This is a genomic window from Halobaculum halobium (assembly GCF_030127145.1).
Taxonomy (GTDB): domain Archaea; phylum Halobacteriota; class Halobacteria; order Halobacteriales; family Haloferacaceae; genus Halobaculum; species Halobaculum halobium.
The window spans coordinates 115,344-167,061 of the sequence record NZ_CP126160.1 but is presented as its reverse complement, the minus strand read 5'-3'; the positions used below and the strand labels follow the sequence as shown (position 1 = coordinate 167,061).

48 protein-coding genes and 6 pseudogenes (1 of these 54 running past the window's edge) are annotated in these 51,718 nt (G+C 59.2%); 14 read left to right on the top strand and 40 right to left on the bottom strand.

All coding sequences use genetic code 11. The features are described 5' to 3' along the window. Window positions 1–877 precede the first annotated feature (877 nt). Window positions 878–2,153, top strand: a pseudogene (locus P0Y41_RS17800) (Cdc6/Cdc18 family protein). Between the two features lie 363 nt (window positions 2,154–2,516). Here the strand turns inward: P0Y41_RS17800 and P0Y41_RS17795 are convergent. After that, window positions 2,517–2,840 (bottom strand): DUF6788 family protein, encoded by a 324-nt coding sequence (locus P0Y41_RS17795; RefSeq protein ID WP_284063860.1) that lies wholly within the window; start codon window positions 2,838–2,840, stop codon window positions 2,517–2,519. Between the two features lie 138 nt (window positions 2,841–2,978). Here P0Y41_RS17795 and P0Y41_RS17790 point away from each other — a divergent pair. Then, window positions 2,979–3,903: pseudogene (locus P0Y41_RS17790) on the top strand (helix-turn-helix transcriptional regulator). After that, the gene (locus P0Y41_RS17785) at window positions 3,900–4,703 is read left to right on the top strand and encodes a DUF6036 family nucleotidyltransferase (RefSeq protein ID WP_284063859.1); all 804 of its coding nucleotides are present in this window, start codon (window positions 3,900–3,902) and stop codon (window positions 4,701–4,703) included. Before P0Y41_RS17790 ends, P0Y41_RS17785 begins: the two are co-directional and overlap by 4 nt. A gap of 13 nt (window positions 4,704–4,716) precedes the next feature. Here P0Y41_RS17785 and P0Y41_RS17780 read toward each other — a convergent pair. The 5 genes and pseudogenes from P0Y41_RS17780 to P0Y41_RS17760 all read right to left on the bottom strand — a co-directional run bounded on the left by P0Y41_RS17780 (window position 4,717) and on the right by P0Y41_RS17760 (window position 8,573). Beyond that, window positions 4,717–5,530: pseudogene (locus P0Y41_RS17780) on the bottom strand (hypothetical protein). A gap of 90 nt (window positions 5,531–5,620) precedes the next feature. Next, on the bottom strand, window positions 5,621–6,568 hold the full coding sequence (locus P0Y41_RS17775) for an ArdC-like ssDNA-binding domain-containing protein (protein WP_276278820.1): 948 nt from the start codon (window positions 6,566–6,568) through the stop codon (window positions 5,621–5,623). A gap of 87 nt (window positions 6,569–6,655) precedes the next feature. Next, window positions 6,656–7,003, bottom strand: a complete 348-nt coding sequence (locus tag P0Y41_RS17770) for a DUF8013 domain-containing protein (protein WP_276278821.1) — start codon at window positions 7,001–7,003, stop codon at window positions 6,656–6,658. Between the two features lie 122 nt (window positions 7,004–7,125). Next, window positions 7,126–7,347: a DUF8129 domain-containing protein gene (locus tag P0Y41_RS17765; protein WP_276278822.1), complete on the bottom strand. Its 222-nt coding sequence runs from the start codon at window positions 7,345–7,347 to the stop codon at window positions 7,126–7,128. A gap of 66 nt (window positions 7,348–7,413) precedes the next feature. Further along, a pseudogene (locus tag P0Y41_RS17760) lies at window positions 7,414–8,573 on the bottom strand (hypothetical protein). Between the two features lie 141 nt (window positions 8,574–8,714). On the opposite strand from P0Y41_RS17760, the gene P0Y41_RS17755 reads away from it, so the two are divergent. Then, a complete protein-coding gene (locus P0Y41_RS17755) occupies window positions 8,715–10,802 on the top strand; it encodes a PDDEXK family nuclease (RefSeq protein WP_284063858.1) in 2,088 nt (695 codons plus the stop codon). Window positions 10,803–10,947: 145 nt separating this feature from the next. On the opposite strand, the gene P0Y41_RS17750 is transcribed toward P0Y41_RS17755, so the two are convergent. Further along, complete coding sequence (locus P0Y41_RS17750) at window positions 10,948–11,616, bottom strand: DUF6166 domain-containing protein (RefSeq protein WP_284063857.1); 669 nt, start codon at window positions 11,614–11,616, stop codon at window positions 10,948–10,950. A gap of 135 nt (window positions 11,617–11,751) precedes the next feature. Between P0Y41_RS17750 and P0Y41_RS17745 the strand changes: the two genes are divergently transcribed. Further along, a complete protein-coding gene (locus P0Y41_RS17745) occupies window positions 11,752–13,119 on the top strand; it encodes a restriction endonuclease (RefSeq protein WP_284063856.1) in 1,368 nt (455 codons plus the stop codon). Between the two features lie 350 nt (window positions 13,120–13,469). Then, on the top strand, window positions 13,470–13,811 hold the full coding sequence (locus tag P0Y41_RS17740; protein WP_008458758.1) for a hypothetical protein: 342 nt from the start codon (window positions 13,470–13,472) through the stop codon (window positions 13,809–13,811). Window positions 13,812–13,898: 87 nt separating this feature from the next. Here P0Y41_RS17740 and P0Y41_RS17735 read toward each other — a convergent pair whose 3' ends face one another. The 7 genes from P0Y41_RS17735 to P0Y41_RS17705 all read right to left on the bottom strand — a co-directional run bounded on the left by P0Y41_RS17735 (window position 13,899) and on the right by P0Y41_RS17705 (window position 17,783). Continuing rightward, entirely contained in the window at window positions 13,899–14,471 is a 573-nt protein-coding gene (locus tag P0Y41_RS17735; RefSeq protein WP_284063855.1) for a hypothetical protein, read from the bottom strand. A 74-nt stretch (window positions 14,472–14,545) separates the two neighbouring features. Further along, on the bottom strand, window positions 14,546–15,091 hold the full coding sequence (locus P0Y41_RS17730) for a hypothetical protein (RefSeq protein ID WP_284063854.1): 546 nt from the start codon (window positions 15,089–15,091) through the stop codon (window positions 14,546–14,548). A 106-nt stretch (window positions 15,092–15,197) separates the two neighbouring features. Continuing rightward, window positions 15,198–15,593, bottom strand: coding sequence for a DUF7567 family protein (locus tag P0Y41_RS17725; protein WP_284063853.1), 396 nt, complete (start codon window positions 15,591–15,593; stop codon window positions 15,198–15,200). 73 nt (window positions 15,594–15,666) lie between these two features. Beyond that, window positions 15,667–16,032, bottom strand: coding sequence for a DUF7568 family protein (locus P0Y41_RS17720; RefSeq protein WP_284063852.1), 366 nt, complete (start codon window positions 16,030–16,032; stop codon window positions 15,667–15,669). A 3-nt stretch (window positions 16,033–16,035) separates the two neighbouring features. After that, window positions 16,036–16,527 (bottom strand): DUF7995 family protein, encoded by a 492-nt coding sequence (locus P0Y41_RS17715; protein ID WP_284063851.1) that lies wholly within the window; start codon window positions 16,525–16,527, stop codon window positions 16,036–16,038. A 102-nt stretch (window positions 16,528–16,629) separates the two neighbouring features. Continuing rightward, window positions 16,630–17,046: a DUF8025 family protein gene (locus P0Y41_RS17710; RefSeq protein WP_284063850.1), complete on the bottom strand. Its 417-nt coding sequence runs from the start codon at window positions 17,044–17,046 to the stop codon at window positions 16,630–16,632. Between the two features lie 74 nt (window positions 17,047–17,120). Continuing rightward, window positions 17,121–17,783: a DUF6735 family protein gene (locus P0Y41_RS17705; protein ID WP_284063849.1), complete on the bottom strand. Its 663-nt coding sequence runs from the start codon at window positions 17,781–17,783 to the stop codon at window positions 17,121–17,123. 182 nt (window positions 17,784–17,965) lie between these two features. Between P0Y41_RS17705 and P0Y41_RS17700 the strand changes: the two genes are divergently transcribed. Continuing rightward, window positions 17,966–18,283, top strand: a complete 318-nt coding sequence (locus P0Y41_RS17700; RefSeq protein ID WP_284063848.1) for a hypothetical protein — start codon at window positions 17,966–17,968, stop codon at window positions 18,281–18,283. Window positions 18,284–18,289: 6 nt separating this feature from the next. Here the strand turns inward: P0Y41_RS17700 and P0Y41_RS17695 are convergent, their stop codons facing one another. Beyond that, window positions 18,290–19,111: a hypothetical protein gene (locus P0Y41_RS17695; protein WP_284063847.1), complete on the bottom strand. Its 822-nt coding sequence runs from the start codon at window positions 19,109–19,111 to the stop codon at window positions 18,290–18,292. Window positions 19,112–19,235: 124 nt separating this feature from the next. Between P0Y41_RS17695 and P0Y41_RS17690 the strand changes: the two genes are divergently transcribed. Continuing rightward, window positions 19,236–20,003 carry a DUF1889 family protein gene (locus P0Y41_RS17690; protein ID WP_089649930.1) on the top strand — a complete coding sequence of 256 codons (768 nt, stop codon included), beginning with the start codon at window positions 19,236–19,238 and terminating at the stop codon, window positions 20,001–20,003. A 138-nt stretch (window positions 20,004–20,141) separates the two neighbouring features. On the opposite strand, the pseudogene P0Y41_RS17685 reads toward P0Y41_RS17690, so the two are convergent. The 7 genes and pseudogenes from P0Y41_RS17685 to P0Y41_RS17655 all read right to left on the bottom strand — a co-directional run bounded on the left by P0Y41_RS17685 (window position 20,142) and on the right by P0Y41_RS17655 (window position 26,579). Then, window positions 20,142–20,522, bottom strand: a pseudogene (locus P0Y41_RS17685) (hypothetical protein). A 91-nt stretch (window positions 20,523–20,613) separates the two neighbouring features. After that, a complete protein-coding gene (locus tag P0Y41_RS17680; RefSeq protein WP_284063846.1) occupies window positions 20,614–20,802 on the bottom strand; it encodes a DUF8012 family protein in 189 nt (62 codons plus the stop codon). Window positions 20,803–20,990: 188 nt separating this feature from the next. Next, complete coding sequence (locus P0Y41_RS17675) at window positions 20,991–22,685, bottom strand: ribonucleoside-diphosphate reductase subunit alpha (RefSeq protein WP_284063845.1); 1,695 nt, start codon at window positions 22,683–22,685, stop codon at window positions 20,991–20,993. A gap of 2 nt (window positions 22,686–22,687) precedes the next feature. Beyond that, window positions 22,688–23,698, bottom strand: a complete 1,011-nt coding sequence (locus tag P0Y41_RS17670) for a ribonucleotide-diphosphate reductase subunit beta (protein ID WP_284063844.1) — start codon at window positions 23,696–23,698, stop codon at window positions 22,688–22,690. A gap of 132 nt (window positions 23,699–23,830) precedes the next feature. Further along, window positions 23,831–24,319 (bottom strand): transcriptional regulator NrdR, encoded by a 489-nt coding sequence (nrdR, locus tag P0Y41_RS17665; RefSeq protein ID WP_137704849.1) that lies wholly within the window; start codon window positions 24,317–24,319, stop codon window positions 23,831–23,833. Window positions 24,320–24,676: 357 nt separating this feature from the next. Then, window positions 24,677–25,558: a biosurfactant protein 1 gene (locus P0Y41_RS17660; RefSeq protein WP_284063843.1), complete on the bottom strand. Its 882-nt coding sequence runs from the start codon at window positions 25,556–25,558 to the stop codon at window positions 24,677–24,679. A gap of 94 nt (window positions 25,559–25,652) precedes the next feature. Beyond that, window positions 25,653–26,579: a transcription initiation factor IIB gene (locus P0Y41_RS17655; RefSeq protein WP_284063842.1), complete on the bottom strand. Its 927-nt coding sequence runs from the start codon at window positions 26,577–26,579 to the stop codon at window positions 25,653–25,655. 467 nt (window positions 26,580–27,046) lie between these two features. On the opposite strand from P0Y41_RS17655, the gene P0Y41_RS17650 reads away from it, so the two are divergent. The 4 genes from P0Y41_RS17650 to P0Y41_RS17635 all read left to right on the top strand — a co-directional run bounded on the left by P0Y41_RS17650 (window position 27,047) and on the right by P0Y41_RS17635 (window position 29,720). Beyond that, entirely contained in the window at window positions 27,047–27,601 is a 555-nt protein-coding gene (locus P0Y41_RS17650) for a hypothetical protein (protein ID WP_284063841.1), read from the top strand. Between the two features lie 140 nt (window positions 27,602–27,741). After that, on the top strand, window positions 27,742–28,191 hold the full coding sequence (locus P0Y41_RS17645) for a hypothetical protein (RefSeq protein ID WP_282352360.1): 450 nt from the start codon (window positions 27,742–27,744) through the stop codon (window positions 28,189–28,191). Between the two features lie 277 nt (window positions 28,192–28,468). Continuing rightward, window positions 28,469–28,969, top strand: coding sequence for a hypothetical protein (locus tag P0Y41_RS17640; protein ID WP_284063840.1), 501 nt, complete (start codon window positions 28,469–28,471; stop codon window positions 28,967–28,969). A 76-nt stretch (window positions 28,970–29,045) separates the two neighbouring features. Further along, window positions 29,046–29,720, top strand: a complete 675-nt coding sequence (locus P0Y41_RS17635; protein WP_284063839.1) for a hypothetical protein — start codon at window positions 29,046–29,048, stop codon at window positions 29,718–29,720. A 29-nt stretch (window positions 29,721–29,749) separates the two neighbouring features. Here P0Y41_RS17635 and P0Y41_RS17630 read toward each other — a convergent pair whose 3' ends face one another. The 4 genes from P0Y41_RS17630 to P0Y41_RS17615 form a co-directional block, all read right to left on the bottom strand. After that, window positions 29,750–31,045, bottom strand: a complete 1,296-nt coding sequence (locus P0Y41_RS17630; protein ID WP_284063838.1) for a hypothetical protein — start codon at window positions 31,043–31,045, stop codon at window positions 29,750–29,752. Between the two features lie 112 nt (window positions 31,046–31,157). Beyond that, entirely contained in the window at window positions 31,158–32,120 is a 963-nt protein-coding gene (locus P0Y41_RS17625; RefSeq protein ID WP_284063837.1) for a homing endonuclease associated repeat-containing protein, read from the bottom strand. Window positions 32,121–32,336: 216 nt separating this feature from the next. After that, window positions 32,337–33,203, bottom strand: a complete 867-nt coding sequence (locus P0Y41_RS17620; protein ID WP_284063836.1) for a DNA-binding protein — start codon at window positions 33,201–33,203, stop codon at window positions 32,337–32,339. A gap of 581 nt (window positions 33,204–33,784) precedes the next feature. Next, complete coding sequence (locus tag P0Y41_RS17615; RefSeq protein WP_204749961.1) at window positions 33,785–34,045, bottom strand: HalOD1 output domain-containing protein; 261 nt, start codon at window positions 34,043–34,045, stop codon at window positions 33,785–33,787. Between the two features lie 121 nt (window positions 34,046–34,166). Here P0Y41_RS17615 and P0Y41_RS17610 point away from each other — a divergent pair, with 121 nt between their 5' ends. Next, entirely contained in the window at window positions 34,167–34,427 is a 261-nt protein-coding gene (locus P0Y41_RS17610) for a MarR family transcriptional regulator (RefSeq protein WP_099254209.1), read from the top strand. Window positions 34,428–34,429: 2 nt separating this feature from the next. Here P0Y41_RS17610 and P0Y41_RS17605 read toward each other — a convergent pair whose 3' ends face one another. The 6 genes from P0Y41_RS17605 to P0Y41_RS17580 all read right to left on the bottom strand — a co-directional run bounded on the left by P0Y41_RS17605 (window position 34,430) and on the right by P0Y41_RS17580 (window position 37,451). Beyond that, window positions 34,430–34,939 carry a PIN domain-containing protein gene (locus P0Y41_RS17605; protein WP_284063835.1) on the bottom strand — a complete coding sequence of 170 codons (510 nt, stop codon included), beginning with the start codon at window positions 34,937–34,939 and terminating at the stop codon, window positions 34,430–34,432. After that, entirely contained in the window at window positions 34,936–35,535 is a 600-nt protein-coding gene (locus P0Y41_RS17600; RefSeq protein ID WP_284063834.1) for a DUF7437 domain-containing protein, read from the bottom strand. The genes P0Y41_RS17605 and P0Y41_RS17600 overlap by 4 nt, the downstream gene beginning before the upstream one ends. A 49-nt stretch (window positions 35,536–35,584) precedes the next feature. Continuing rightward, window positions 35,585–35,920, bottom strand: a complete 336-nt coding sequence (locus P0Y41_RS17595) for a DUF7558 family protein (RefSeq protein ID WP_284063833.1) — start codon at window positions 35,918–35,920, stop codon at window positions 35,585–35,587. After that, window positions 35,920–36,210 carry a DUF8069 family protein gene (locus tag P0Y41_RS17590; RefSeq protein ID WP_095637973.1) on the bottom strand — a complete coding sequence of 97 codons (291 nt, stop codon included), beginning with the start codon at window positions 36,208–36,210 and terminating at the stop codon, window positions 35,920–35,922. The genes P0Y41_RS17595 and P0Y41_RS17590 overlap by 1 nt, the downstream gene beginning before the upstream one ends. Window positions 36,211–36,283: 73 nt before the next feature. Next, window positions 36,284–36,829: a hypothetical protein gene (locus tag P0Y41_RS17585; RefSeq protein ID WP_284063832.1), complete on the bottom strand. Its 546-nt coding sequence runs from the start codon at window positions 36,827–36,829 to the stop codon at window positions 36,284–36,286. A 181-nt stretch (window positions 36,830–37,010) separates the two neighbouring features. Further along, window positions 37,011–37,451, bottom strand: a complete 441-nt coding sequence (locus P0Y41_RS17580) for a DUF8030 family protein (RefSeq protein ID WP_284063831.1) — start codon at window positions 37,449–37,451, stop codon at window positions 37,011–37,013. A gap of 660 nt (window positions 37,452–38,111) precedes the next feature. On the opposite strand from P0Y41_RS17580, the gene P0Y41_RS17575 reads away from it, so the two are divergent. Continuing rightward, complete coding sequence (locus P0Y41_RS17575; protein ID WP_284063830.1) at window positions 38,112–39,884, top strand: hypothetical protein; 1,773 nt, start codon at window positions 38,112–38,114, stop codon at window positions 39,882–39,884. A gap of 100 nt (window positions 39,885–39,984) precedes the next feature. On the opposite strand, the gene P0Y41_RS17570 is transcribed toward P0Y41_RS17575, so the two are convergent. From P0Y41_RS17570 to P0Y41_RS17535, 8 genes and pseudogenes are all read right to left on the bottom strand, one after another. Next, window positions 39,985–41,511: a primase-associated protein gene (locus P0Y41_RS17570; RefSeq protein WP_284063829.1), complete on the bottom strand. Its 1,527-nt coding sequence runs from the start codon at window positions 41,509–41,511 to the stop codon at window positions 39,985–39,987. Then, window positions 41,508–42,392 carry a bifunctional DNA primase/polymerase gene (locus tag P0Y41_RS17565; RefSeq protein WP_284063828.1) on the bottom strand — a complete coding sequence of 295 codons (885 nt, stop codon included), beginning with the start codon at window positions 42,390–42,392 and terminating at the stop codon, window positions 41,508–41,510. Before P0Y41_RS17565 ends, P0Y41_RS17570 begins: the two co-directional genes overlap by 4 nt. Next, window positions 42,389–46,210, bottom strand: coding sequence for an ATP-binding protein (locus tag P0Y41_RS17560; RefSeq protein ID WP_284063827.1), 3,822 nt, complete (start codon window positions 46,208–46,210; stop codon window positions 42,389–42,391). Before P0Y41_RS17560 ends, P0Y41_RS17565 begins: the two co-directional genes overlap by 4 nt. Continuing rightward, the gene (locus tag P0Y41_RS17555; protein WP_284063826.1) at window positions 46,203–48,437 is read right to left on the bottom strand and encodes a VirB4 family type IV secretion system protein; all 2,235 of its coding nucleotides are present in this window, start codon (window positions 48,435–48,437) and stop codon (window positions 46,203–46,205) included. The genes P0Y41_RS17560 and P0Y41_RS17555 overlap by 8 nt, the downstream gene beginning before the upstream one ends. Further along, window positions 48,421–49,542: a TraC-like domain-containing protein gene (locus tag P0Y41_RS17550; RefSeq protein WP_284063825.1), complete on the bottom strand. Its 1,122-nt coding sequence runs from the start codon at window positions 49,540–49,542 to the stop codon at window positions 48,421–48,423. Before P0Y41_RS17550 ends, P0Y41_RS17555 begins: the two co-directional genes overlap by 17 nt. A 6-nt stretch (window positions 49,543–49,548) precedes the next feature. Then, window positions 49,549–50,610, bottom strand: coding sequence for a TrbL/VirB6 family protein (locus P0Y41_RS17545; protein WP_053772807.1), 1,062 nt, complete (start codon window positions 50,608–50,610; stop codon window positions 49,549–49,551). Between the two features lie 2 nt (window positions 50,611–50,612). Further along, a complete protein-coding gene (locus P0Y41_RS17540; protein WP_284063824.1) occupies window positions 50,613–51,443 on the bottom strand; it encodes a hypothetical protein in 831 nt (276 codons plus the stop codon). Continuing rightward, window positions 51,440–51,718 (bottom strand): annotated as a pseudogene (locus P0Y41_RS17535) (DUF8186 domain-containing protein); it runs 1,454 nt beyond the window's last position. The gene P0Y41_RS17540 and the pseudogene P0Y41_RS17535 overlap by 4 nt, the downstream one beginning before the upstream one ends.

Here is a 51,718-nt window from a genome sequence, read left to right as displayed (position 1 = left end):
GGTAGATAGTAATAAAACCTCTAGGTAATACTATGCAGGTTGGTATGTTTGGAGGATCTTCGACTGTGTGACGACTACTGTTCGAGGGATACTCGTCTCACGTCTTGTGATTTCGATACTTCCCAGCCGACTCGTCGTGTGGTTTCTGCTGGATCAACCGAGGGACTCTCGTAGCGTTTCACTCTGGACGAGGGGTGTGGGGGTTCGATTCTGTCGTCCGTGTATTATGAGACGTTGAAGGAACAATCGCCATTCTGACTATTCGCCAACCACCGAAGCGGCATCAAAGCCAAAATCGGGATTGGTATCTCCCGATCTTCCTCGTCAATCGGAATCAAGACACCCGATCCCGACAGTTCCGATTGTACCCTGCTTTGCTTCGGCTGGAGATCTGACCTGCGTCTTCACTCTTGATTGGGGGTGCCGATGAACGCTCGTCACCATCACTTGAGGCTCACACTCCACTCCAGCTCGTCACACCGTCGCTTTCACTCTGGACGAGGGGTGTCTGCCGTGCGTCAGACGCCCAGTGCCGATGTGTCTTCTCATAGAAATGATTGATTACCTGGTTCGGGAGATACACTCTGGACGGGGGTGTCGTCTCAACCAAGTACTTTGCTCACCGGGTGGCGGGCTATTCACTCTTGACCAGGGGTGTGTCAAACCCGCTCCAGTCCGGCGTTTTCACTCTGGATTGGGGGTGCCGGTCTGCGTCGGTAACTCACGCTCGGAATCCGATTTCACTCGGGACCGACTCGACCCTTTGTGAGGATGATACGCCAGCGACAAAACATCAGAAGACGACCATAGCCCGATTTACACTCTGGTCGAGGTAGCCAAATCATTAAGTAGGTCCCATCCGCGATGTCTGATATTGATGGCTGAGGAACCGTCCCAACTCTCTGACTTCGACGGCCGCTACGAGGATCCCGCCGACGATCCCCTCTTTGACTTTGATGAAGACGACCCCGACCGGGCCAATATTTTCGCTCGAAAGGAACTGCTGAAGGTTGGCCACGTCCCTGAAAGCGGCCGTATCGTCGGCCGGGATGGCGAGATCAAGGCCGTTGCTGCTGAACTTAGGCCGATCGTTCGTGGCGATCCGCCCAACAACGTGATTATTTACGGCAAAACGGGGACCGGGAAGTCGCTCGTTGCCCGTCACGTCACAGAACGAGCCCGCCGAGCCGCGGAGTCGAACGGTGTGTCCGTCGGCACGGTCTACGTCGACTGCGCGCAGCACAACACACAGACACGCGTCGCGAGGACGGTAACTCGTTCACTCAACGAGACGGACGAGACTGACTTCGATATTCCACGCGCAGGGATTGGCAGCGGTGAATACTACGACTATCTCTGGGAGATTCTGGATACTGCCTACGAGTCAGTCATCATCATTCTCGACGAGGTGGACCGACTCGATGACGATGATATTCTTATGCAGCTCTCGCGGGCTCGCGAATCGGGAAAAGCGGATTGCCACCTGGGCGTCATCGCAGTCAGCAACAAGATTGAGTATCGCGACCAGCTGAACGAACGCGTCAAGTCGAGTCTTCGCGAGGAAGAGTTCGTCTTCCAGCCCTACGATGCGAATCAGCTGCGCGAGATTATGAAGCACCGACGGGACGCGTTCCACGATGGCGTTCTCTCGGATGATGTGATCCCGCTGACGGCGGCACTGCCGCTCAAGAACACGGTGACGCCAGAAAGGCCATCGAAATTCTTCGTCACGCCGGCGAACTGCCGAACGAGAAAACGTCGACACAGTCGTTGAGGAACACGTTCGTGATGCTCAGGAGTGGGCTGAAATCGATCGGTTCGAGGAGCTGCTACGCGGATCGACGACCCAGGTCAAATTCATCCTCTATTCGCTCGCGCTGCTCACCGAAGAGAATCCGAACGAGGATGGATTCTCTACCAACCGGATTTACGAACGGTATCAAGCGACGACAGAGAAGGCCGATGCGAAGACTCTCAGCGAGCACCGCGTCTATGAGCTGTTGAAAGAGCAGGCGTTCCTCGGCGTCGTTGAATCAACTCGGACCGGGGGTGGCCGGGGTGAAGGCAGTTATCTCGAGCACCGGCTGGTTCAGGACACCGGTATCGTGCTGAAATCTGTCCTCCGGGATAGCCGGCTGGAAGACCTGGCCTAGCTCCCGTTTCGGTCGCTGACCACACCCCTGATCACGAGTGTATCTCTCGATACGTCGGAAACGTGGGGTGGGTGATCCGAGGTCATCTTCTACTCCCAATAATCGACTTTGGCCGGGTGACGAAACGACGGAAACGTGGGGGGTGTGATCCCCTCGATCGTGGCTGCGTTCCCTCCACCAACCTCCAGTTACGACGGAAACGTGGGGTGGGTATCTTCTCTCCGAGTGTTACCTGTTTGGACTGACCGGACCCATTCACACTGAGGGGTGTGGGGTGGGTTGAACCCATTCACACTCTGGGGGGTGTCCTCTGCTACGCTACTAATTGCGCTTGACAAACCTCCGGCTACGGTTCACCACCGTCTACTCGTCGGGACTGACGGGGCCTTTATACTGGGAACGAACTTTTTCGCCTTCTCGCCACTGCCAGTAGTAGTAGCGGTTGTCGTTAATCTCCTTGATCGTGATCGTTGCTTTGGCCGGGACGTCGTCCGGGAGATCGTCTGGCCGCTCCTCAACCTCTTCTTGATCTTCCGACTCCTCGAGACGGGCCTCTCGCTCCTTGTGCTCGGCGAGCGCTTCAGCATACGTCGCAACGTCTCGGAGTTGCTCCGGATCCGACTCGTTGAGCGTCTTGACGATCTCTGTCGGTAGGTTCGCCGGTGGGGTCGGGGGTTCGTAGGACATCAGCTACTCTCGTGTTAACCAACATGACCCACGAATCCATAGTTTTGTTGGTTAAGACGGTGGAGACGGCTCGCGTGCTCGCTGGCTGTAACACTACTCGAAACTTCTTTATATAGTAGTTTCGTACTATGTTACACCGTGCTCCGGCGCATCGAACTCGAGGTCCTCGCCACGGTCGACCGCGGCGACACGATCTCCGAACTCGCGACGAAACTCGACCACAGCGAGAGCTACCTCTCGTGCCGTCGCCGACCTCGTTGAGAAAGGGCTCGTCTACACGGAACGCGATGGCCGGCGAAAACGAGTCGCCCCGTCGGATGCTCGCGCCGTCGAACTCTATCGGGACCTCGTCCGCCAGCACTCCCACATCGACTTCCCCGAACTGCTGACCGGGAAGGCACTCGAGGTGCTGTACTACCTCGACCAGCCGCGAACCGTCTCCGAGATCGCCGACCGGAGCGACAACTACCGCAACACGGTCAACCGTATCCTCAAGCGGTTTCGTGACCGTGGTCTCGTCGGGACGGCCGACGGCCGCTACGAGTTCAACGCCGACTTCGACCGCCTACACGCGTTCGCCCGTGAACTCGCACACCATCTGCATCGCCAACGCCTCGAAGCCGTCGCCCCGAAGGGCACGATTCTCTGGGAGGACTACGACGAATTCCTCGCACAGGCCGAAACGGAGATCGACGCGGAGGCGTTCCACGAAACCGGCCTCGCTCGATTCGCGGCCTTCGACCTCCAGTTCCTGCTCACCGAGCACCGCTACTACGTCTACTCCGAAGACCTCGACGTAGTCTCACCGGCGGAGCTCTGCTGTCACACGCTGCTGATCGACGACGGCAGCCGCCACCGCTCGTACTGTCTCCTCCTGCTCAGCCACGTCGACGTCGACGAGGAGGATCTCCGAGAGCAGGCGGCGAAGTATGGCCTCGAAGACGAAATCGACGCCTTGCTCCGCTACCTCGAGACGCACGGCGAGGTCGACGACGACCGGCTCCCGGAGTGGGACGAGTTCCAGGAGTTGGCGGCTGACTACGAGGTGCCACTACCACCATGAGACCAACATTCGGACGTGAGTACATCGAGAACGAATTCCAGCGAATCGGAGACGGGCTATCTGAACCGCTCACGGTCTACCTGATCGGTGGTGGCGCGATGTCGCTGCGCGACCTCAAGGGGGCGACGAAAGATATCGACCTGGTCGTCCCAGATGGCGACGCGTACGGTCAGCTGTGGGCCGTCCTGATGGACCTCGGGTATGCGGAGGTTCAATCGCTGGATCCAGATTACCGGGCGCTGGGGGCGACGAGCTGCGTCGAGAACGACGATGGGTGTCGCCTCGATATCTTCAACCAGCAGGTCGCGAACAAGCTCGTGCTCACCGACGGTATGCAAGAGCGCAGTGAGCCGTTCCTCGACACAGATCGACTGACGGTCCGGCTGGTTAGCAACGAGGATATCTTCCTGTTCAAGGCGATCGCAGGCCGCGACGACGACATCGAGGACATGAATATGCTCGTGCAGGCCGGCCTCGATTACGACGTCGTCCGGGATGAACTCGAAGCCCAAATCGAACGCTTAGGAGATGATCAGTTCGCCACGTTCGCGAACGAGGCGTTGGTCGAACTCGAGGAGCGGTACGGGGTAACCACGCCGATCGAGGCCCGCGTCCAGGAGCTCACGAATAGGTACTACCGGGGGCTCGAAGTCCTCCAGGCACTCGATGAACCGATGACCGTCGACGAACTGGCCGCCGAACTGGAGCTGGATACCGACGAGGTTCAGGACCGGATCGCGTATCTCTCAACGTTCGACCGAGTCCGTCGGGATGGCGACACGGTCCGACCTGTGGAGTAGCTCAATCGCTACCCTACGGGGAAGGAAGGCGGCCGTCTGGGCGGGGAACGCGGCCCCGTTTGATCTCGTGATCGACGCGACGAAGGTGCTTGCAGCCGCCCTCGGGTGAGCGCTGCTGCCAGTCGGGACAGGTACACGATTCGTCGATGACGTCGACTTCGTACCTGTTACCGGACGCGGACTGCACCTCGTAGCAGCCACCTTTCGAGAGGAGCGAGACGTCCATCGCTTCGCCGACGGCACGCCTCGTGCGAGGCTCAAGATCGTCCTTCGACTGTGCGTTCTCGTCGACGACCAGTCGGTCGCGAACGTCGCCCGTTCGGCCACCGTCCGGAGCGACGGCTTCCGCAGGGCCACTGAGCCGCTCGTGGAGCAGTTCCTCCACCGGATGGCCCCGGCCACAGGTAGTGGACCTCGCGGCGCTCGCGATGGTCGTAGGAGCCGCACGCCGCTGCGCTCCCGGTCCAGACGCGCCAGGCCCCGAGCGCGGCCATCACGTCGACGATGTCGCGGGGAACCGTCTGGTGGTCGTCCGGGAAGAACACCCGGAAGCGGGTACACGCCTCCTGCGGCGGGACGGTCTCCCACCAGTCTTCGCTGGAGCTCCAGCTGTCGTACATCGCCTCGTCGCTCCCGTAGCCGACGGTCACGCCGTTGATCGGCGTCCAGTCTGCTGGGAGGTTGTCCGCCTCGCCTTCAAGCACCCGGAGGACGGTGTATCGGAGGTACTCGTGAGCTTGGTTGTCTGTCGTTCGAGCGACTTGGTCGTGCTGCTCGGCAACGTTCTCGGCTTCCTCAAAGACCGTCGTGAGATATGGTTCAGTCATCATTCGACGGAGATCTGAATGCGCCTCCGCCCCTCGGCGGGCGCAGAAAAACTTAACCAACAGAGCGGAAGGAATCCATCACTCTGTTGGTTAACTGAGTGAGGACGAGGATTCGCTCTCGAGAACGTCGATGAGTTCTTCTGCCGTTCGACTAATCCGGCCGAGGCGCTCGCGAACGATCTCGGGATCGTCCGACTCCCACGCAGCGAGGTAGAACGCTGACCCGCTCGTGTCGAGCCCGCAGTAGCGCCCGACGACGTACGCAACGGCTTCGGCCTCGACTTCGCGTTTCGCCCGCTCGGTGTCGTCGTCGACATCGAAGTGGAGCAGGGCGTGTGCGTACTCGTGAATCAGCGTCCGCGCGAGGTCGGCCTCGTTCTCCCGATCACGCACCTCGACGAGCGGCTGAACGTCGACGAGGCTCAGCTGCTCGCAGATGCCCTTCGCCTCGCCGTGGGTCCACTCCTCGGCTGGAACGATCCGCACCGTCACGCCGAGGTCATCAGCGGCGTCAGTCAACTGTTCGACGAGATCGCCAGCGTCGCCGGTCGCTTCTGTGTCCAGGTCGGGAAGCGGCTCGCCCTCGGTCTGGGAGACATCGAACACCGGCGCGGGCTTGAACCCGACCAGGCCCTCGGACCACTCCTCGGGCGACGTCTCATCGTAGTCACAGTCGCTATCCTCGTGATAGCTCGGCGAATTCTCACACTCCGGGCACTGAGTGGTGATGATCGGCGCCCAGATCCAGATGGCCGACTCACCCTCCTGAACGTGGCGGTCGAACTCCTCCTGCCACGTCCGGTAGCCCGCCACTCGGCTCGCTTCGGGATACTGCCGCTTGATGAGGAGCGTGTTCCGGTAGGAGTAGTCGTGGAAGCGACTCTGGACGTCGAGCCACTCCTGGAACTCGTCGCTGGCCTGCGCGTCGTCGACGCCGGCGACGAGGTCGTCGATCCACTGTTCGATGGTACTGTTCATCTCGTCTGATCGCGTGTCGGTCTCCTCGAAGGAGACCGACGAGTCTCTGGTCGTGGACATCGTGTTCACCGAATCGAGTTCACGGCAACTGCGTTTGTTCAGATCGCGCCGCACCCCTCAGGGGCGTTCAAAAAACCGCTCTGTCGGTCAGCGGAGCTCGTGGCGTTCGTCCGCGAAGCCGACCTCGACAAGGTACTCAAGGAACTTGTCGAACCGCTCGACGTCACTGGGCGTGTCGGTCGCAAGATGACGCGTCCACTCGATGGCCCACTGGAAGGCAGGATCCGTGCCGCCCTTGCCGTGAATGTACCACCACCGGGCCGCTTTCAGCACGACCAGCGGATTCGTCGGCGGCTGCTCACCGGCGAGCCCACGGGTGATGGATTCGATTTCGTGGGGGACGTCGGCGGAATCGACCTCCGCTGATTGCGTGTTGTCGATATCGACCGGGATCTCGTCGATCGAGACGTTGTCGGGACTCTGTTGTTGACTCACTGGAAGTCACCTCTGAGGGCTCTCGAAGAAGCCCTCGCCCTCTTCGGGGGCACGAAAAACAGAGCAAGCTTATTAACCAACAATACTGAAGCTCTCGCGGAAATGTTGGTTAAGAACAGAGCTCAATCTTCTTCCTCACGCAGTTCTTCAGCTTTCCACTTGAGCCGGCGCAGAATCTGCGTTCGATTCTGGTGGGCGTTCTCGTAGGCAACACACTCCCGAAGCGTCTGCATATCGGGAATCGTCGCGATACCGGCCTTGACCAATCGGTAATTCGGTGCTTCAAGACGCTTCTCAGGTGGGAATTCGTCGTCACTCCCGTCGCTAATCGTGGACTGTTCCATCTCGGTAGCCCTCCACCCCTCTAGGGCGAGAAAGACAGAACAGGCGACTACATCACCGACGCGGCGTCAGGCCATCGCCTCTTGGAACCGCTCACGCAGGGCGTCCTCGCGTTCTTCGAATTGCTCAACTTTCTCCTGCAGGTCGTCACTGATGCGCTCTATGCTCGCCAGTGCTCGTTCGCCGGCCAGCGAGGCCTGTGACCCGTCGTCACCGTCCGCCTCTAGCTGCTGCTCGTACGCCTGCTCGACGCGCTCGATTGTACCTTCCGGGTTGAACAGAATGTCGTTGGCGATCCGAACGTATTGATCGAGGGATGCCCCTCTTTCCCCTGGAAGAAGTGGGTGAGAGCGTACGTCGCGCCGGAATGCAGCGTCCACATATCGATCTCGAAGGGGGACGCCGCATTGGCTTCTGCATCGCCGGCGGCACGCTCGGCCAGGTAGTCCGGGAAGCCCAGCAGGGTGTAGAACTCCGTGACGGTGAACGGGAGCTCCGAGAAGTCGAGGTCGATATCCTGAGCGTCTCGGATGAACTCGAAGAGGTCGTCGGCGACGAGTTCGACCTGTGCGAGGAGTTCCTCCCACCAGGTGCGGAAGTTCCGTACGTCGCCGACGTGCTTGATAACCTCCTTGTCGGTGAGCGAGCGCATCGTGTTCGAGCAGTAGCCATCCTGGGCGAACCCCTCCACGTAGACGGCGTGCTCGCCGAAGAAGTCGTAGCCCGACGTGACGCCCATCGTAATCGGGTCCGACCGACCGGGGAGGCGCACCTCGAGGCCATCGAACATGATGTCCATGTGGACCTCGCCGCCGCCCCGGTAGCGCCGAATCTCGCCGAACATTACCTCGCCCAACGGCGTTCCGTCGATGGTCTCCTCGCGGAGGACCTCTTCTAGCGGCCCGTAGACGTCGACCGGGTTGATGATCGAGTAGCTGTCAGTGGGAACGTGGAACAACGGGTCTGTCTCCGCGTCCTCATCTCGGGCCTGCTCCCGAGCCCGACTCGGCTCGACGAGCGCGTTGAACCGCTCCGTCTCGACCCACTCGTCGGTGTACGGATTCTGGTACGCCACGGTCGTCTCGACGGCCTGCGGAAGATCACGAACCGCCTCGGCGAAGGTCACGGGGTCTGCATCTGCATGATGCTCTCGGTACCACTCGGGTAGTTCGGTGTCGGTACGTCCATCGACGCCAGCCAAGATGGTTCTGGACTCTGGATCTTTCATTGCAGTCACCTCACTGCAGGAATCCTCGTCGACGAGCGCCTGCCTCGTCTCGCGCCCTGCGCCCTCTCCCGGGCGCAAAAACAACACAAACGAGAAGAGGTGGTTGTCTGGTTGTTCAGATGCACTGTCCCCCCTGCTGAGGTGGATACCGCAACTGGATTCAATAGAACCGGAACGCTTACTCGCTATGACAAACTCCAGTCAACTATTGTGGCGTCATTCCTTGAGGCATTAGCCAAGCAACGAGTTTGGCACTGGCTGGAGGAGTCTAAGGGATACACAGTCGATGGTGAGGTCAATATCGGGACTGGTCGCATCGACCTGCTCGCGGAATCACCGTCGGGAGAGATTATCGGGGTCGAGCTGAAGCGAGCATCTGAATTCGGGCTCGATAGAGACGTATATGCCCAAACCCATCGGTATATCGACAGCGGAGCCCTCGATAAGCTGTACTTTGCTGCTCCCGACGCCGACAAACTTGGAACCAATCCAGAATCGGATCCTGTCGACCAGATGAGTATCCGTGCAATAAGCTATCGGTTAGCTGCGGGCGTTGATGAGGACTGGTACACACCATCGGAGGTTATCACTCACATTCGGGACGCGATCTCTGCAGACTTTCTTGCCTACTCGCTGGAGCATCGTACTGTCGAGGACCTAATTCGGCAACTGTTAGATCGTTCCCCGGAGGATAACGAGCCGATATCTCTCGACGAGGCTGTTCAAGAGCTAAGACGGACACAACTTCCAGAGGAGTTGGGTGTGATTCACGTCCCGATCGAAAAGAACGGATCCAAGTCCGACTTTTCTAGCCTGCTTACTTCCGGTGACGGTCCGATGCCCTCGATCGTCCGGGATGCCGAGCCAGTCTATGCTGGCGATGATACCACTGGCCAGATCTCTCCGACAGAAGAACCATCGGTGCGACATCATACCTGGACTCATTTTGGTGGCATCCCGGAAGCCCATATCCCGAACGACTTGGATTCGGACACTCCCACTCGCCCAATCGACATTCTGGCCTTCGAAGGGGATATTGATCCGACTGCAGCGGTCGAAACCCCCGAATCGAATGCGGTCATTGGTATCGAGGCAAAGGGTGAGAGCTCTTTTTCGGGTTCGCGAAAAACCGAGCAATTAGAACAGTTCTTAGCAACTGAAACTCTTTCAAAACTCTATCTTGCTGTTCCAACAACGCTAAGCGAGCGTGCAGTCACATTTCTTGAGAAGCACGGATTTGACACAGTTGGACTCATCACCGTAGACGACACCGGTGGCGTCAACATCGTTCGCGAAGCGACGCACCTGACGCCGAAATACGATGGCTATCTCGAGAATCATCATGATCGGAAGGTCGGGTATGGCGATCTCGACCTCCCGTGGCTTGAACCAGTCTCAAACCTATACCTCACCGACGAAGAAGCCGAACGGGTCAAGCATCCCGATCCAGTCGCCTACGCGAAACCCATTATTGAGGCAGCCGACTTGGACGCGCCCGCAGGGAGCTGGATTGACGTCGACGACTGGACGGGCGCCGAACGAACAGAAGATGAGTTCACAAAGGAGCGAGTGCGGTACTACCTCCTCCGTGGAGTGAAAGCTGGCCCGTACCTCCTCGACTCTGATGTCGACCAAGATGAGATGATGGGCGGCTACACTCGTTTGGCATTGGAGTGGTTCGAGGACACTGACGAACCAGGGCTGAAGTTGAACTTTGGCGGTGGCTCGTGGGTTGGGGGCTATCTCTGGTTCACTGGCAAGTCCATCCAGCAGCTGCTCTCGGTTCTCCTGAACATTTCGGACCTCAATGGGGCGACGATACGTGGACAGGGCAAAGTAATCGATTTGGAAACATTCCCGATTCGGGGTGACAGTAAACATCTTCGGCTACAGGGCCGTTTCGGAGAAGAGGATCTCTTAGAATTAGAGATCCGGAGTCTTGTCGACGAGGGCGAAGGCGACGAAATCTTCGAGGTGGACTTAGGTTCGGGTGAGAAAGCCGGCGTGACGGCGCAGTTTACCGAACCACAGTGGTACGATTTGGTGGCTACGTTGGATCACCTGCTGGCTGGTGGTACGTATCGAGGGCTGCCTGGGGAGTTTGACTCGACTCCACGTATTGGCCCGTTAGGTGAGGACACCTGGGACATCGGGACAGATATTGAGGAAACGTCGAATCCAGTCTCGATTGAGATGCGTAACTCGGATACCGACTTCCTCAGGGAATAGCCGCCGTTAGCTTATTCGTCGGTCGCTTGGTGCTTAGGCTCTTGCCGGTCGTTGTATCGCTCCAGTTAGCGCTCGATTTTCTCGAGCGCCTCGACACCACGTTCGAAGAGCTGGTGGGTGGCTCGCGCTAGCCGAAGTGTCTCCATCAGTGCTCCCCCTCCGGGGGTTCGATGAGGTCGTTGCTCTCTTCGGCGAGTTCCTGGATTACCCGTTCCACGTCAGCCTCCTCGGCAACCGCCCGATGTGCGAGCGGGGCAGGATATGCACGGTCGCCTTGGCTGCAGAGTACGACCAGCCACTCCTCCCTCCCATCCCCGAGTACGATGTAGTGGTCGCGATCAGCGCGCTGGAAGACCCGCCGGTCCGGGCGAGAGACGGCTCGCCAGTTCTCGGGGAGCGTCGGTGACGGCCGTCCACCGTCGGCGAGGGCGACGACGTCGTCGGTAAGGGTCGCCATCGCGGCGTCGATCTCCTCGCCGGGGAGGTGCCAGCACGCCGCGGCACCGTCGCACTCCAGCTGCGAAACCACCTGATTCCGGAACGCGATGTAGTGCTCACGGGCGAACTGCTCATCGTCGTAGTAGTCGAGGAGGAGCGCGCACGCGAGCTGGGCGGGCCCGCTACCACTATACCCCCACTCGAACCCGCTTGGACTGTGGTTGACGAGGTCCAGACTGCGCTCGAGGGAGAGTCGCCGATGCTCCGAGAGGTTCAGGATGACGGCTTGGCCGTCGACGCGGAAGCCGACGTATTCGACTGTGTCTCGGTGGGACTGACCGGGCGATGCGACTGGAACCGATTCCGAACTGGCCATAGGTACATTCCCGTTCATCGTTGCTCGCGGGCGGTTCGGTGACCCCCGCACCCCTCTCAGGGGTTCAACAAACAGGACGGCGCCGCGTTCGGCAACGTATTTGGCAGTTGCAACGTACTGTCCACATAATTGAGGATGGCTGTACTGGACGATCTCTCGGGGTTCGAGTTCGAGGACGTGATGGAGGACGTGTTCCGCAACCTCGGCTACGAGAACGTCCGCCAGGCCGACCGCACGGCTGACGAGGGGCGCGACGTCATCATGGAGGAGGTCGTCGACGGCACGCGGCGCGCGATCATCGTCGAGTGCAAGCACACGGGGACGGTCGGGCGGCCGGTGGTCCAGAAGCTCCACTCGGCGATCGCGACGTTCGACTTCGACGGCCCGAAACGTGGGATGGTCGTCACGACTGGCCGGTTCACGAACCCTGCTCAGGAGTACGCAAACCGACTCCAGCAGAACGACGACCCACACCCAATCGAGTTACTCGACGGCGAGGACCTCCGGGAGATTGCCGACGAAATTGGCCTCGACCTCTACAACGGTCGCATCGAGATCCTCTGCGACAAGACCCTGCGCCCGTACGACCCGGCCGCCGACGTCGACGCGCCAGTCACGGATGCGTTCCGCGACATCGAGAACATCGAAGCCGCCGACCTCCCAGAACCGCACTCATCGGTGACGTTCCGCCCAGTGGTCGCGGTCACCGCGAACACGAACGCCGTCTTCGAGACGTCGGTTGGCGTTATCCACCGAATCAACGACCGGACCCGATTCGTTGCCAACGCCGAACGCGGGCAGCCGCAGGTCGTCGAGGAAGACGTCGCGACGCTGGTCACCGAGAACCTCCACACGACGGTCGACCTCGACGCCGAGCAGTTCGGAGAGGTGTTCGACGACGTCGAGGAGCGCCGGTTCGGGCAGACGCAAACGGAGTACAAGGAGTGGGCCGTCGAGCGGCTCCAGCAGCACCACACGACGACGGTCACCTACACCGGCGACAACAACGTCACGTACAACAAGACCTGTGAGCCGAACCGCTCGGACATCTCTGTCCAGTCGATCGAACCAGTGTACCTCCCGGAAGTTCGGCACACTACCGACGTCCAGGAGTACACCTACCCCTACGAGTACTACGCGGCAGGCCCGTCGAGAGTGACCGCCGAGGACGGCATCCATCAGTGCGTCCACTGTGATACGAGTGGCGTCACCGAGACGTACACCTACTGTCCGAACTGCGGGGCCATCGCCTGCTCCAGCCACACCAAAACGGAGCGGCTGGAAGGCGAACCGGTCTGTACGGGCTGCGCGGTGACGGAACGGTTCGCATTGAAGACGAAGTACTTCTACGACGAGGAGAATCTCGAGGCCTTCCGCGAGGAGTACGCCGCGATGCCGATCCACGAGAAGGTGATGGAGAATAAGCTCCTCACTGCTGGTGGAGGAGTAGTTACGGCTGTTCTACTACTGCTTGGCATCCTCGCACTTGGTGGTGTAATCTGAGTATCGAGGTGTCGAATTGGTTATCGCTCGGCCCAGGTCCGACGGTATTCAATAAAGTCTCGAGGATGTTGATGATCTCTCGCCCACTCTTTTGCTTCGCCAGGTGAATCACACCGCTCAGCGGTTTCGCAGAGGGTACATTTCGCTGTTACCCGAATCACCATTACAGGATTTTCTGTTTCCGGCGGCTCATCCACGTAATCCATACTGGACCAATCGGACTTATCGATTAAAACGGGTATTGTTCTCTGTTGTCCTGGCAATGGTCTGCTCTGAGCGCAAACACCTGGTTCTGATACGACCCTTTGTTCCCCCTGTCAATTTTGTCGAGCAACGACTATTCTACAGGTATGCCTTCCAATCAGGTCGGAGATGAGTGGACCGTCGAGTGGATGACGCCCAAGCCGAACAGCGATGAATACCTCGATAACTTGGTGCTGAGCCCGGAACAAGCAGCTGAATACGGGGACGACCTCGTTATGGCTCTGCGTGTCGACGACGAAATCCTTCGAGAGCGGGGATTAGACCCTAAAGAACCGTTTGGCTGGAAAATCGAAAACGGTGAGCTACTGATGAAACAAATTTCTCGCCAAGCGTTTGAATGGGTCGCGGAAAGCGACCGAGAGGATTCACTCTATGCACAGCAGGTATTGGATTCTCGAGCTCGACGGCGGATTCGTAACTCTCAGTAGCAATCTGCAAATCATTCGTTCCGAAGAATCCTATACTGGGTGCTCCTTCTCTTCAGAACTCGAACCTTGGGAGTGTCCAATTAACGATTAGCTTGGTTGAGCTAGTAGTTCGTCGACGGCGGCCGAGAGCGGTCCTTCAAACTGCCAGCTAGCCCGATCGAAGGCTTCCTCGGTCGGACCATCCCAGCGCGGGAAGGCGGAGTGACCACTCACTTTGACGGTCCACTCGGACGGCTCCTCGAACGGATTCCGTGTCGGGAGTTCGACGACGTAGAGGTACTCTTCGTCGCCGTGGATGCCGTCGGCCGGATTCTCGACGCCGTGTCCGAGCAGAAACATCGGCTGGTTGAGGTGCTCCATATTGTCCGGGTCGAGGAGATCCGAGGGTTGGTCAGCGTGGATGCTCCGGTCACGCCCTTCGTCCATGTAGAGGGTCATCGTCGAGAGCGTGTCGAGGAACAGAAACTGGGCAGCGGCGTACGCAGCCCCGCGCTCTGTTCGTGTCTCGTCAAGCAGCTGCTTCAGCTGGTCCAGGTCATGGAGGACGCTATCGGGATACCCGTCCGAGTGGCGGTAGATTTGTGCGATGCGGTCGGTATCGGACTGTTCGCCTGCGGTCTCGCTCCGTTGGATGAATCGGAGTTGACTTCGTGTCGACATCGATCACCGCCGACGCGGGTGCGCCGGCACCCATCGCCGGCGCAGAAACAACCGTCAGGAAACCTTCTCTCCAGTCACCGCCTCTTCTCCTGCATAAGATTGAACGCCTGCCATTTTGCAATTCCTTCAATTGCCTCATCTATCGTTTTCGGTCCGTTCCATTGGCTACTGAGCGCCTGATTAAATTGGGCAAGGTGTGCGAGTGCATCTGTTCCGTCCTCTACTTCCCTCATCCACAGTGTCATCTCAGAGTCGCCCCGATAGTAATCCGCTGAGAGATCAAGATCTTCTAATCGAGGATCCTCGTGAAGCTGCATTGTGGGGATAGATTCCTCGAATTCGAGGTCAATTTTCACGATTGCTTGAAATGAGGCCATATCCAATATTCGCTTGACTCGATAACTGATCCCCGTCCCGTGTTCACGCACTTCTACATCCTTAATCCGATATGATAGGGTGTCGTGTTCGAAATCGAGATCACTCTTCTGAGGGGACATATACATATCAAATAGAAGGTCTTCATAATCTGGCCGTAGTCTAATTTCCTGAGCCTGTTCGATCGTGAATAAGGGCAAAAAGAACTTTTCACCACCAACTTGTTCGCGTAGATCCGATTCCATTGATTTTCTTCGCCGTAGTCGTTCTACAGCGCCTTCGGTTTGGACCATAAACGATGTGTGCAATTGGCAGAGTAAAAACAACCAGGCTTGGCGTATCTGCTAAGTTCTACGCCAGGTGCGACACCTCGTTTGGCTCCTCGACGTCGTCGAACTCGCCGCGTTGGACAGGTTCCCAATCCTCACCAGGCTCTGGACTCCACCAGTCGACCTCGTAGGCGCCCGGTGCGCCGAGGATCTTCACGCGGGCCGACCCATCAGGCAGGTCGCGACGTAGCTTCTCGTCGACGTGGAGGTTCCAGGTGGTGGTAGAATCGAAGCAGGCGAGCACGGCCTCCTCGTAGCCGCGTGTCTCGCGGGATTCTTGGAGTTCGACCTGGGTGTTGCAGTTCTTGCAGAACACCCCCTCGAAGGGGATGTGAGTGAAGACCTCCTTCCCGCAGACGGGACACCAGAGGAACTCGAACAGTGCCTCGCTGTGTCGGTCAAGTACTTCGAGACTCATTGGTTGACTAACCCGTTCGTACCGGGCCACCACCTCGTGCCCGGCCGAAAAACAGCGCCCACCGCTCACTCACTCACCGTTCGGCGCCGTAGACGATGCGTGAGGGGGCTTCGTACCCACAATCGGGGCAGTCATACCACCGCTGGACTTTCGCCCCGTCTGCCGCCTTCTCGCCGACGCGAACGTCGTCGTTCGGACACTCCGGGCAGTTGAGGTCCGGTGCGGGCCGCTCCCGGAGCTCGTCACGGAACGATGTCGCATCCTTCGTCTCGTATCCCCGCGACCAGACCGGGTAGCCGTCGACGAGAATCACCCCGCGCCACTTGTACCGATAGGAGTCCGGCGCACGATGCAGCACGGCTCGCGCACCGGTCTCGGTGTTCCGATACGCGAGTGTCGGCGAGCGGCTCTCGCGTCGCCAATTGGTGATGGGAGGCATTATTCAGAAGTGGACGTCAGCGGGTACGATCCAGAGCTCTTCACTCTCCTCGAGGAGTCGATCCAGCTGTCCACGGTGGCGAATGCCGGTTCCGTGTTCGGTGTACAGGAAGATCGTCGGGCCGTCGTACGCACCGACCTTGTGGAAGGCGTGCCGGGCGAGGTCCTCGTCGCGCATGATCTCCTCGTCGGAGAACTCCTGGATGGCCTCTTTCACCCGGTCGAGATTACGCTCGAATTCCTCCTTCGTCGCCTCCCAGCCACGCTCGAGCAGGTCTTCGCCGTCATCGGAGTCGACGGGGGCTGCCGTCGGCAACTCCCCCCATCGTGCCTTCCCCGCAACGGACGTGTCCTCCTCGTCGAAGGTCACATAGTAATCGAAGACGGCGCCGGCGTGTGGGTCCGCGCCGACCAGTCGGTCGAACACCGTCTTTCCGGTGGCCAGCGCGTCGTCGTGCGTCGATGCCTCTACCAGTGCGTAAATCACCATATGCATCTCGAACACCTCGAAACGCCGACGCACCGGGGGTCGTTGCTCGCTCCAGCTGCGCCGGCACCCATCGCCGGCGCTCTAAAAACTGCTCGTGACGGCGGATTCTCAGGCCTCGTCCGCTCGTTCGACAGTGATAGTCAGGTCGCCCGATTCGTAGTCGGCCTCGAAGTCGACGGCGAACGCGTCCGACTCGTAGGCGGCGTGGTAAGCACGGTGGCGTTCGAGCGAGCCTGTCGCCTTGAAGTGGAAGAATGCGGCCGCCGTGTAGGGCTTGCTCTGTGTTTCGACCTGCGACTCGACGGATGCGGGGAGCGCGATCTGGGGCGTCTCCGTGTCGATACTCGCAGCGAACTCCTTCGCTTCCTCGACGGTTGCTTGCGAATGTGCCGGTGTCTCGCCGGTCAGCACGTTCACCGGGGTTTCCGTGTCGTCGGTGAATAGGACGTCTTCGAAGGTGTGTGTTCCGAGGATCGCTTCGGGATCCAACTTGCAGTCGTGAAACGGGTCGTCGTCTGAGGTCATCGAATCACGAGCCTACGGCGGGGCTCACCCATTCCGACCCTTGAAAAACAGCCGTTGCCACGTAGCAGATCCAACTAGGAGTGGTTGAGGCTCGCCTTCTCGAAGGGCGATTCTCCGGTCGGAATGAGCAGCTCCTGTCGGTCCCCGACCCGCTCAGCGAGCTTCCGTTTTAGGTACTGCCTCGCCGTCGACGGCGTGAAGACGCCCTTGTCGAGCATATCGCCGATGACGTCTTTGAGGGCCGCGAACTGGCCCTGCAGGTGGCCGTCGCCGACCGGCTCGCCGTCGTACCAGCGCACCGTCGCGAGCGCGCCGTTCCCGACTGTCTCTCCCTGTTCGACCGTCTCCGAGTCGTACTGGAGCCCGGACCACAGCGTCCGATAGGCGGTCACCTCGAACGTCGTCGACACCACGAAGAACGCCTCATGGTGGAGGTAGTCGAGATGGTCAGCGACGATCTCGTCGAGGGTGAGCCCGGTGGCGCGGGGCTTCGGCTCGACGACCGTCGACGGTCGATCCTCGCCGGCGAGGTAGGCGTCGACCGCATCTGCCTCGAGGCCATCGGCAAGCTCTGCGAGGAGCTGTTTCGCCCACTTGGAGTCGGTGTCGTCGCCACCGAACGGCGACTCAGCAGAGATTCGGTGCTTGAGCTTCAGGTTCGCTGCACCCCAATGGCTGTAGTGGAGTGTGTACTGTCCGTCCGTGCGTTCGTACGCAACGAGTGCGCGGTGTCCCATCGAACAATCACCTCACTGGGCGACCGCGACTGGATCGCCCCGCACCCCTCCCGGGGGACGAACAACGCTACCAGTAGTTGCTATCGAGGCTTCTTTATTCGGGATGAGTAGTGAAATCGGGGCGGCTAAATCGGTAAGTAGAATTGCTTAGTTATTTGAACGAAGTCAGTGTAAATGCGTGTATGGATATTGACGCCGGCGAGTTCAAGAAGAACACAGAGAAGGCGTTAGAGGAGCAGTCAGGGCTCCGGATGAACGAGCAGAATGAGATCCCGTTCGAGCAATTGTTCACAGAGGAGTTCATGCAGCTGTACACAGAATTCGACTCTTTCGAAGCGTTGCTTGAGGCAAGTCAATGGGATGTTGAGGACGAGGACGATTTCGAGGCCATCCCGGAGGATGAGTTCGATACCTATGTCGACGAGCACACGGATTTCCCATCGTGGGAAGTTATGTCTCAGACTGCGGCTCAGCGGTTCCTTGAACGTCAATTCAACTGAAGTGGGTTACTGACTGACCTGCCGCCCGAGCTTGGTGATCTCCGCCTCACTGTACCCGCCGTCACTCGAATTGATGTAGGCTTGTGTCTCGACGTATCCTTTCTCTCGGAGCAACCAGAGGTTATGATCCACGACGTCTGACGACCGGCCCACTGCCTCAATCAACTCGTCACGATCAACCCGTGGATAGGTAGGATCCGATCGGTATGACTGGAGTAACACGTCCAGGATTTCATCCTGAACCGCGTCATCCAACAAGAGTTCCTCACCCAACTCTTTTGCTCGCCACAGCGTCGTCGGTGTAATCGTCAGTGACCGCTTCCCTGGCCGCCGCTTGAAGAACCCATCATCCTTTGAGAACCGCCACACCTTATCGATCACGTCCTCATCAACGTCCTCGAATTCATCGTTGAGATAGCTGCGTAGCCGTTCACCTTGTGGACTCGGCCAGAACGTAAACGGCTGCTCTGTAAACCTACGATATGACTCACGGATCAATTCATTCTGGACCCGCCGCTCGGTCGCCGATAACCCCTCTGTCGCACCTACGTCATGCTCCGTCGATGTCCCATCTCCATCCCCATTCACCACATCGTCACTGGTATCGGACCGATCAGTCCCGTCCACGTACTCGCCAGCGTCCTCCGGCTCGACTCTATTGTTCGACGTGTTGTGGACTTGGATCGCTAGAATACCCAGAGTGCCTAACATACCGATCACACCAGCAATCTCCACGAGCGAAAAAGGTGTATAGACGGTTCCGATCCCTGCGAGAATCAAGGCAGCAAGCCAGGCAAGGATGAGCTTCCCGATGAACCGCTCAGTCACGTACTGCCCAACCGACATCCTATCACTGCAAGTATTCACAGACCAGTATTATAAGTCGTAGGAGATCAGCCTCAATCAGACATACCCACCTGATTTTTCAAGAGTTGCTGAGAAGTACCGAATTATGAGTCAAAACGACAGGACATCTTGGTTCATCGATTCCGAGGGGCCAAATGAGGAGGCTGTCGAACTGGCCTTCGCGTGGGTGCAACAGCTCGGTGAGCAGCATGAAGAGAAACGAGATGCTGTCTTGGCAGTAAACACGAAAAAGCAGCTGGACGGTGTCGTATCTACTGTGATCGGTGACCAGGCAGCAAAGGCGTTGAATAAAAAGAAGCCGGTCGGCGTCGGTGAAGCAGAGATCCAGCTGATGACGAAACGGATTGATCCATCGGGGTGGCAAAGCGGTCCTGTCCTTGCTATCTACCCAGACAAAGACCTGCTGGACAAGATTGACGGAATGTATGGTGTGACCGATGTGCTCGTCGTGCCTTGGTCGAAGGACACCGTCCAGTTCTGGATCGATACCTGGGGCGCGTCAGCACTCCAATCAGATGCGAGTGGCGATGCACCAGAAATCGATAATCCGGTCGCCAAGGAAGCTGTCGACACGCTCGATGCATTGGTCAACACCTCGACTGGGATCACGCATTCGTCAGATCGTGCTACCTGTATCGAGATCTTCAAAACCCTCCATAGCAACGGCATCAGCTTCGATCCTGAAGCAATCAGAGCCTGGTTAGTCGCTGAAAAAGGCTGGGACCCGGATTATGCCGATGACGTAAAAGAGGTCGCCGAAGGCGTCCAAACGGGGAAACGCTTCCAGTACGACTCTGGCCGTCTTAGCAACGACATTATGAACCAGTGGAAAGACGCCGCAAATGTTAATTAATCCAATATAAATGCCGGAGATCGTTTTCACTCCGTTTGCTCACGTCCCTGTAGTGGCGGCTCTGATGCATCTATGCTCTGTACTGACCAGCTGTTTCAGCTCTCACTCTAAATAAAGAAACAGTATCGGAAACTAATGCTACTCGTCGATCGGGTCGGGGGAACTGAGGTCCGCGTGGAGGACTTCGCCGTCGCGAACGACTTACCGCTTCGCCAGGACTGGGAAGCGGCACTTGGTGAACCCCGCCGTCTGGATATCGAACTCTTCGTCGGCTTCGAGGTGGTCGGCGAGTTCTCGCAGGAATTCGTGGGTCACGATGCCCCCCTCGTAGTCCGGGAGGCCGTTCTCCCGCGCCTCGTACACCTCGAAGTCGTCGTACCCCCAGATGGTGAGCTCTCCGTCTTCGGTCACCTCCCAGTCGAGCGTCCCGAAGCAGTAGCTCTCACAGAGCTCGCGGACTGCCTGCGGATCCGATACGATCGCGCCAGTCGACGTCGTCGCAGCTTGCAGTGTCGCCATGTCTGGACTTCACGGGGTCGCCCCCGCACCCCTGTCGGGGGCGATAAACCGACGCGAGAGGTGCCCCCCTGGTCGTGGTCGGCGACGCCAGTTAGGAATCTGCGTGGGCGTCCGCCCCGGCTCCGTCGCCCGGCCGCGTGAGAAGGCTCACCTCTTCCAGGAGGTCTCTCGCGGTCTCGACTCGCTCTCGATCCGCGTCGTCCAATCGGTCGACGTCGAGTCGGTCGAGATTGCTGAGTATCCGATGCATCCGGTAGCCCTGTTTGAACTCTTGCTCCATCGGAAGCGCCTCACCGCTCGCCGGCGCGGAGAGACTCCCTATCGAGACTGGCGTCGGGCTTGCAGGAGATCACGCTCTTAGCAGTAGGTCAAAGCACTCTTTCTTCATTCTAAAACCGGTCTGGAACGTCTGGTAAATAGGTGTGCGTAGTTTACATTAACCGCTCTATCATACCGGCCGATGGGAGATCAGCTCTCACAGGCCTTGCATTCGAGGATGTCTCGGCTGAACTTCTGTGCGGCGTTCACGCTGTGTTGGTAGTAGAGACTCTTCACCCCTTTCTTCCAAGCCTCGATGTAGAGTTGGTTGATCTCCTTGACGCTCACTTCGCTCGGATCGATCGAGACGTTCAGGCTCTGTGCCTGATCGATATGTTTCTGCCGCTGCGCTGCCTGGTTGATGATCGCCATCTGTGGGATCTCGGCGAAGGTTTTGAACACCTCCTTCTCCTCGTCGGTCAGGCAGTCGAGGTGTTGCACGCTCCCGTCGTTCTGTGCGATGCTGTCCCAAACCTCGCGCTCGTCTCTGCCTCGCTCTTTCAGTATCGCCTCGAGGAACCGGTTCTTCTGCGTCGACTTCAGCTTCGCACCGTCGCGGACGAAGTAGTTCGATTTCAGCGGTTCGATGCTCGGACTGACCTGCCCCAGGATGACACTGCTGGATTTCGTCGGGGCCACGCTCATCGTCGTCGCGTTCCGGCGACCGTAGCCCTCGAGCACCTCCGGCTCGCCGAACTCGTCGGCGAGCCGACGACTCTCCTCGTAACTTCGCTCCTTGATCGTGCGGAAGATTGCCTCGTTTTTCTCCATGGCCTCCATACTGTCGAACGGAATCATCTCGCTCTGGAGGTAGCTGTGCCAGCCGAGGACGCCGATGCCGATCGCCCTGTGCCGTTTCGCAAACCGTACTGGGCGTTCCATGAACTGCGTCCCCTCCGCCTCTTGGATGAACTCCTCCATGACGGCGTCGAGGAACCGCGTCAGCGTCTCTACTGCGTCGGTATCCTTCCACTCGTCGTAGTGGAGCGCGTTCATCGACGAGAGACAACAGACGAAACTCTCGTTTGGCGTGGCTGGCAGCGCGATCTCGGTACACAGGTTGGAGCCGTTGATCTCGTAGCCCCTGTCCTTGTAGACCTGTGGCTTCCCGTCATTCATGTTGTCCCGGAAGATGATATACGGGACACCGATGTTAATCCGCGTCTCTATGATCTCTGCCCACGTCTCTCGCTTCTCCTCGTCGCCATCGACCATCGCCCGGAACCAATCGTCACCGATGATGACGCCGTAGTAGATGTCCTGTACGGGGTCGCCCTCGGTCTTGATGTTGAGCCACTCGTCTAGGTCGTCGTGTTCAACGTCGATGTACCCCGCGAACTGGCCGCGCCGCGTCTCGCCCTGGCTGACGACGTTGATGATAGTGTCGAACAGCTCGGTGAAGCTGTAGCTCCCGTTGCTCTTGCCGTTGTTCGTGATCGGGCTGCCTCGGGGCCGGATTTCGCCGAAGTACCCGCTGGTCCCGCCGCCCAGCTTGGTCATCTCGCCCACTTCGGCCTGCGTGTAGAGGATGCTCTCCATGTTGTCCTCCATGTAACTACCGAAGCAGCTGATGGGCAGGCCTCGGTCCAGACCGAAGTTCGACCACACCGGACTCGCGAGGCTGTAGAAGCCCCGACTCATGTAGTCGTAGAACTTGTCCGCGAAGCCGTCGTCGTCTAGGATCTCCTCGGCCCGCTCCGCGATCTCCCTGACCCGCTCCTCGGCCGTGACGCCCTCGATCAGGTACCCGTCGTCGAGGAACGCCCGGCTGTCCTCGTTCAGCCAGTAGAACGGTTCCTCGTGCTGCTGGTTGACCTCGTCGAGTGCTGGTTCTGTTTGTGCCATCGTTAGAACATATCCTCCGCGGTGACGCTCTGTGCGTGTTTGTTGTACGTGGTCGACCGCTTGCTGAAGAAGTCGTTATCCTTTGTCATCATGATGTCCTCGTCGAACCACCGTGTCTCCTCGAGCAGGTCATCGTCCGGGTCGAATATCGGCTCGACACCGACGTTCTCGAGGCTCTGATTGAACCGGTCCCGCAGGAACGCGTCGACGTGCGCCCGGGGAAGGAACTCCAGTTCGCCCTCACCGAAAATCCAGTCCAGTATCTTCATCTCTGCCTCGAACGCCTGCTGACAGGCCGCTTGGACCTCTTCTTCGAAGTCCTCGTCGAAGAGGTCCGGATTCTCCTCGCGAATCGTCTCCACGAGTTCGACACCGAACAGTCCGTGAATCTGCTCCTCCTTGCTGGTCGCTTCGACGGCGTTCGCGATCCCCTTGAATTTCTTTTCGTGTTTGTCGAAGCTCGTCATGATGAGGAACTGCGAGAACAGCGAGACGTGCTCGACGAACGTGGAGAACAGCAGGAGACTCATCACGTACTCCTCTTTGTCGTCGCTCTCGCTCTTCTCGAGGTACTCGTCGAGGTAGTCGATCCGCTCCTCGATTGCGGGGACGGCAGTCACCTCCTCGAAGTCCTCCGTGATCCCCAAGATGTCGAGGAGGTGGCTGTACGCGTCCATATGTCTGACCTCGCTCTCCGCGAAGGTCATGCCGACGTTCCCGATCTCCGCTTTGGGCATCTCGTCGTAGATGTCTGCCCAGAAGGTCTTGACTTGGACCTCGATCTGCGCGATGGCCAGCATCGTCCGCTTGATGACGGTCTTCTCGGCGGGAGTCGTGTTGACCTTGAAGTCTTGAACGTCTCCTGAGAAGTTGAACTCCGTGTGAACCCAGTAGCTGTTTCGTATCGCGTCTTTGTACTCGAGGACGTCGGGGTACTCGTACGGTTTGAGCTGCGTTCGTTCGGAGAAGATGTCGGTCTCCGGATCTCCGCCTGTGGTTTTGTTTTCAGTCATTGGCACGTACCCCGGAGGAATCGTCCTCTGTTGGTTGGTTTCTGTTTCCGTCGTTCTCTGTACGTCTGGACATGGATCATGCTTGCCCGGTCAAGGATGACCGAACATTCGTTTGATCTGCGTATGTTTGTGTCATAGTGAGCTGTTCGAGGCATCGAAGTCATCGAGTTCTGCATCCAAGACTGCGTCAAGTTCTCTCAGGAATTCCTGCGGCTCAGAGAATGCTTTGTAAACGGAGACAAATCGAATGTAGGCTACCTTATCGAGCGTGCGGAGGTTCTCAGAGACGAGTTCGCCGATGAGACTCGAAGAGACGATACGTGCCTCTCGACCTTGCAGTTCGCTCTCGATATCGTCGACGAGAGCAGTCACTGTTGTCTCGGCCACATCGCGCTTCTCAACGGCTCGCTCGATCCCTGCGCGGAGTTTCTGTCGGTCGAACGATTCGATGGTTCCGTCGCGTTTTTTCACCTGGAGTGACTCCCACTCTGGACGTTCGTAGGTCGTAAAGCGGAACGAACAGCGTTGACATTCGCGGCGCCGTCGGACGGAGGTTCCGTCGGCACTAGTCCCTGTATCGATGACGCGTGTTCGCTCGTTCCCGCAATCCGGGCAGTTCATAGTTGTCACTACTTAATCCTCCAGGGTCTTAACCCCAGATGTGGGGGCTCTCGATTTCGACCGCAATATCTGGTGGTGAGGACTGTCACATAAAACTTACCCAATTGAATTGATGTAGTACAACTAAACTTGAATAGTGGGCGCGGAAAATTGGGATCATATGCATTGAGTGACCCAGTCTCAACTATTGCTCTCCATCCCCTCACATAGCGATTAGTATTCTATCTGTAGTTATCGATTTTACACCAGTTAGCGGCTGCGAGTCTGAACAAGGAAATCGTACTTCCTATTACTGTTAACCAACGAAACCCGGAGCCACCTGCAGAGATGTTGGTTAATCGACGCCGAGCACTGGGGCTACTCGAGACTGGGGCCGTAGCGAGCCGAGCCACACACCCGACACTCCCAGATCGGTTGCCCCGTCCACGCTTCATCCGGGACCGACTCGTGGGTCTTGAACCGATGGTCGGTCGCCTGTCCACAGCTTTGACAGTCGAGTTCCTGCGTCGTCGGTACCGACGACACCTGGCGATCAGCCCCAGCTTCGCCGGCGGATTCGGTCAGCGTCATCGCTGGAACCAGCCACACCGCGTCGTCGGCGTCGTCGAGGACCGCGTCGAGACGCGACGTGGCGAGGATGCCGTCCCCACGCTGGTCGTATAGCCGCGTCGGGGCCTGTTCCTGACGCTCCGACGCTTCCTGCCCGTGCCACCCAGCCCGGTCACGGGCGGCACTGAGAAGCCGCTCTCCCTCCGCTGACGACACCTGTACGGCGTCGGGAAGTGAGGGCCATTGCTCGGCCAGCTGGCGCGCCGGCGCCTCGTCGAGATCGTAGATGAGCGTATAGTCGTCGACGGCCGGCTCCGCCTCGTTAGCGGAGAGGAGGTTCGCCGCCGCGCCGCCCTTCGCCACGGCGCCGTAGAACGTGGTCGACTCGACGACCAGGTGGACGATGCCGAGGCACGTCGTCGACGCTGCCTCGTCCGTGCTAGTGGCGTCACTTCCGAGATGGTTGGTGAGACAGAACCGGCATTTCGTCTGGCCGTCTGGGACTGAGGCCCCACAGGACCGGCACTCGCCGTCGGTGGCCGTCGGCGCATCAGGGTAGCCACCAGCGTTCGTCGCGACGCGTTGCCGCCGGGGGGCACCCTCACAGCCGTCGTCCAGCCTCGTGTCCGGAATGGGGGACGCCTCGCCAGTCGGCCGCAGTTCCTCAAAGTCGGAGTAACGACCGTTCATAGAGCAGTCTACAGAGAACATGGCTCGTCTTCGTGTTTAAATCGTAACGTGGATAGACCGATGTGCAGTACAGACCGAGAGACAGTGGACTGCGTCAGGCGACCCGTTCCTCCAACGTATCCCGGTGTGCCCGAACAGTCGCCTTCGAGGCGTTCGCTACGTCCGCGGCCTCGGATTGCGTCAACCATCGGCCCTCTTCGCGACCGGCCTTGTAGAGGCAGGCCGCTGCGAACCCGGCCGGATGGACGCCCGTCGTGACGCCGCGCCCCTCGGCCTGCTCCGCGAGGGCTCGGGCCCGCTGTCGGATTTCGTCCGGACACTCGAGGTCCGAGGCGAGGCGCGGCACGAACATGCTGGGGGAGACGGGCTCAGCGGGGAGGCCCAGCTCCTCGTTCAACGTTTTGTACGCGTTCGTGACTCGTGACTCCGCGACGCGGGCCATCTCGCTGACGTCGTCCACCAACCGCGAGCGGCCGTTGCACCGGCAGGCCCCGTAGACGCTGGCCGCGGCGATGGCCTCGATGGATCTGCCACGAAGCAGATCCTCGTTCTGGGCGCTCCGGAAGAGCTGACACGCCTGGTCGCGGACCGAATCAGAGAGTTCGAGCGCACTCGCCAACCGACGCACCTCGCCCAGTCCGTGTGCGAGATTCCGTTCCGCTTTCGACCGCCAGCGACCGCGAGTCTGCTCACGGCGCATCCGCGCGAGTCGCCGTCGCTTCTGCCCAGAGATCTCGTTCCCCTTCGCGTCGGTGCCGCGACCGATCTCCGTCGACAGGCCGCGATCGTGGCGGGCCGCAGTAAGTGGGGCGCCCGTTCGCTCGCGCTCCTCGTCGTCGTACGCCCGCCACTCCGGCCCGTGATCGATGCGCTGTTCGTCGACGACCAGGCCACAGTCCTCGCAGACCGTTTCGACCGCGTTCGTGGTGACCCGACCGTCGCACTCGGGACACTGGTTCGCACTCGATTCCGTTCGGACGTCTTCGTCGAATCCGCTCTCGTAGATGTCTCTGGTTGCCATCGTTCTTACCGTGTTTCGGGAACTCGCCAGTACAGCGAGCCCCTCACCCATTGAGGGGACAATAGACTCTCTGCAGGACTGTAACCCCTTCCGGGGGACCGATGCCGCCAAATCCTTATTAACTGTAAATGGGTACTACCCGGTACAAGAATGCCTCTCTGCCCTGATTGTCGAGATGACGCGATGACAGGCCTGATCCAGAACGCAGAACAGGTGTGTGACGAGTGCGGAGAGACGTTCTAAAACGATGCCGTTGTGCCCTGACTGTAAAGACGGAGCACTGACCCACAGCGCCGAGCTTGGGGACGGAGAAGAGAAAGACAAACGAACTTGCGACGAATGCGGAGAAACCTTCTAACGACATAGCCATGCCTGTATGCCCAAAGTGCAAGGACGAGTCAAGTTTCAGCACCCTCAAGAAAAACAAGGGAGACCGCATCTGTGATGAGTGTGGCAGAGAATTTTGAATGACCGACGACGAGGGCAGCGACGAAGAAGATGGCAGCAGTGATGTAGATCTGTCTCAACTGGCCCTCGAAGAAATCCGGCTCCGATACCAGGAAGAATCAGACCGGCGAACTTCAGTCGAATCCAAGATCGGTACCGTACTGACCGTTGACGCAATCATCGTCTCCGTAGTCAGTATCTTCTCCAGCCTCAACATTCTGCACTACGCGGCGATGGCGGTCGCACTGATCTCAGTGGTCAACGGAATCTCAGCTCTCTGGGTCCGGGACTACCACAGACCAGGACTGGATGAAGAAGATTATCTGCAGTACATCGATAATCCGCCGGAACCGGTTCGACGTGAACTCGTCAAATCCTACCTCACGGTGATCACAGGCAACGAGGAAACTGATGACCCGGAGATGTTCTTCAAAGGAAACCGGACTAGAAACGACGAGAAAATGGCGAAACTGGACCAGTGCTTGAAATTGACCGCTGTATCCTTGACGTTGATACTATTACATCCTATCCCGGGAATAATACAGAGTACTGGGCTATTGGAGTATCTAATTTGAGGGATAGGCAGTGACCTTGGTGGCTTCAATGTTCAACACTCGCGTCGGTTTCTGCTAATTTCCAGCAATTGGTTGGCGAGGATATTCAGCCAAACGTTGATATCCACTGATTCTGAAATCTTCGACAACGTGACTCAGCTATGGCCGGTGCAACAATCAACTCGGTACTCGTAAAAACCGCTCCTTCAGAACTCGAAGATGACGACAACCTAGGATACGAGTTGCAGAAAGTCAGAGACGACTACGAACACGCCATCATCATCCAGGAAACGGAAATGCGGAACGCAAGAGGTAGACGATACACACTGGTCAGCAGTGGCCGAGTCTTCCCCGAAGACGTCCAGGCCACGATCAAACCGTACCTCGACCGGGCTGAATTCGATCATCATCTCAATCCGGGAACCTCCGACACTGTCGAAGAACAGGAAGTACGTGTCATGGTCGAAGCAGCGGACGGAGAAGACTATCATATCCAGAAGCTCGACGAAGAACGGTACTACGTATCCCGCGAGAACAAACCGGTAAAACCGCCGCACGCCGTCAACCAGAAAGCAGGACAGGTGTTCCCTGACTACGAACCAATGCTGTAACCCATATTAGCACAGATCACGTCTCGGCTACCTTCTCTATAATCAGCTCTTGCCTCTCTACCGTGGTTTTCTTCTGACCTTCCGTTATCTCTGTCTCGTCTAACAGGGTTTCTGCCGTCCCTGGGTCACCCTGTTCCCGGTAGAAATCGGCGGCGTCCTTGACGTACTCCTACAGACAGGCTCCGTATATACGATTACTCCACCAACAGATGGTCTACTCACTCTGCGGAATTGTGAGGGGAAATGGCTTAGTGGAAATATTCTCCATTCGTTGATAATGGGTTCAGAGACCTCTTTTGAGGACCGTGCGAAACGGTTCATAAGTAGGACGCCAGGAGATCACGATCACGACCAGACGATACAGTTCATCAGCGAGATATTCAGAATAGAAAGCCAGCTAATTGCCTTAGAGAAGCGGTTGGACAATCTCAGTGCCGGAGTCTGGAGCAGCGAGCTCGCCAGAATAAATGACGAACTCTCGGCTCTCTCCTCTGACTTCTTTGAAGTACAGCGTGTGATCTCGTCGCCGGAAGACCATCTACACGAGCTTATTGATATACCTCGAGACGAGGTAAGTGAGAAAGCGGTCAGCGAGATACTGACCCAGCTCGGCTGGGAATGGTTCCCCAGAGAACTGAACAGGGTGTATTCCGTTCAGGAACGGGTCTACAGGAAGGCCGATGCGAAAAGCCAGCAGATGCTGACCAACCGGATCATCCTCCTGTCCTTCCTGGCGTTCGTTATCTCTGCATCCACCTTCGCCATCCAGTACATATAGATCAGAGAGATCGAATTGGAACCGTTTCTCCACCTGCACAATTATCTTTCTTCAATAGAAACGCACTTGACAGTCAATGAAAGCCGTATTTCAGGGAGAATTTCACATCTCTTCTACGGACAGAGAATCACTTGACTCGCACTTAGACGCTGATGCAGATGCATTGTTCGTGGAACAGAGAGAAGACCGTGTCAGCCCGGACAACTGGTCAATCGGCTACCTCTCCTTCCTGATCGGGGCTCTCACACTGTACTGGCTGCAAGCAGCGCTCTACGAGGGGCCGGACATCAAAGAGAAAGCAGAGATCCCTGTCTACGACGAAATCGACACCGATCTCCCAGAACTGTACCCCCGATTTCCTAAAAGCTGGATACTTGGCTCAGGGGTGATCTCCGGCTTAGTCTTCGCTGCCGGATTGTTCGTCCCCGTATATCCGTTTCCATTTATTGATGCTCCAGCGGTTGCCTCCCTCACATTCACGGCAGTGGTCAAACCAATGATGGTGATCGGGGCACCGCTTTTGTTCTCTTTCTTCTTGATCATCCTCGAGGAACGACGGCTTGGAACCCGTGACCAAGATATGGTGGAGGAAATCCACAGAAGCTCCAAAGAAAACGGGTACGATACTGTTGTAGTCTCCTGCGGTGATGCACACCTCGACAGTCTTCCGAACTTGTTAGAGGAGAAAGGGTGGGAGACAGAAGTTAACGAGTCCGACCACAGCTGGGCAGCCAAAATCTGGCGCTGGTAACCCTAAGTTTAGTTCTCATACCAAGCATCTCAGAAAGGACTCTCGACCTCGTCAAATTGAACGACTATCTCTTCCGATTTTAATTTCTCAACCACATCTGCTTCGGAGATATCACCGGCTTCCAATCCACGAAGCATCTTAAACAACTCCAGCGAGGTAACCACTTGTAAACCGTTCCTATCCAGCATACCATACCGCTCTTGATCTAACTGGAACTCTCGCTCATTCGGCTCAGTTAGCCGACGATGGTTCATCACTAACAATCCCGTCACATCCCTTTCAAACTCGTCTCCATCTCTATCCACCCATTTAATCAGCTGAGAAATATTCTCCTCAGAAACATCTCCTTCCTGCCCTTTGATCTCCAGTAGGATTACGCGGTCATCCAATTCAATAGAACCGTCACGTCGATTTTTTACCTCTCCACCAACAGTCAACCCAGCATCCTTGAACGCCGAACGAACCGCATTTTCAAGCTCATCATCATACTCCCAGAGAAGATCCTTCCTCAGCCGTTCCTCCTCAAGTTCATCTTCTAGCTCCCGAATCTTCCCCAGTAATTCCTTTTCTCGAGGTGCAGCGTACTCGCTCAACCAATCCGGATGTCGACCTACCGTCTCCAGATCAACCTCAGGATAGAAATTGTCCACCACTTTTTCTGCAACATCATCGAAGCTATGACCTGTCTTCACCAGCGGAAGAAGATACACTGTTCCCTGATTAGACTCAGAGCCAGTGGGGAGCATCCCTCCCTTGCTTTTTACCATGATTTCCGCAGCTAACGCCTCACCATATCGATTGCTAACTAAGGAGTGGAACTGGTATTCAACGCTATCCTCATCGGGGATATGGTTCTTAAAAGAAATTTCCCAGCTAAATTGGCCGTCAAAGTACCATTTCCAGCCATCGTCGATACTCCCCTCGTCAACTGATTTTCCAGGCTCATCACTCACTTCCAGCCCGAATGGAAGCCACGAAAACAAATTGAGAATAGGCGTTCCTGGGCGTATCAACGCATCATCGGGTATCGGTTCCTCCGGTTCCCACTCTTGATCTTCCGAAGGCTTCACTGATGTAGTGGTTGGAAGACAAACAATCAGGTCCCCTCCAGATGTTAGAAGCCTCAGAACGTCTTTAGGATTCGGGAGATTGTACTGGCGTTTGTACCCAGCCGGAACGTAGGAATGTAGGAACTCATCCTTTCGCTTCTCCAAGTCCAGAAGGTCAACAAATACAACCTCGTAGTCTTTGATATTCGTCGTTTCATTCCAATCAACATAATCCGCAAACTCGAGTTCAGTACCAAGCGATAGGAGTTCAGACATTCTCTTGTTGACCGCTTTATCCTCTAATCCAATATACTTCTCCCAACTGGGTGACTGCCTATCCGATTGCCATTCAGTCAGCTACTCGTTCAACACCCGCCGGCTACGAGATTCACCGTATATCGAGTCGGAGCGGTGATGCCCGCTCCCAGAGATGATGGTGTTCGGCACACACCGTAACGAGGTTATCCAGCCGGTTGGCCCGCTCGAAATCCACCTCACTCTCGTCGTCGCCGAAGGCGCTTAGCGGTCGGATATGATGTACGTGGAGTCCTCTCGTGAATGTCTCGAGATGCGCCTCCTGCGTCCACTCACAGTCCGGCGTTTGACAGGTATAGTTGTCGCGTTCAAGCGCTTTCTGACGTTGTTCATTCCAGTTGTCCCCGTACTCGCGCCACTCGTGGACTGGCTGTTCTTTCCAGTTGTGATGGTCTGGGCCGGCTGGACGGCCGACCGGTTCGTAGCCCGCTGCTCGGATCGCAGCTTGCCAGCCCTCCCAGCGAGTAAAGTAGGGTCGATGCGAGAACTCTCCGTGGTCTTTCATCTCCTGCGCTGTGGGGATCTTCCCTAGTTCGTCGGCAAGCCGATGGATCTCTTCGAGTAATTCTGCATCCGAAATCCGATGCCGATGGTTGGGGTCGTACCCAGCTGCCTCCAGCGCTTCGTTCCAGCTCCCGAAGCGATTCTGCGCGATTGTGACCGTGAACTCGCCCTCCGAGCGCATGTCGGCCGCCGTTGGCGGCGTCCCGTCCTCCGTTGCGAGCCGTCTAATTTCGTCGAGGAGTGCGTCTTCGGACACTCGGTGTTGTTTCACCGGTTCGTATCCCGCTTCCTGGAGTGCCTCTGCCCAGCTGCCGAATCTATTTTTGTACGTTCCAGCTGAATACGCCCCTAGCTCATTCATCTCTGTGGCTGTTGGGGAACGGCCCAGCTCGTTTACGAGACGGTCGACCTCGGCCAGTAACTGGGTGTCTGAGATGCGGCGGCTGTGGCTACTGTTGTGGCCGCCCAGCGCGTCCTTGGTGTCGAAGGACTTTCCACAGACATCGCAGGTTAGCTCACGTTCACCCGTCATCTGTCCTACCCGGAGCGCTCGTACGCCCGCACCCTTCTGGGGGCCAGATAAACTCGCCCGAGTCGCACACTCCTTCCCCCGGTTTGCCGGATAAATGTTGGACTGGTGAGCGAGGTCGTGGCTGCGCGCGCAGCGAAGCGAGCACGGAGCGGAGGGTGGGGAGGTGGGGTCTGGGCCGGTCCGGCACACAGCAAAAAAGAAGGTTGTCTCAACTGCCTATTCTTCCCACCACCGACCGCGCCCCGGGAACTCGATCCGCGACCACCCGGTCAGCGCGATTGAGCACCGGCCTTCGTACCAGTTTTTGGCTGCTGCCCGGAACCGCACCTTTTGACCTTCACGCACCACCGTCTGCCCGGATTTCTCCCAGCAGGTGAACTTGATTTTCCCGCTATCATCCGCTATCAGCCCGACTTGCTGGATGCTTGAGGAGGAAGGCTCCCAGAGGGTCTCGATTGTTCCTTCGACCGTCACCTCACCAACCGGGACGTCCGGCACGTCCGCGATGGGCACGATCGCCCCCGGCGCCGCCTTCAGCTCCTCGAGGGTTTCCAGCACCGCCTTCGTGACGTCCCGACCGCGCTGCACCTTCTCGGCCAACTGCTTCGCGACGACCGATCTCGACCAGCCGCCCTGCACTTCGTCGCTGATCCGCATGGCTTGCTCGTTGACCTCTGCGAGCTCCTCTTGCGTCAGCTTTTCTCGGGGATCCGTACGCTCCGCCGGCGCCGGCTCGTCACGGCCACACTGCTCGCTGACGACCTCTCGCGTGCGCTGCTCGCGACCGTCCTGTGTTCCCAGCTCGGCCTGGGCACTGATGCGCTCCAGTTCGGCTTCCCGCGCCCGAATACGCTCCTCCTGTTCGAGGGTGACACCGTGAATCCGGTCCTCGCTCGTGTCCGCGATCCCATCCGGGTGGTTCGCATCGACCTTGGCCTGCGTCTCCTGCTCGACTGCCGCCTCGAACTCTGGCGTCTCGTCGACGACCGGGAAGCCGTCCTCATCGACCGCCTGCTCGTCCGCTTTTTCGAATGCCTGTTCATCCACCGTAACGACCTTGCTACTAGAGCTGTTACTTGACATTGGTCTCACCAAAGACCGAAGGCGCTCACGCGCCGACACCGCGATGCTCCTACATCGCGGTTTTCCGACGACAACGACCGACAGAACCATCTGCGCGCTCTCGCTCGCGCCTTCGCGAGCGCCCTACCGGGCGCGAGCGAGAGCGCGCCTGCATGAGGTGGCCCCAACCAGCACCGCGCGCCGACCCGCCCGGAGCGAGCGGCCAGCGGAGTAAGCGTGGGGGTGAGCAGCCACGCCGCGCAACCCCTCGCGCTTACCCGCTGGCGCCGAGGGCACATTTACTTTAGCCCGGAACGGGCGCGGGCGGTGCAGAGAGCGCCCGCACGCCCGGAATGGTCGGTCGCGAGCGACGCGGAGGGCGGCAGCGGCGAGCGGGGCGAGCCGTCACGTACGCACCCGTTCAGCCGGCTACGTCGCTCGGTGGGCCATCCACTGTCCTGGCGGACTCAAAAAGGGCGAGGCCGCCTCGGCCGTCCCCCGACCCCGCAAGCACCGCAGGGACGAGGCGCGCAGCGGTGGTCGCGGGACGTCGAGCGGCCGAGGGCTTTCAGGAACGATTCCTATCTCGGACCCGCACGTCGTTATTCGCCGACGGACTGCGATTCGTCCTCGACGATGACGTCCACACCGTCCGGTGATACATCGAGTGGGATCCCCTCGACAGTGAACTGAACGGTGATGTTCTCATCGGCGGAGGCGATCACCTGTTCGAGCGCATCGGGGTCGACGTAATCGTGGAGCTGGTAGGAATCGTCCTCGAGTCCACACGTCTCCAGCGTCTCAATAATCTCTACGAGAAGGTCATTCGATCCGCCCGAACTGTCCGATGGAGGGGAATGCATCTGAACGCTCGGGAGTTAGGGTGGCAGGCGTTTAAAACGTAAGGAGTCAACTGTAGAAGCGCTACGCTTCGTCACTTGACTTAGCGCGTTCGGGATAGCGTCGGCGCAACCAGAAGCGATTATGCGCTTTGACGCCGACTGGATGTCTCGCGCTGATGACCGCATTCTAGAGCATCTCTCTGAAGCCGGCCCCGATACCCCAAAGGAAATGGCAGACAGCGATCGAGTTCGCTTCTCCCGCCAACACATCAATGCCCGCTGCAAGACGCTGGTCGAATACGGCCTCCTCGTCCACCTCGGCAACGGCGTCTACGATATCACGAGAACGGGAGAGCAGTATCTCGCCGGCGACCTCGACGCTCGTGACCTTGACTCCGAATAGCGTCAGCTGTCGCCGGCGACCAGGTCCTCGATGAACCGGAAGCCGTTCACGAACGTCACCGAGTCACCGTAGCCCTCGCTCGCGAGCACGGTTTCGGCCCCTTCGCCGGCCGCGATATCGGTCGTGTAGATGTACGCCTCGGTCGCCGTTCCCGCGCTGAGATGCTGGGCAGCGAGGGCGGCGAGGGCGGCGTCGGCACGCTCGACCTCGTCGGCAGGGCGGTCGTCGGCGTTCGCGATGTACCGCTGGACGCCGTCCATCACCCGCGAGACGACCGGTTCGGAGAACTCGAGCGGCGCCGCAACCGTCACCCAGCCCTCGTCGATCGCGGTGTCGACGGGCGGGTTTTCGACATCCGGATCGTCGATAGTCAGCTCCTCGTACACCCGTTCGGGCAGGACGAAGGTAACGTCGTTCCAGCGAGCGAACCGCCGAACGGCCTGGTACCGACTGTTCGAGGGCTGTCCCATCGCGACGAATAGGCCGGTGTCGGCGATGTGGAGCCGGCTCACGCGTCGTCAGCGCCGTCGCCGTCGTCGATGTCCAACTCGTCGAGTCCCGTCCCTGACTCCTCGATGTCGTAGTGCTCGTGGACGACGGGCCGGAGCGCCTGGAGGATCATCTCCGCAGCCAACGGCGAGATGTCCAGATCCTCCGCCATCAGCCGGTGGGTCACCTCGCCGCGCTCGCGGGCGACCGCGTAGGTGAGCGCGGTCGCGAGGCCGGCGACGCCGTGGCGGTCGATGTAGGTGTCGATGTCGGCGTCCGTCTCGCGGCGGCCGACGGCGTCGATGAGCGCCGGCGTGATCGTGTACTCGCGGTCACCGGCGGCCGTCGTCACGGTCAGGTCGATCTCCCGGGCGGCGTACCGGCGTGGCTGCTCGTCGTCGGTGACGTCGACGACGCCGGCGTCGACGAGCCGGTTGACGTAACTGTAGGCGGTCCCCTGGGCGAGCTCGAGGTCGTCCATTACGTCTTGGACGGTCGCCTCGCCCTCCCGAGCGAGGTACGCGTACAGCTGAGCCAGCTGTGGCTCTTCGAGGAGATCCGCGACCGAGAGGAAGTCCTGGACGATGTCGCCGTCGGCGCAGTTTGAGGTGCGTGACACGATCCGTTCTTGATTACAGTTTACAGCGAATCAGTAAAGAGTGTTTGGGTCACTCCGGCGGCGTTGCGACGAGATGCTCCTCGAGGTCGCGCGTCCAGTACGTCGCGAGCCCGCCCGGACTACAGCGGGCGCACAGCTGTACCGGGCCTTCTAGATGCCCGAGTTCGACCCGGAACCGCGTGAGCGCTGCGAGCGTGTCGACGACCAGCCCACAGCCGTCACAGGCGACGTGATCGCGCTCGTCGGGATCCGGCTCCGTCTGAATCGCGCAGTCGACGCAGATCGGGTGGGTGACCCGTTCGTCCTGCCCCCAAGTATGCGCCTCGCCAGTCTCGGTACCAGGCGGTGCGTCGCAGAACGCACAGCCAACGAGGGTTTGCTGCATCACTCGCCCTCCCCGTCGGCGTCGCGGCCGGCCGTCCAGCCACGGTGGAAGACGGCCAGCTGTGTCATCGAGTCGAACGTGGTGCCGCTCGGCTCGTGAACCAGAACTTGGTCTTCAGGAACCGGAGTGACGACGTCCGCGTCGACGAGGTCGCTGACCAGGCGCTGGGCCGTCGTGTCGTCGATGTCCGCCGTGTCGACGCTGGTGGCGTCGCGGTCCTGGGCGAGCTGTTCTTTCTCGAACCGTTCGTAGTCGCGACTCGTGTCGTCGTGCGGATCGGGACCAGGCATGGTGAGTCACGCAGCGCACACTGTCGCGCGCTGCACGCCTTCCGGCGCCGATAAACAGTCAAGACGGACAGCTTCAGTCCGGTCTGGGGTCGCGATAGCCGATGACGGCGACGTCGTCGATGAACAGGACGCCCTTCATGAAGTCGAGCTTGGTCAGGCTATGCTGGTAGAGGTTATGCCGGCCGAGATAGTTCACCGGCACCACCAGACAGCCGAACTCGATCTTCGGCCGGCCGTCCTTCTGGGTGCGGTACCCCTTTTGGAACTTCAGGAGGTCGTCGCTGACGTTCTTCCGCTTGCTCTTCTCGACCTCGATGGCGATGCGGGCGTCGGCGTCGTAGAGGTCGACGCTGTAGTTAAACCCCTGATGCGACCAGAGCTTGCAGTTCGGGTTGTAGCCGCCGGTGGCGTCCCCTTCGTACTCGTACTGCGAGAGCCCGTCGGCGATCGCGGCATCGAACCCACCGACCTCTGTGTGTTTCGTCGAGCCGTCGAAGACGCTTGCTGGGACGGCCTCGACAGCCGACCGAATCGACGCCAACGAATCATCCGGAAACGCCTCGGACGAGGTTTGGGTACGGCGTTCGCTCAGTTTGGTGAGCTCCTCGACGACGACCATACTCGCTCTCGACGAATAGTGGCCCGATAAAACCCGTCGCGACGGCCATTCGAGCCGACCGGTCGCCAGGATTCACTCACTCGAGGAGTCGGGCGGTGGGTGGGGGCGAGGGAGTGGATCCAGCCCCAGCGTTAACCAACACTGTGCCGGTATCGGTTCCGCGTGTTGGTTAAGGCTGCTGCTACGGCGTTCGGAGCTCTCGAACTGGCTTCACGACGAAGGTGTCTGGCTCGCTGGCTGCTCTCTCACCTGCCCCCTCTGCCGGCGTTGAGGCCGACCGCGTGAGCTGGGTGATGAGCTCGTCGCGAACGGTTCGTCGAGGGACAGTGGTCTCGTGCCAGCCAAGCCGGTCGTCGAAGTGCCGTTTCTGGAACTGCTCGCCGACGTCGTCGGCAGCGACGTACTGCGTCCGCGTCGACCGCCCGAACTGGCGGGAGACGAAGACGGCGCCCACAGCCTCGTGTGTGAGCTCGACGAGGGCACACTCCACGAGGGCGACGACCGACGCGTGATCCCGGTCGGTCGGAACCGCCATCTCGAGGTCCGCCCACGGCGCCTCATCGTCGGAGGTAGTTCCTGCATGATCCGCTGCTCGTTCCCTGCTGCGTTGTTCCGAAGCCATCGTCTATCGGGGGCACGTGATGCGCCCCGCCACCCCCTCGCGGGGGCAACAGACACCACCGAAACGCACCCTGTCAACCAATGCGCTAAATCTGATAATTCCGTAATTCCGCTACCCCTGTGATGGGCCCCTCGGCCTGAGAGAGCCGGCGGCCTTCGCACACTGCATATCGCCTCTTTCTTTGGACGAAAACCGCGATATGCAAGACAATATGACGCCCTCAAATCGAAGAAGAACCCCGTCGGGCCGATTTGAGGCGGTAGAAGATACCTCGACGAGTTCCGGAGTAATGCCGTAATCTCAAAAATTGCTCGACGGCAGGGTAACGAAGGTGATTACGGCCGTATCTGGATAACTTGGAACCGTTGCTTCACCTGGACTGAACCTCTCAAAACCCTCCGACTCGGCACTTCGAATTGTGGAATATCCCCGATTCCCTCGATTTCGGCTGTGTCAGACGCTGACAATTGCTCGACGGGGTTATAGTGGATCTGTTTCTACTACCTAGGAAATTCTTATAATTCATCTGTTTTGATGGGTTTCAGCTGACGTGCTGAACACGGGGCGCGTATCTTGCTTGATGTTCCATCTGATTGTCGCTGGATAGACGGCTGTGCAAATACTTACAGTTAATAAACCTCGAGAACCACTCCCTGGAAAATGGCGGAATTATTTATATTCACACTTTTCGCCACCATTGTCGCCATCTACAGCGTTCTACCGCGTTATCGACAGCTCCGAGTTACCTATACACTCTGGAACAAACCTTTTGCAGCCCTTCTCACAGCTCTCGGACTGACCGTTCTAGCGAGCTACGCCGGAAGCATCTACTTACAGAACACCGACAATACCACACTTTGGAGCCTGACTACCTCTTACACACAATCCCCTATCGAAATCACTGCTCTCGAAATCGAATTCATCCAGTTAGCTGCGGCCATCACGATCATGGGCATATTCCTCGGAGTCTTCCTAAGCAAAAGCGTGCGTATTCGCAACGAACAAATGCTCTTATCCACACTTCGAGACCTCTACAACCGGGGCGAATACGCTACGCTCGTGGAAGTGCTTCGGGACAACTATACACCCCTTATCGACCACCCGAAGAAACCCACTCCACCGAGTGAACAACAATGGCGAGACATCGATATTACAGTCACACACACCCTTATCGAGACTGAAGAAGAAGCAGAAGAACTCGATGACTCTTCGCCTTTGATCAAATATGTAGAGGAAGATAACGCAGAGCAAACTGCTCGTGAGCGTGTACGAGACAGCTTTGAACTGAAGCGTCGGCAAGCAACATACTACCTCGCAGCGCTACGGTACCGGCTTGCAGACTCGGCAGAAGGCGCCTCCAGTTACACAGAAACTCTGCTGTTGGACCCTGAATTCGGCGCTAAACACCCAATTCTTGACCCTGGGCTCGGGATTGACATCATCTTAGACACCGACCTCGACGGGTTTCGGCGTCGAGACGTTACGCACCAGTACCTCACAACGCTCCTTCGAGAAGAAAACAGCTTGCTGTATCAAGAAATCTCGAATAATATGTCGATGGACGGGATCTACCGATATCGAGTTGATCCCGATAATCGGTTGTTGCATGCGTTGTTCTCGGATTGCTCTCGTGCTGAGGAATTAGATGCGTACAAGCCGGTCGGGGATACGGCCAAAGAGATGCTGCGCGATCAGGGAACGAAGGACTACGATAAGTACAACGCTCAGCGGTTGACATCCGTGAATCGCTCGAAGGACTACGTGTTTAACGACCCGCTCTTCATCGCCATCAGTTTCTTTGATATTATGGTGCGTGAGGCGTTCTACCAGCGAATTGACTGGCATATGTGGTTGTATTATTACGAATCGATGACGCGCCTAATGTGCGAGAACTACGAGAATACGGAGGAAACTGATCCAGATAGCGAATGGCCGAACGACTACTCCCGATTAATGTATGAGATGATCAGTAACATGGGAGATTTACTCCGGATTATGGAGCAGCTGGTTAAAAACGACGAGTATGATGTGAAGGATGAGGATGGTGACTTTGACGAATTCATAGCGCTAGAATCGTATCGGCGAGATCGAGGTGGAACCATTCCTAAGTCGGCAGTAGAGATTATGTTGTCGTGTCACCAAGAGATTCTGACGACTGAAGAGATTCCACACCAGTTCAAGAAGTATATCACGGAAATCCTATTCACGAGGTGTAGCGACTTGAGAGAGTATGAAGAGGGATCATTGCCGTGGAAGTATAGTGAGTTCATGTTACGGCGTCTGGAGGCGATGATTGAGGGGCGCTTTGGGCCGGAATATCACCGGGAGCTAGAGTTAGTGTACAACGATGGAGTTCGTCACGAAATTGTTGCAAAGGGGGCTACTGGTGGGTGGATTGTGGATGAATTGGACGAGCTGATCCAATCGTCATAAGTTGTTGCTGAGGGTAGTGTTTCTATCATCGACTGTATGATTATAGGACTATACCGGTGCGAAGCCAACGATAGACTGCTGCCATATCCCACTCTCTGAATCAGAATTGCTCAGTGGGGCCGGCGGACTCCTCCTCAACCTGCTCGTACATCTCATCCGGGAACGGGAGGCTGCCCCAGATCGAGTAGGGACACTGGTCCTGGCCGATACAGTAGCGCTGTAGATCGTCGTTATCGCAGTTCATCGGCAACGGCGTGTCGCCGTCGATCGTGTTCGAGAATTCGTAACGAACCTGGTACTCGGTCTCCTGCTCGTCGTACCACGGCCACCGGGAGAAGACGTCCTTGAGGTCCGCGACGATCTCGTCGAGGCTGCTGTCTTGGTAATGCGGCAGCCACATCACCATCCGCGCGAAGTTATAGAGGTCCTTCCGGACGGGCTTCTTCTCGTGTAGTCGCTCCTCCATATTCACCATACAGGGGAGTTCGAAGAGGTCCTCGATCTCTCGCACTTCGATCTGTTCGGCGCCGGTTCCGGCTCGCCCGATTCGGTACGTATTGACGCGCCCGTCGCGGTCGATCGTGACGGCCGAGTGGGACTCGTGGTCGGCCAGCGTCTTCGCGAGACTGCTCGGACTCGATATCCAGTCTGTTACTGAGGATTCCCAGTCATCCTCGGCATCGTACGCCGTAACCGCTCGATAGAGCTCTTTCGCCGTGTGGAACTCACCCTTTTGCGCCACGTCATTGGGCGCGTCACTCAGGGCCCGCCGGAGGACGCGAATCGTCCGTTCTCCACGGCCCCAGTTCCGCCAGATTCGCTCGTGATGGCCGGTCTCGAGGAAGCGGTCGATCCGCTCCGTAATCGCCGACTCGTTCGTGGTCAGCCACGATAGCTGGTCGTCGGAGAGTCCGTCTTCTTGCACCCGCAGGAGCTTCTTGAATGCCCGCTCAGCGTAGTCCCGATACTTGCTGTCGAAATCACCGACCGGGACGTACAGGTTGTTGTCCTTCACTCGCGTCAGTATCTCCCCGCCATCGTCACTCCCCGTCGATGACTCGCCCTCCGCTCGAACGAGACATTTGCGTGACGCCGCCGCCATCGGGATTTCGAGGTACAGGCCCTCCCCGAACTCCGGCATCTCTGTGATGCCCGTACAGACCCGACCCGGATGCGGGCCATCTTCACCGGGCTCCTTGCTGTACAGCACGTCGGCGATGTCCTGTTGGAGCGACCCATCGCCGTGGGCCCGAATGAGGGAGGCGAGATTGTTGACGTACAGCTCTCGGATGTCGTAGAGTACCTGAATGTTCCGTGGTGACGCGTGCTCGAACTTCGGGTTTTCTTTCACACAGATCGCACTCAGCGTCGCGAGCACGGCGAGCGTCCCCGGTTCGTCGACGAACGGCTCTTCGGCGGCGTCGACACGGACCTGCTCTTTGAACGCCGCCGTCCCGAACCGCTCGACGTCGTTCACGAGGTCCTCTGGTTGGTCCTCGCCGTCGACGACGTATCGGTTGTAGCCACGCGTAAACAGCTGGTTGATGCGGGTCTCACCGTACTCCAGCGGGAGTGCCGCAACCCGATACGCCATGTCCTCGTCGTCGGTGGGGGTACTCGGACTCATTCGTCGATCACCTCGGGTGTCGCCGACCGAACGTCGAACGCCGGACTCTCGATTGGTTGAACGATGCTACAGACGTCGGCGTGCAGCGAGTAGGGCAGGCGAGCGACACGCCGGCGGTCGGCCGTCACGACGGGATCGATCGGGATGTCGTACGTCTCTAGGAGGAGGTCGTTCAACACTTCGCGACTCTGCTCGTCGTATCGGTGCGCCGGGTCGGTATCCAGCAGGTAGACGTGGACACCCTGCCCGCTGTAGACGACCATCGTCTCCTCGGCGTCGAAATCGTCCTCGAAGATGTCGCGCACCTCGAACCCGTACTCGATGGCGCGGTCGACGTCTTCGAAGTCGTACGGATACCCCTCGGGAGCGGCGTCGAGGATACCCGCTGCGTCGAGGAGCGCATCGTCGTCCTGATCATCGACGGCCGCCGACACCATCTCGTCCGCTCGGTCTCGGGCGATCTCTTTCGCGTCGATGTCGACGAGGAGGACCCAGGGTCGTTCCCAGTGATCCAGCGCGTAGTAGACGGCGTCGGGACGTGGGTCCGGTTGTTCCAGCACCTCCGGATCAGCAAGCGCGAACTTGCTCCGCCCCAGCGGGTCGTTGCGAGCGGGGTGTCGAATGAAGTCGACGACGTCCTCGAAGTCGTTGAACTCGGATGTCGTTCGGTACCCCGACGGATCTGTCTGCCACGTATCCCGCCGGATGAAGTCCTTGGCCGGTACCTCGTCTTTGCGAACCGGGTGGGACTCTCGGAAGGCGATGGCGTACTGTTTCGGACCGTTCGCCGTGATGAATTCCGGCAGGTCGTCCAGATAGCGGGGGAACTCCTCGGCGTAGTAGGCGTAAATCTCCTCGCGGGTCGCCTGTCGCCAGGTCATTGGTTGAGTTCTTGGTCGAGATTTTTGAAGCCCCGAACGGTGGTCAGGCCCGCAGCATCGAACTCGTCGACAGCGTCTCTGATGGTCGCGAACGACCGTGCCGCCCGCCCGCTGACCCGCTCGCCGATCCGATCGGCGTCGGCAAGGCTATCCAGGACGTCGAGCGCCGTCTCGCGATTGTTGAAGGCCCAGATTGCGTCGGCGTCCACCGCGCTGAGTTTGTCGTAATCCTCGACCGGGGCGTGCCGGTTGTTACTCGCGAGCTCTGCTTCGCCGGCCCAGACAAGCTCGCCGTCCTCGTCGAAGCCGGCCACGTCCAGTACCGTGCCGTCTTCGGTTTCGTAGTACGGCCCCACGCGACCGACGTCGTCCCGCTGCTGGAGCCACAGCTCGAGGAGCCGGACGCCAACCTTATGCGGCGTTTTCTCGCCGAGATCGCCCGCTCCTGGCCCCGCCTTCAATTCTCTCCCGAGGAGGTCTCGACCGTCTGGGAGGACGGTGTAGTACTTGCGCCCCGCCGCGGAGTCCGCTTCCAGGAGGTCCTGTTCCGTGAGCCGCTCCACATGGAGGTCGTCGTATTCGTCCTGAAGCTGGCTCATCCTGTCCAGTAGCGTGTACTCGTCGTCCTCTCGGTTCATCACGTCGAGGACCCGATTCAGGAATCGGACGTCGTCACGGCTGAGCCCGCGTTGTTGGAGTTCGTCATCGGGGACGGGCACGCTACTTTCCTGAACGGGTGTTGCCCCGTTCTCCGGCCCCGCTGCTTGGTCAGCAGCTGACTCCTTGTCCGTCTCGGTGGCCTGCCCGAACAGGGGGCTTATCCCTGACTCGTCTGCATCTGGGTCGCTGTCCGTCTCGACCTGGGTGGTCGACGTCGACGCGTCCTCGGTCGTCGAGTCGCTGATGAACGCGGATTGCGTCGGGTCGGTCGCTGCATCGCCGTCGGCAGCCGAGCCCGTCGTCTCGGCCCCCGAACTCCCCCAGCCGGTCTCCTCCGGAGTAGTGTTCGACTCAGTCGGCTCTGTCAGCCCGTACTGGGCCTGTGTTCGCTCGACCATCCGTGGCCGGGACACGGACTCGAAATGGTCTTCCTGGGACTCTGTGAGCGGCTGGTCGCTTTCTGGATGGCCCGGCGCAATCGGGAGCGGCTTCAGCGAAAACGGCGGCGGCCCAGTCTCGCCGAACGACGGACTGGGGAGCTGTGCGATCCACTCGCCACTTGGGAGCGTATTGATACGGTTGCGGAGTTCGGTCGGGCTGAGGTCCTCGTGGGCAAGGGACTCCGCGAGGTCGCGCTCGATCGAGATATTGCCGATGAGCTTCGTCTTGATGTTGTTCAGTACCTCGTCGTAGGCCCGCTCGTTCCGGTTCCGCACCTGTTCAGGGAACTGCATCACGAGCCCCATACTCAGCCCGAACGATCGGCCCTGCGGCAGTAGTTGCTCGGAGACGAGCTTCGTCGACGCGACCGGCGCCGCCTCCTCGATGATGAGGTTCGTGAGCTTCTCATAGTCGGTCTGATCGTCGCGCCGGCGCACCTGCACGGCGTCCCAGAGGTTGCTCAACAGTAGGAGTGTGATCGCTCGTTGGGCCTCCGGCCGCAGGTCGCCGAGGTCGAAGATGATGGTGGCGTCTTCATCGAGGAACTCGCGGAAGTCGAAGCGGTTGTCGACATACTCGCCGGCGTCATTCTGCTTGGGGACGTGGCTGAAGATCCGCCGAAGATGCGCGTCCTCTTTGAGCTTGTCGAGGCGGTTCCCGACGGCGTCCATCGACACCTGGAACTGGTGGTTGTCCTTCGCGAAGTGGCGCGTCAGTGATTCCTCGATGTTCTGGTTGTCCGCCGAGACCGGGGGAATCGTCTGGTCGCGCTGCATCCGGAGCGCGGCGGCGAAGAGGTCGTCCAGCCCGAACACATCGCTCCCGTATTCCTCGTCGAACAGCGCCTTGATCAGGTAGCTCAGAATCTCGTTCGCGACGAACGCCTGGCCGTACTGCTCGCGACCCATAATCATCCGAAGGATGTCGTGGAAGTGGTCGACTTTGTCCTGAATCGCGTCCTCCCGGTTGCGACCTGCTTCGAGCGCGGGGCGGATGTCGAAGAACGAGAACGCGGGGATGGTCTCTGGGACGCGGAAGTGGTAGACGTCGTCGAGGCCACCAAACCGTTCGTAGTGGCAGCGCAGGTAGTTCTCACACATTCCGTCCCCCTTCGGGTCGACGAGGACGACGGGGCCACCCGTCGACTCGCGGAGCGAGAGGGCGTCGTTGATGATGGCCTTCGACTTCCCGCCACCAGTCGACGCGAACCGCCCGTAATGCGTCGGCAACAGGTCCGGCGGAATCCGAATGGGATCCGGCCGTGGCTCACCGTTCTCGTCGAGCGCGTAGCCGATTGCCATCCCGTCTTGGAACTGCTGGATTAGATCCGGATTCGGCCACGGGAGCGGGTTCCGACTCTGCTGTTCGGCCCTCGTTCCTCGCGTCCCTTCGACGGTCAACTGTTCGGAGGAGGGGACGAGAACGAAGTTCGCGAGCTCCGTCCCACAGAGGACCAGCTCGGGGCGGGTCTTCCCCCGGCCCGTCGTCAACTCGCGATTGAGGAGGCGCTGGAGAGCGGCCCGTGCCTTCTTCTCCTTGGTTTTCTCACGGAAGCCGCTGTCTCGGAGGCGTTGTCCCTCGACCTCGTAGAACGGACCATCAAGCGGGTCGAACACCGGGAGGAGCGAGTCCATCCGACCATCGAGGTCGTCGCGGATGGTGTCGGTGGGGACGCCGACGGCCCGGATGTTGACCGTGAACGACCGTTTGGCGTTCTTCGCGTCGATGTACTCGATGCGCTTCTCGACGGCCTCGCTGAGCTGCCGGTCGTCCTGGTCGCTCCGTTGCTCCTCGACCTCGAGCAACGACCCGACGACTTCCTGGAAGAACGTATCCCGGCCGTCGACGAGGTCCTCTTTCCGTACCTCCGAGTCGGACTGCCAGCTAGCACGCCGTTGGAAGACGACTTGGAACGCGGTCGGCGCTGTCGCCTCCATCAAGTGGTCGATCAGCGACGCCAGCGCCGCGCCGGGCTCGTCGACGGACGAGAGATCGCCGTTCGTTTCCTCCGCTGTGAACGGCGTCAGCGAGGTCATCCAGTCCTGCTTCCGCGACGCGGAGCCACACCACCGGACACCGAGCGGCGAGACAGCGTCTTGTGCCGGGCGAGCTAGAATCGTTCCCGTCGGTGTCATCGTCGGCTTCTCGATGGCCCGTCGCTCTTCCTCGTCGTCTGGAAGTGCATCGGGCGGCGCTAGTTCGAGGGCTGAGCCCCCGACAGTAACGTGATGATCGGGGACGCTCGTGGTTGCCGAACCGCCGTCGACAACGGGGTCTGCTTCGGCTGCCTCGGAATCCACTGATTCCTCGTCGATATCGTACTGTTCTGCCGGGTCAAACTCGTACTGCAGCCGCCCGGCCTCGTAGTGGTCGACGAATTCCTGCGGTGTGAACTCGACTGGCTGAATGAGCCGGGCGGCGACGTCGACGTCGACGCGCTCGATGTCGAACGTGGCCGGATAGATGGATCGGAGGCGCTTCTCAAGCGTATCGAGGTGGGCGTCGGCCCCGTAGAAGAACTCCACCGGGTCGTCGGGTCCATCACTGATTGCGATGAACTCGAATCGGGGTGGTGTCTCACTGTGGAGTGGGTTCAGCTTCGCCCCGAGGCCCGACGAGCCGGGCGTGGTCAGTTTGTGGAGGCTGTCGAGGACTCGGGGGATGCTCTCCGGGTCAAGCCGCTCGGATGTCGGCGTGACGCGCAGGTACTCAGCCATCGTTGGTGTCCTCCGTAGTCCCGCCGTCTGGCTCAGCTTCGACGGCGTCTGATTCCTCGTTCAGTTCGCTCGTTTCGTTCGTTCCGTTCGTTGCTCGGTGTTCGAGCTCTTCCTGGAACTCCTCCATCTCGGTATCGACGGCGTCGTCGCCGGCGCCGGGCAGCGAGGACCGGATCTGTGAGGTCGGGTCGAAGTCGATGACCTGCTTCTCCTTGGGCATCGCTTTGACCTGGATACCGCGCCACTCGCCGTCGACGCCCACGAGGGCCTCGGAGAAGCCGGCGTCCTCGTTGCCCGGCACGGCGTCCTGGACGAACCGCATCTGCGCGTAGTTCAGCCCGAACTCGTCGGCCCACTCCTCGTCCATCCCGTCGAGGCGGTGGAACTGCTTGACTGCACACTGATCCAGGATCGCCTCGGATTCGGCGTGCTCGAAGAACTCGTCGACCGTCTGCGTGACCAGCCGGATCGAGAGGTCGTGGTGGCGGTGGTGACGGAACACCGTTTCAAGAAACGCCAGGCTCGCGGCGTCCTGCATGATGTACCGCGCCTCGTCGATGTAGAACACGACCTCCTTCTCCGAGACTTTCGCCCGCTCGTAGACGAGCGAGATGAGCAACTGCATCGTCAGCGCCGTGCTGCTGTCGACGCTGCCCTCCTGCTGGGCGAGATCGAGGTAGATAACCTTCTCGTCCCGAATGTCGAAGTCGGACTCTTGGCCGAGGTTGGCGTGCCGACCGTCGTCCTCGAAGGGGCGGAGCTGGTCGAGTAGCCACGTCGCGTCTTCCTTGATCTTCCCCGCCTCCTCGTCGGACCGGACGACGAACTCCTCGGGGTCGTCAACCATGTCCTCGAAGACGTCCATCATATCCTGAATCGTCGGGCTCGGGTTGCCGTGCGTCGAGATGTCGTCGGTAATCCCGTTTCGCTTGTACGCCCGCTTGAGCCCGAGTTCGAGTGTTGTCCGGCGGTCGCCCAGCGAGATGCCGCGGAGGGCGAAGAAGTTGGTGAGGAAGCTCATCGCGTCGTCGAGCTTCTCGTTGAACGGGCTGGCGTCCTCGCCCATCGCCCGCTGGACGTGCTCGGGCGTCTCCCGAATCTCCAAGGGGTTCAGCCCGAGCGTCCCGCCGACAGTGATGCGTTTGGCGTCGAGCGCTTCCGCGACGCCGGCCCAGTTGTTCAACGGCTCAAGGATAATGCCGATACGGTCCTTGCTCTGCTCGATCGAGCGGATGAAGTTCTGCTTCGAACTGAACGACTTCCCCGAACCGGTGTCCCCAACGGTGAACATTGCGTACCCGTTGTCCCGGGCGAACGGGTCAATGACCACCGGGCTCTGGTTGTCCTTGTGAATCCCGAACTCGACGCCGCCCTCCTCGAGAATCGTCGCGTTGTGCGGTGAGGAGAGCAACGCCCCGACGGCGCCGCCGAGTGCGATCGACGTCCGCCCGAACTCGTTGTCGCCGATGGGCGCGGCGGACTGGAGGGCGAGATCCTGCCGACAGATCGCCGTCTTCGGTGTGAGGTTCGCCGGATCGTCGCGGAGCGCGCTCTTGACCTTCTGGACGGCATCCCGGAGGTCCTCCTTCTCGTCGGCTCGTACCGTGATGAACATCCCCTGGTCGAAGACGTTCGCGCCATTCTCGACGGCCTTGTACGTCGCTGCGGCCTCGTTGGCGCGTTCCTGTAGGTAGGCACTCCGGACACTCTGTTCGAGGTCAGCATCCACCTGGAGGTCGTCAGCGATATCCTGCAGTTCGTTCCGCGCCCGCTCCTGGTTCTTCGGCGAGATGTGGGCCGTCAAATCGAACTGCACGTCGGTCATCTCGAAGAGCTCGGAGAGGTAGCCGTCGTTGGGGTAGTCCGGGTAATCAGCGATGTACAGCGTCGTCGTCCACTGCTCGCCGACCCGTGCCGCGCGCGTCTCCCACTCGATCGTCGCCGGCGCCGTCACCGTCTTGTGTGACTCGGCGATGTCGTCGAGGAGCTGGCGTTCGGCCGCGCCCTGTTCGATGGTTTCCTCGTCGAGCAGGTCCGAGAACTCGACCTCTTCCTCGTCGTCTTCGGTGTACCAGTCCCAGAGGAATTTCCCGCCGATCCCGACCAGTACCGCGAGTAGGATGTAGAGAGCCGCACCTTCAGCTGAGGTTGGGTTCGTGAGCCACTCTGTGAGCTGGCCGACGGCTCCGCTGCCCGTCTGGAGGACGAGGTTACGCATCGTGGTCATCCTCCCGGCGCGAATGACCGATGATGGGTTGTTCGCGAACGACGCTCTCTGCGGCGTCGTACTCGTGTTCGCGGCCGTTCCAGAAGTCCATATTCAACACGAAGAGCTCGACCGTGCTGAGCCGACGTGCGGACCAGCCAGACGCCTGCTGGATGAACTCCGACCGCACGTCGTTGACTCGGCTATCCAGTTTCTCGAACATCTGTGCGCGGCGCTCGACGTCGGTGAGGTCCTCGCGGCGGGTGACGAACGGGTTGAACAGGAACCCGATGACGGGGAACTGCGTCAGCTTCTCGGCCGGTGTCCCCTCGTCTCGGAAGCGGTCATAGACCTCCAGCGGGGTGACTTGGACGCCGATGTAGTACCGCATCTGCTGGATACCCCGTTCGCGCATCTCCTTCGGCCGCGTCTCCCGATACTCCTCGAGGAGTTCCCGGAAGATCGGATTTTCTTTGACGTCCTCGTCGTTCAGGCGATCTTCGATGTTCTCGGTAATCTGTTCGACCGGGAACGAGCGGGTCGTCGCGTGAAGTTTGAGTTTCGAATCCAGTTCCTTGTTGGCGAACTCTTCGCCGGCGTCTTGGAGCTGTGCCCAGTCGTCGGACATCGCGAAATCCATGTTGCCGGGGTCGATCTCGATGAACGCCTCCATCGTGCCGTCCGCGCGCTGGATCGCGCCAGCGCCCGGCCACGCCCGTTCGATGTTCGTGAGGTCCTGCGTCCGCTCGTCGGGCTTGAACGGCGTGTAGTTCGCGAGCCCGCCCTCGTTGCGCTCTGTCTCGTTGGTACTACTGTCGGCCTCCTCCGGGGCGCTGAACGTGATCTGGGGGCGCTTGACGTAGCGATAGACGTCTTTCGTCCACGTCCACGCGTTGAGGTGGTCGGGCGAGACGTAGACGATCGCGACGCCGAACCCGAAGCCACCTGCGACGAACGGCAGGGCGAGTGATTCGATGCCGGTGAGGCCGGCGATGAACAGGCCGACGATCGGGAAGGCGATCAGGACGCCGACGTCGCCTTCCTCGATGTTGAGGTAGGGGATGCGACTCTCCTCACCGAACTGGTCCATGATGCGCCGTGCGGCTGCGTCTTCGTCGATGGACATGGATTGTTAGTAACCTCCAGGGTCGTTCTCGGTCCGTCGGTAGGACGGCGTCCCGCCGTCTTCGTCGCTGTTCGCGCCACGGGCTGCAGCTTTCTGCGCCACAGCGTGTCCCGCTGCGGCCTTCGGTCCCCATCGGGCCGCGGTCGTCGCGACGCCGGCGCCGCCGATGTAGGCTCCAGCGGCGACACCGCCGATGAGGGCCGCTCCTTTCGTCGCACCACCGAGAACCTTCGCCGTGAGTGGGGTCGCGTATTTGAACGTCTTCCACGTGACATAGAGCGCGACGAGAGGAAGTGAAGACGCGACGAGGTACTTGAGGAACGCTGTTCCCGGCGTCAACGTCCCTCCAGAGTAGAGTAGGTCGTATCCTTTGAGGACTATCGCCGCAGGCAGGGGTAGGATGGCCAATGGGACGAACCGTTTGCTGAACCCCATCGCGACATCAGAGAGGACAGGAATGTTGCCATAGGCGACGGCGAACGCGATGGGCATCCCGTACAGGTAGACGTAGAGGAGAATCTGCCGGATGTAGAACAGCGCCTCCAGTGCCCACATCGAAATTCCTCCGATAAGAGCAAAGAGGAGACCAAGACCGGGGTTGGTAATCGACCCCGTTATGAACTGCAACATAGCAGAGCCCAGCGAGGACAGCTCCGGCATCAGGGCAATCGTGAACCCATCAACAAGGTAGAGCGCGAGCGCTCCAATCCAGTACCAGGTAATAATCAGAAAGGCTCCGACCCAGGCAGTCTTCTTGGTCTTCCGAGCCTCGTACGCACTCCCGATATTGAAGATGCGGATAGTGTGTCGTCCCTGAACGCTCATCACAAGTAGCAGCAGAGAAATCAACATGATCTCGCCGCCGATGAGCCCTTCTTGGATTGCTGGCCAAGGGGCGTTACTTGGTTCTCCGAAAATGAACGTCCCGTCAGTCTGGGGAGTCGGAGTGCCAAACATCTCTTCGGTCAGCGTCTGATACCCCGACCGAAGCCCGTCCATGAACAGACCGATGAACCAATCGACGACGTCTTTGAAGCCCTCGAGAACGACGTCTATCAGGTCCACCATCGTTAGGCCTCCGTGATTGAAACCTCGCAGTCACTCATCTCCGTGGATCCGGAGTACTGTACATCGAAGGATTCCGACACCTGGTCGCCGCTAACCTGGGTTCGGACTGTGACAGTGAACTGGCCGCTGTTCCCGTCCGGGGAGCACCCCATTCCCTCCTCAGATTCGGACCCAAACGGGAACGAACCACTGAACAAGTCGGTAGTTTCTCCCGGCGAGATCACCACCTGCTCGGTTTCATACATCCCGCTACCTCGGGGATCTTCAACCGGGTTTGGAACATCACCGGAGAAAATTAACTCAACAACCGCTTCTGGTCCGCTTCCGGTGTTTTCGACGGTGACGTACGCTTCCCCGTTCTTTAGCCGATCCGTCTCGGTATCTCCGTAGACTTCGTCCCACGGCTTCTCAGGGTTATTCCGGTAAAGACCGACCTCTTGAATTCCAATTTCCGGCTGAATCAGTGAGGAACTCTCAGCTAGCGTTTCTTCACCGCTGAGAGCCACAACAGTATATTCTCCAGGCTCGTAAGAAGTTCCGATCTCGAAAGAGACCTGCTGTGACCCAGCAGCGGTTTCTCGCTGACCGAACAGTTCCCCATTCGGCTGGACGAGGTTGATCTGGTCGACTTCCTCCTCTGAGGAGTATTCAACGACGAGTTCTGTCCCCTCTACAGTGACTTGCTGGATGACTCCTCCTTCATCAGACGGTGTTGAGTTCCCGTTACCCGGGGAATCGCCGTTGTTGAGGCATCCGGCCATGCTCACGAGAGAGGCGCCGGCGACTGTTCGGAGGGCGGTCCGTCTACTGAGGTGGGGATTGTCCTGAGTCATGGTTTCTGTCCGAAGATGTCTTCTGGGCCGAGCATTCGCAAGAGGCGCTTGCCAGCGTAGAACATCACGAAGAACGGCAGGAGCTGCCAGCCGACCTCGAACACCAGCGCAAACCAGCCGTCGATCGTCCCAGTGGGTGCCAGCGGGCCGTCGCGGTATCGCTCACGTACGCCGGGTCGTGACCGAGCCACGAGCCCGGATGGTACCGAGCCGTGTAGATGCCCGGTTCGTCGATGGTCACGATCGCCACCCCCGAGGCGTTGGTCTCGACGCGC

Excerpts from the sequence above, each read along its gene's own strand:
- P0Y41_RS17795 (WP_284063860.1), bottom strand. The coding sequence starts at position 2,840 with ATGTCCTACGAACCCCCGACCCCACCGGCGAACCTACCGACAGAGATC.
- P0Y41_RS17785 (WP_284063859.1), top strand. The coding sequence starts at position 3,900 with ATGAGACCAACATTCGGACGTGAGTACATCGAGAACGAATTCCAGCGA.
- P0Y41_RS17775 (WP_276278820.1), bottom strand. The coding sequence starts at position 6,568 with ATGTCCACGACCAGAGACTCGTCGGTCTCCTTCGAGGAGACCGACACG.
- P0Y41_RS17765 (WP_276278822.1), bottom strand. The coding sequence starts at position 7,347 with ATGGAACAGTCCACGATTAGCGACGGGAGTGACGACGAATTCCCACCT.
- P0Y41_RS17750 (WP_284063857.1), bottom strand. The coding sequence starts at position 11,616 with ATGGCCAGTTCGGAATCGGTTCCAGTCGCATCGCCCGGTCAGTCCCAC.
- P0Y41_RS17745 (WP_284063856.1), top strand. The coding sequence starts at position 11,752 with ATGGCTGTACTGGACGATCTCTCGGGGTTCGAGTTCGAGGACGTGATG.
- P0Y41_RS17740 (WP_008458758.1), top strand. The coding sequence starts at position 13,470 with ATGCCTTCCAATCAGGTCGGAGATGAGTGGACCGTCGAGTGGATGACG.
- P0Y41_RS17735 (WP_284063855.1), bottom strand. The coding sequence starts at position 14,471 with ATGTCGACACGAAGTCAACTCCGATTCATCCAACGGAGCGAGACCGCA.
- P0Y41_RS17730 (WP_284063854.1), bottom strand. The coding sequence starts at position 15,091 with ATGGAATCGGATCTACGCGAACAAGTTGGTGGTGAAAAGTTCTTTTTG.
- P0Y41_RS17725 (WP_284063853.1), bottom strand. The coding sequence starts at position 15,593 with ATGAGTCTCGAAGTACTTGACCGACACAGCGAGGCACTGTTCGAGTTC.
- P0Y41_RS17720 (WP_284063852.1), bottom strand. The coding sequence starts at position 16,032 with ATGCCTCCCATCACCAATTGGCGACGCGAGAGCCGCTCGCCGACACTC.
- P0Y41_RS17715 (WP_284063851.1), bottom strand. The coding sequence starts at position 16,527 with ATGCATATGGTGATTTACGCACTGGTAGAGGCATCGACGCACGACGAC.
- P0Y41_RS17710 (WP_284063850.1), bottom strand. The coding sequence starts at position 17,046 with ATGACCTCAGACGACGACCCGTTTCACGACTGCAAGTTGGATCCCGAA.
- P0Y41_RS17705 (WP_284063849.1), bottom strand. The coding sequence starts at position 17,783 with ATGGGACACCGCGCACTCGTTGCGTACGAACGCACGGACGGACAGTAC.
- P0Y41_RS17700 (WP_284063848.1), top strand. The coding sequence starts at position 17,966 with ATGGATATTGACGCCGGCGAGTTCAAGAAGAACACAGAGAAGGCGTTA.
- P0Y41_RS17690 (WP_089649930.1), top strand. The coding sequence starts at position 19,236 with ATGAGTCAAAACGACAGGACATCTTGGTTCATCGATTCCGAGGGGCCA.
- P0Y41_RS17680 (WP_284063846.1), bottom strand. The coding sequence starts at position 20,802 with ATGGAGCAAGAGTTCAAACAGGGCTACCGGATGCATCGGATACTCAGC.
- P0Y41_RS17675 (WP_284063845.1), bottom strand. The coding sequence starts at position 22,685 with ATGGCACAAACAGAACCAGCACTCGACGAGGTCAACCAGCAGCACGAG.
- P0Y41_RS17670 (WP_284063844.1), bottom strand. The coding sequence starts at position 23,698 with ATGACTGAAAACAAAACCACAGGCGGAGATCCGGAGACCGACATCTTC.
- nrdR (WP_137704849.1), bottom strand. The coding sequence starts at position 24,319 with ATGAACTGCCCGGATTGCGGGAACGAGCGAACACGCGTCATCGATACA.
- P0Y41_RS17660 (WP_284063843.1), bottom strand. The coding sequence starts at position 25,558 with ATGAACGGTCGTTACTCCGACTTTGAGGAACTGCGGCCGACTGGCGAG.
- P0Y41_RS17655 (WP_284063842.1), bottom strand. The coding sequence starts at position 26,579 with ATGGCAACCAGAGACATCTACGAGAGCGGATTCGACGAAGACGTCCGA.
- P0Y41_RS17650 (WP_284063841.1), top strand. The coding sequence starts at position 27,047 with ATGACCGACGACGAGGGCAGCGACGAAGAAGATGGCAGCAGTGATGTA.
- P0Y41_RS17645 (WP_282352360.1), top strand. The coding sequence starts at position 27,742 with ATGGCCGGTGCAACAATCAACTCGGTACTCGTAAAAACCGCTCCTTCA.
- P0Y41_RS17640 (WP_284063840.1), top strand. The coding sequence starts at position 28,469 with ATGGGTTCAGAGACCTCTTTTGAGGACCGTGCGAAACGGTTCATAAGT.
- P0Y41_RS17635 (WP_284063839.1), top strand. The coding sequence starts at position 29,046 with ATGAAAGCCGTATTTCAGGGAGAATTTCACATCTCTTCTACGGACAGA.
- P0Y41_RS17630 (WP_284063838.1), bottom strand. The coding sequence starts at position 31,045 with ATGTCTGAACTCCTATCGCTTGGTACTGAACTCGAGTTTGCGGATTAT.
- P0Y41_RS17625 (WP_284063837.1), bottom strand. The coding sequence starts at position 32,120 with ATGACGGGTGAACGTGAGCTAACCTGCGATGTCTGTGGAAAGTCCTTC.
- P0Y41_RS17620 (WP_284063836.1), bottom strand. The coding sequence starts at position 33,203 with ATGTCAAGTAACAGCTCTAGTAGCAAGGTCGTTACGGTGGATGAACAG.
- P0Y41_RS17615 (WP_204749961.1), bottom strand. The coding sequence starts at position 34,045 with ATGCATTCCCCTCCATCGGACAGTTCGGGCGGATCGAATGACCTTCTC.
- P0Y41_RS17610 (WP_099254209.1), top strand. The coding sequence starts at position 34,167 with ATGCGCTTTGACGCCGACTGGATGTCTCGCGCTGATGACCGCATTCTA.
- P0Y41_RS17595 (WP_284063833.1), bottom strand. The coding sequence starts at position 35,920 with ATGCAGCAAACCCTCGTTGGCTGTGCGTTCTGCGACGCACCGCCTGGT.
- P0Y41_RS17590 (WP_095637973.1), bottom strand. The coding sequence starts at position 36,210 with ATGCCTGGTCCCGATCCGCACGACGACACGAGTCGCGACTACGAACGG.
- P0Y41_RS17585 (WP_284063832.1), bottom strand. The coding sequence starts at position 36,829 with ATGGTCGTCGTCGAGGAGCTCACCAAACTGAGCGAACGCCGTACCCAA.
- P0Y41_RS17580 (WP_284063831.1), bottom strand. The coding sequence starts at position 37,451 with ATGGCTTCGGAACAACGCAGCAGGGAACGAGCAGCGGATCATGCAGGA.
- P0Y41_RS17575 (WP_284063830.1), top strand. The coding sequence starts at position 38,112 with ATGGCGGAATTATTTATATTCACACTTTTCGCCACCATTGTCGCCATC.
- P0Y41_RS17570 (WP_284063829.1), bottom strand. The coding sequence starts at position 41,511 with ATGAGTCCGAGTACCCCCACCGACGACGAGGACATGGCGTATCGGGTT.
- P0Y41_RS17565 (WP_284063828.1), bottom strand. The coding sequence starts at position 42,392 with ATGACCTGGCGACAGGCGACCCGCGAGGAGATTTACGCCTACTACGCC.
- P0Y41_RS17560 (WP_284063827.1), bottom strand. The coding sequence starts at position 46,210 with ATGGCTGAGTACCTGCGCGTCACGCCGACATCCGAGCGGCTTGACCCG.
- P0Y41_RS17555 (WP_284063826.1), bottom strand. The coding sequence starts at position 48,437 with ATGACCACGATGCGTAACCTCGTCCTCCAGACGGGCAGCGGAGCCGTC.
- P0Y41_RS17550 (WP_284063825.1), bottom strand. The coding sequence starts at position 49,542 with ATGTCCATCGACGAAGACGCAGCCGCACGGCGCATCATGGACCAGTTC.
- P0Y41_RS17545 (WP_053772807.1), bottom strand. The coding sequence starts at position 50,610 with ATGGTGGACCTGATAGACGTCGTTCTCGAGGGCTTCAAAGACGTCGTC.
- P0Y41_RS17540 (WP_284063824.1), bottom strand. The coding sequence starts at position 51,443 with ATGACTCAGGACAATCCCCACCTCAGTAGACGGACCGCCCTCCGAACA.